The sequence below is a fragment of the Lacicoccus alkaliphilus DSM 16010 genome (assembly GCF_900142805.1).
In the GTDB taxonomy this organism is placed as follows: Bacteria; Bacillota; Bacilli; order Staphylococcales; family Salinicoccaceae; genus Lacicoccus; species Lacicoccus alkaliphilus.
In genome coordinates this window covers 57,672-115,342 of the sequence record NZ_FRCF01000006.1, presented here as the reverse complement: position 1 = coordinate 115,342, position 57,671 = coordinate 57,672, and the positions used below count along the sequence as shown (strand labels likewise).

The window sequence follows — 57,671 nt, the reverse complement described above, 5'->3', positions numbered from 1 at the left end:
TTTTTAAGCAGTTTTTCCTGTTCCTCCTGGGAAAGACGCTCTTCTTCAGTCATTTCTTCTTCCGGTTTCCCATTTTCTTGTTCCGGCTTTTTCTGCTCTTCCTGCTGCTTTTTTGAATCACTCATGGATTCTCACCCCTTGCATCATTTGCCATACTGACAAGTTATCGATTTTTATAGTAAACCATGCGCCCGGTTCAAAATAATCATTGAACTCTGTTATGTATTCATGTTCCGGGCCCCAGACAAGTCTGTGTTCGGAAACTGCCTTGCCATTTCTAAGTTTTATTTCGGGAAAGACATTATCCATATTCCTAATGTGATATTTACCGTCCTCATAGGAGAACTCTTCCTCTCCCTGGGCATTGGATGGCATGCCGATTCCAAATTCTTCGTAGATCATTTCATACTGTTGTATATGCTGATTTTCCAGAACAATGTATTTCTCCACCACATCGGTCAAATGAATGGAATGGGTGAATATGATCTGGAACGTCCCCTGATTTTCCATTGGCAGATAAGCTTCAACCTCATCGGTGTTTTCTTCATAAAACACCAGGGACTGCCTGAATGGAATGAATGATACAGCCAACAAAATAAGTAGTGTAATGATAGTCGCAACCAAATATTTTTTCATTAAAAATACCTCTAAAAAAACGGATTGACCGGAAGTCATCCATCTAAAACCAGATTGACTGCCGGTCATACCATCCGTTATCACTATGAACCTTAATCTGTTTCCACACCCTGCTCATCAAAGTAGTTCTGTGCACCTGGATGAAGATCGATGCCGACACCATCCAATGCCGTTTCAACTGTGATGTCTTCCGCTCTGGCATGTGCCATTGAGTCTGCATTTTCATAGATTGCTGCAGTAATGTCGTATACAACATCATCCGACAAGCTGTCCGAGACTGCAATCATGGCCATCACCGCCACCGTCGTCACATCTTCCTCGATGCCGTATGTGCCGGCTTCAATCGTGTCTTCCGCGTAGAATGGATACTGGTCGATCAACTCATCGATTTTATCCTGTTCAACAGGCAGGATCCTCAAGTCTGCTGTTGCTGACAATTCCTCTACAGCACCGGTCGGCGTACCGCCGGTGATGATTGCTGCATCGATGTTGCCATCCTGGATACCACCGGTGGACTCACCGAAATCAAGGTTTTGAGCGTCGATATCATCCATGGACAAGTCATGGATTTCCAAAATCTGCTCAGCGTTATAGAATGTACCTGAACCCGGGGCCCCGACTGAAACAGTCATGCCTTCCAAGTCTTCGATCGACTCGATGCCGGAATCAGCAGTCGTTACAATCTGGACAGTTTCCGGGTATAACGATCCCAGTCCCAGTACATTATCCACTTCCTCACCTTCAAATGCACCTTCTCCATCAACAGCCTGTGCGACCGTGTCCGTCTGAACCATAGCGAGTTCAGCCTCCCCATTCTGCAGGTCGACTATGTTGTCGGCAGAAGCGTTTGACGAAAGTGCATCGGTCTGGATACCTGTCTCATTGCTGATGTTTGATGCCATTTCACCGCCGAGAGGGTAGTAAGTTCCACTTGTACCACCTGTAAGTAAAGTCAGGAAGTCCGGTGTTTCCCCTTCAGCTTCCCCTCCATCATCTGTGGTTTCCTCTGCCCCGTCTTCTTCAGTTTCAGTTGCATCTTCTTCCGCGCCGTCATCAGCCGTGTCGTCTTCCCCGTTGCCACAGCCAGCCAGTACCAGCACAAATACTAAAAACGCAGATAAAAGCCAAAACTTGTTCATCTTCATGTTACATCCCCCTTAATATATTCTTAATTGAAATATAGCCCTGTTTCTAAAAATTGTCAATAGTCTGCAAACTTGATGTCGCAGCTTATTTAATTACCTGCCGCATTCTTTTTAAAGGGGCCCTGCCTCCAGCAGCGATGGCAAAACACCAACTGAATACGCTTACAAGTAATTATACTGCATTTGTACGTAAAGTTACAACTAAATTTTGTAATAACTTATATGATCTCCAAATTAATACGCCCTGGTTATATCAATATTTTGAGGAGGTGCCGGGATCAGCGTGAAAACACTGTGAAATCAAGAATTTTTATATTTTTGAGGAGGATTCATCGGACATCGCCATTCATTTCGTTAATTCAAATTGCACTTGGCGTCAGTATTTGTTATCATCTATAGGTTATTCTTTTAACAAAAATAAGCAGTTATGGATTTTTCCCATACTGAAGTAAACTTTAAGGAGCAGATCAATGAAGGATTCTTCAAGTCCTGGAAATAAAAAGCTTTCACACGTATTTACATATTCAGTGCTCATCGTTGCAGCACTCGTCATTCTCGGTGCCATCAATCCCGCTCAATTCGGGGCTGTATCAGGCTCCATCGCCAATTGGGTGAGTAATTATTTCGGATGGTATTACATGATCATCACTTCCGCCATGTTGTTCTTTTGTATTTTCCTTGTTTTCAGCCCGATCGGTAAATTGAAATTGGGCAAACCGCATCATAAGCCCGAGTTCAGCACGCGTTCATGGCTGACGATGCTTTTCAGTGCCGGTATGGGTATTGGTGTGGTGTTCTACAGCACTTCAGAGCCCATCGCACACTTCTTCACTCCGGCAACTGCCGATCCCGAGACGGAAGAAGCAATGCTCGAAGCCATACGGGCGACGATATTCCATTGGGGTGTCCATGCGTGGGGCATGTACGGCGCCGTTGCACTCGCGCTCGCGTATTTCCAGTTCAGAAAGGGAGAGTCGGGGCTGCTGTCCAAAACACTCCGTCCGGTGCTGGGCGACAGGGTGGACGGGCCGATAGGGGTCCTCATCGATGTATTGACGGTATTCGCCACAGTGGTCGGTGTCGCCGTCTCACTCGGCATCGGCACGACGCAGATCAATGGCGGCTTGAACTACCTGCTCGGTGTTCCGGTCAACTTGACGGTCCAGGGCTTGATCATAGGGGTGGTCACCGTCCTGTTCCTTGTGAGTGCATGGAGCGGCTTAAGCAAGGGCATCAGATATTTAAGCAACCTGAATATGATCATCGCATCCATTTTACTTTTAACCATTTTAATACTCGGTCCGACGATGCTCATCCTGAACATGCTGCCGACAGCTGCCGGGGAATACATCAATACATTCGTCGCAAGGACTTTGGATGCCGCACCGATGAATGAACAGAAGAACGACTGGCTGCAGGCATGGACGATCTATTACTGGGCATGGTGGCTGAGCTGGAGTCCGTTTGTCGGCATCTTCATCGCACGTGTCTCGAGAGGCCGTTCAGTCCGTGAATTCGTGATGGCATTGCTGCTCGTCCCGACGACCATCGGCATCATCTGGTTCACCGTCTTTGGCGTCACCGGCATAGAAGTTGCCGGAAAAGTGCCGGAAATCATCGGACTTGGTCCTGAAATACAATTGTTCGCCATCTTTAATGAGATGCCGCTCAGCGTACCATTATCGATTCTCGCCATCATACTGATTTCCTCATTCTTCATCACGTCGGCAGATTCAGCGACATTCGTCCTTGGGATGCAGACTTCACATGGGTCATTGCGTCCGACTGTCAACATCAAAATAGTATGGGGCGTCGCACTGTCATCCATTGCCTACATCCTGCTCCTGTCCGGAGGGGAGACGGGGCTTGAAGCCCTCCAGTCCGCAGCCATCATTGCAGCGCTGCCGTTCAGTTTCGTCATCATACTGATGATGATTTCCTTCTATAAAGATGCGAATGAGGAACGGAAGTACCTCGGACTCACCATTACACCGAATAAACACCGCATGAAGGAATACCTGACCAGGGAAGAAGAGGAGTACCGCAGAAAACGGGATTCAGGTGTGGACGAAAAAGATTTGTAAAGACTATGATTGAAGCAGGGCACTCATGTAGGAATACATTCAATTTACAATGGGATTTCAACATTACATCACCCGGTGGGAATTGTAACTTCATTATCACCGGGCTGTAACCTGCCGACTGTGATGCCATGTTACAGTGGGTATTGTCTTGATATTCAAGGCTTCGGATTTTTGGTGGTGAAGATTGAAAATCCATTGAGAATAATCCCGTTTTTATGGAGGAATTGAATGATGAAGAAAACAATATTGACGACAACTCTCGCTCTCGGACTTGGAATCGGCGGTTTCACAGCAGCAGGGGACGCTGAAGCATCAGAGCAGAATATCGATAAAGCAGAACTTGCACAGATGGCCCAGTCCCATTCAAGCAAGCTCGATGAGGCACCGATTCATGAAGGTGAGTACCACTATAATTTCAATCTGAATGAAGTCGATTACGAATTCAAATCTGACGGCGTGAACTACACATGGGCTTACAACGGCAACGGCCCGGTTCAAGCTGAAACACCTGCAGGAAATGCAGAGCAGGCCGCACCGCAGGTGACTGAATCACCGGTTCAGGAAGAACAGCCTGCACCGGAAGTCGTTGAAGAGACACAGGAGGCGCCTGCACAAAATGTACAACAGCCTGAGCAGGAGTCACAACCGGCAGCACCTTCAAGCGATGGCTCCACAAAGGAGCAGTTCCTTGAAGCAGGCGGCACTGAAGCAGTCTGGAATGCCATCGTGATGCCTGAATCCAGCGGTGATCCAAATGCAGTCAACGAACTCGGCTACAGAGGACTCGGTCAGACTAAAGAGTCATGGGGCACCGGTTCTGTCACGGAACAGACTGAAGGTATGCTGAATTATGCAGAAGAACGTTACGGCTCAGTGGAAGAAGCAATCGAATTCCGTGAAGCAAACAATTGGTGGTAATCACCACTCCGGAACGAAAAACCCTTATTGCCCGGGAAATACCGGGCGATAAGGGTTTTATTTTTACAATCAGCTTTCCAGGTGCCTGTAGAGCGTTGCCCTGCTGATGTTCGTCTTTTCTTTGATTTCGTCGAGTGTATACTTCTTTGACATGTACATCTCAACGGCTCTTTTTATATTTTCATCACTGCGCCTCGGTCTTCCCATCTTTTTACCGCCTTTGATGGCCTTATCCACACCGAGTTGTGTCCTGAACTTCACGATGTCGCTTTGGAAATTGGATACTTCATTTAAAATGTGCTGAAAATGATATTCAGTCCCTTCATCAATCACAATGGCCGGGTTGAGGATGTGGAGCTGCGCTGACTCCCGTATACATGCATCGATGATATCCACGAGATGTTTCGTGGAATCGGCAAGGATGCAGAAGTCGGTGACGATTAATTCATCGCCTGCATCGAGCGTGTCTTCGAGCACTCTCTCAAGCTCCGTCCTCTTTTTATTTTCAGAATGAGTTTCCATAAAGATATTATTTGTATATTCCATTATTTTTTTCTTCTGTCCTGCGATATCATCATATAGTTCGACAGGTCTTATGTAACCGTACTTCATCTTAAGCCCTCCAATCTTAACAATATTATATCATGACTTTCACCCATTTTCCCAAAAAGGGGTATACATATGAAACTTTTCTGCTATAATGGCATTAGTCAATTTATAGAGTGGGAAGTGTATTAATTTATGGTAGAAAAATTTAAAAGGGAATGGCTGCACGAACCGGGCACCAATATCATGGCCGGCCTCGTCGTGGCTCTGGCTCTGATCCCGGAAGCCATCGCCTTCTCGATCATTGCAGGGGTCGACCCGATGGTCGGACTCTATGCCTCATTCCTCATAGCTGTAATCATATCATTCGTCGGCGGACGGCCGGCCATGATTTCTGCCGCCACGGGAGCGATAGCACTCCTGGTCGTACCGCTTGTCAGCGAATACGGCGTGGATTATCTGCTTGCCGCCACGATCCTGATGGGCATCATCCAAGTCATATTGGGCTTGCTTAAAGTCGGAAAGCTGATGAAATTCATCCCGAACTCAGTCATGATCGGTTTCGTTAATGCACTCGCCATCATGATCTTCATGTCCCAGCTTGAACATATTTTCGGCATTTCGATTGATACATATATCTACCTGATCGTTACATTGTTGATTCTATATGTATTGCCGCGTTTCTTCAAGAAGATTCCGGCACCGCTGATTGCGCTTGTCGTGCTGACCGGCGTCTATATCGCTTTCGGATCCAATGTCGGCACGGTCGGTGACCTCGGTACGATCGAACGGTCGTTTCCAAGCTTCTTCCTCCCGGATGTGCCGTTCACCATGGAAACATTCATGATCATCCTGCCTTTTTCATTGTCCATGGCAATCGTCGGACTTGTGGAAACACTTTTGACCGCACGGATCGTCGACAATGCGACGGATACCTACAGCAGTAAAAACAGGGAATCCCGCGGACAGGGCATCGCGAACTTCATCACAGGCTTCTTTGGCGGAATGGGCGGTTGTGCGATGATCGGCCAGTCGGTCATCAACGTGAGATCCGGTGCAACGACCAGGCTCTCAACATTCACAGCCGGCGTCGTACTGATGTTCCTCATCATCGTGCTCGGGGAGTGGGTCGTACAGATTCCCATGCCGATCTTAGCCGGCATCATGGTGATGGTCGCCATCGGCACTTTTGACTGGGGCTCTTTCCGCTTCATGGCCAAAGCACCCCGCACTGATGCCTTCGTCATGGTGATTACTGTGCTCATCGTCCTGGTTACACACAACCTTGCCATCGGGGTCATCGTCGGGGTCGTATTCAGCGCATTATTCTTTGCAACGAAAATTTCGAAGGTCGATGTGCATTTTGAAGAGACGGCAGAGGCCATCACCCTCCGCTTCGTTGGACAGATCTTCTTCGCTTCCATCGATACCACGATTGAACAGATAGAGTTCAAAAAGTATGATAAAGATATACATCTCGACTTCCGGGACGCCCACTTGTGGGATGATTCCGCAGTCGATGCAGTCGATACCATCGTCAGGAAACTCGAAGAAAAAGGCAATGCCGTTTATGTCAGCCATATGAATACAGACAGCAGGAAAATCGTCAAAGAACTCAGCCAGCTCAATGAACAGCACCTCACCTAAAGGAGGAATACCGGAATGTATCAATCAATTTTACTCGCAGCAGACGGTTCGGATAACAGCTACAGGGCAGCAGAAGAGACACTTCACTTTATAGGCGGGGATACCGAAGTGACGATACTGAATGTGGTCAACCCGGAAAATTCGAAGGATGAAATCCTTCATAACAGGCCGGGGGACGGCAGTACCTTCAACCGGAAGGCGAAGCTTTCCAAAATCATCGCACTCTATGATGAAAATGGTGTGTCGTATGATGTACAGTTCAAGCAGGGCAGCCCGGCCGAAACGGTCGTCGACTTCGCAAATGAAGGCGGGTATGATGTCGTCATACTTGGCAGCAGGGGGCTGAATGCCTTACAGGAAATGGTGCTCGGCAGCGTGAGCCATAAAGTCGCAAAGCGCGCACATATGCCGGTGATGATCGTCAAATGATGCAGAAAACCATCCACTGAAAATTACGTGGACGGTTTTTTTATGCCTTCATCCATCATATTTCAATATTATGTCTTCAAGTCCCTGCCCATACTCCTGAACACCATCAGAAAATACGTTACAATAATTATGAACATCAAATTCGGTCAGGAGTGAGTATATGGAACGAAAACAATGGCATGCTGAGCAGGAAGAGGAGGTACTTCAGTATTTCTCCGTTGACAAGTCACAGGGATTGGACGGCGAAGATGTTGCCCGGAACCTGGGAACCCATGGCAGGAATGTACTGCCAAAACCGGAAAAGGTGCCTGAATGGCGAAAGTTTCTCGGCCACTTCAATGATGTGCTCATTTATGTGCTCCTCGCTGCTGCGGTCGTGACTGCCGCGCTTGGCCATTTCATCGACACCGCTGTCATCCTTGCCGTCGCCATCATCAATGCGATGATCGGTTACGTCCAGGAAAACAGGGCCGAAAAAGCACTTGAAGGGATACAGAACATGCTTTCCAGTAACGCGACAGTCGTCCGGGAGGGGAGGCGGCTCGAGATTCCGGCTGACGAAGTGGTGCCGGGTGATATTGTGCTCTTTAAAGCCGGTGACCGCCTTCCGGCAGATGTCCGGCTGATTGAAGCGAACAACCTTAAAGTGGAAGAGTCCGCTTTGACCGGGGAATCCCTGGCAGTAAAGAAACAGACGGCCGCGATCGGTTCCGACGCGGTGCTCGGCGACCAGGTGAACATGGCATTTTCCGGCACATCCATTTCTTCCGGTTCAGGCCGGGGCATCGTCGTCGCCACCGGTGAACAAACGGAACTCGGGAAGATCAATACTTCCATGGTGGAGACGGAACAGCTTCAGACACCTCTGCTCAGACAGACTGCGCAATTCGGCAAGACCATCAGCTTCATCATATTACTCATCGCAGCAGTCAGCTTCATCTATGGTTACGTCTTCCACGACTACCCGACGACTGAACTGCTCCTTGCAGTGATCTCCCTTGCCGTAGCAGCAATTCCTGAAGGATTGCCCGCCATCCTCTCCATCATCCTCGCACTTGGTGTGCAGACGATGGCCGGAAATAATGCAATCGTCAAAAACCTCCCGTCTGTAGAGACCCTCGGAGCGGTATCGGTCATCTGTTCGGATAAGACCGGCACCCTGACCAGGAACGAAATGACGGTCACCTCCATCGACCTCCAGGATGCCGCGTACAGTGTCACCGGCACCGGGTACGCCCCTCACGGGGAGATAGTGGCGGGAAGGAAGAATGATGATCCGTCCACACTTAAAGCGTTTCTGACTTGCATAAAGACAGTCAACGAAACCAGCCTCTGGAAGAACGGGGAGACCGGTCAATGGGAAATCAGCGGGGAGCCGACGGAAGGGTGTCTCTTGACTGTAGCGGAAAAAGCCGAGGCCGACATCCCTGCACTTCCCCCGATCGATAAGATACCTTTCGATTCCGCGTATAAGTATATGGCTTATCTGGTGGAAACGGACGGTGCAAAACGCCTCTATATCAAAGGTGCACCGGACAGGCTGCTCGATATGGCTTATCCGGAGGCCGACGATGAAGACAGGGTGGAGTGGGAGAAAAAGCTTGCCCGCATCGCAGGCGAGGGAAAACGTGTGCTCGGGGCGGCATATAAGGATATGCCCCCGGAAACATCTGAAATCACCCATGAAGATCTCACCCGGGGGATGAACCTGCTAGGCTTCGCAGGCATCATCGATCCACCAAGGGAAGAAGCCATACTTGCAGTGGAGGAATCCAAACGTGCCGGAATCAACGTAAAAATGATCACCGGCGATCATAAGGATACAGCAATCGCCATCGGCAGACAGCTCGGCATCGGCGACGGCCAGCAGGCCATCGAGGGCCGGGAGCTGGATGGCATGACGGACGATGAATTGGCCCGCGCCGCCATGGAATATGATATCTTCGCCAGAACCAGCCCGCAGAACAAACTGCAGCTCGTCACTGCCCTGCAGGCGCAGGGGCAGATCACATCCATGACAGGTGACGGGGTCAATGACGCGCCAGCGCTCAAGCGAGCGGATATCGGGGTCGCCATGGGCATCAAAGGGACTGAAGTTTCAAAGGAAGCCGCCCGCATGATCCTGGTCGATGACAACTTTGAAACCATCGTAAAGGCAGTGAGGGAAGGCCGGCGAGTCTACGACAACCTGAAAAAGACGATACTGTTCATCCTGCCGACGAACGGCGCCGAGGCATTCCTGATTCTTGCCGCCCTCATGTTCGGGCTCACAATGCCCCTCACCCCTGTACAGATCCTGTGGGTCAATATGGTCGTATCGGTCACCGTATCGCTGGCCCTGGCATTTGAAAAGCTCGAGCCTAACAGTATGAAACGGCCGCCCAGACCCCCTGAAACAAGACTCCTGAGCGGCTACTATATATTCAGGATTGCACTCGTCTCCCTGCTTGTAGGCGGCGGTATACTGCTGGTGAACCTTGAGCTTCATGATCAGGGATACCCCGCCGAAGTCATCAAAACGATCACGCTCCAGTCCATCGTATTTGCCCAGTTGTTCCATCTGTATAATTGCAGGAGCGAAGTGGACTTCGCCCTGAACAGGAATTTCTTCACAAACCGAATCGCTTTCATGGTGTCGGGACTGCTTATCCTTCTTCAAGTCGGGGTGACATACCTCCCCTTCATGAACACGATTCTCGGCACTGTACCGATCGCCCTTGAATACTGGCTCATACCGATTGCAATCGGCATCAGCGTCTTCATCCTGATAGAAATCGAGAAGTGGATCACACGCTCCATCATCAAAAGAAGATCTATTCGCGCTGATGAGGCTGAAGCATAATTATGAAAGGCCCCCGACTTCCTTATGGAAGATCGGGGGCCTTTCATACTCCATGTTTCAACTACATCAGGACTTCCGTCCATATCTTCAAAGCAGTGGCCAAGATGAGCAATGCCAGTATCCACTGCAGAACTTTGGTATTCATATTCTGTCCTGCCTTGGCGCCCAGCGGTGCGGCGATCAGGCTTGCTATGATCATGATGACTGCAGGGCCGTAGAGTACCTGGTCCGTCACGACTTTACCGATGGTCGTACCGATTGAAGAGATGAAGGTGACGGCGAGGCTCGTCGCAATCGTCACTCTTGTCGGTATTTTAAGGACAACCAGCATGATCGGGACAAGGATGAACGCACCCGCAGCACCGACGATGCCCGCTGCTGCACCGGTGATGAATGCAAGTACTGCTGCAAGCGGTCCGTTGAACTCCAGATCGTCTCCGGGGTTGTAAGGGACTTCCTTCTTCGGCATGAACATCATGATGACGGCAATTGAGGCCAGAATCGCGTAAACGACATCTATCTGTGTTTCAGTCAGAAATTCAGATCCATAGCCGCCGAGCAGGCTGCCGATCAGGATCGCGCCACCCATATAGGCAATCAATCGCATATGCAAATAACCACTGCTCTTATAGGCCCATACACCCGCAATTGTGGCGAAGAACACCTGTACGGCGCTTATCCCTGCCACCTCGTGGGAAGTGAAGGCCGCGACTCCAAGAATTGAAGGGATATACAACAGCATCGGATATTTGATGATCGAACCACCGATCCCCACCATCCCGGAGATGAAGGAACCGATGAACCCGATCAGAAATATGACAATTATAAAGGTGATGTCCATTATTGCATCGCTGCTTGAATGCCGGCATAGCCGTTTTCAATATTGACCACGTTCTCATAGCCGCGTGCTTTAAGCGCACTCATGGCGATGGCTGAACGCACACCTGACTGACAATGGACATATACTGTATCCTCTGTACTGAACGGTACTTCTTTTTCGTCAAGATGTCCGAAATGTACATGATGGGCATTGTCCAGGCTGCTGTCTTTGTACTCGGAAGTCGAGCGTACATCAAGGATATGCTTGTTTTCAAGATCCTGGACGAACTCTTCCGGTGAGACATTTTCGTAAGCATCATCAAAGTACTGATCCGCTTCGTCTTCAGGCACAATCAATTCAAGGTTGTCGAAACCGATTGATGCCAGATCTTCCTGAAGTATTTTGCTGTCTTCAGGGTTTGCGATCACCGTCATCGGCTGATCATAATCCACATACCATCCTGCAAATTGAAGGAATTTGTCATTATAAGGGACGTTGATGGCGCCCTTCTTGAAGCCTTTCTTGAATTCTTCCTTGCGCCTCAGGTCAAACAGCTGACCGAGAAGTTCGTCAGGGGTGTCGACTTCGACTTCCTTCACCTTGAATTCAGGCAGGCCTTCCTTGTTCACTTTCTTCATCTGGGCGAAATAGCTTGGCGGCTCAGGCTGATCACTTGTCAGCTCTTTAATGAACGCATCTTTCTCCTCGAAGCTGAATACCCAGTTGCTTTGACGCTCATAACCGAGTGTCGATAATGGCACCGCACCGAGTGATTTACCGCATGCACTGCCTGCACCATGTCCCGGCCATACCTGCATGAAGTCCGGGTAATCATTCAATTTTTTGAGGGAATCGAACATATCATTCGCGCCTTCTTCAGTCGTGCCTTCCATCTTGGCAGCCTCTTCAAGCAGGTCCGGACGGCCGATGTCCCCCACGAAGAGGAAATCACCGGTGAATATGCCCATAGGTTCCTCACTGCCGCCGCCGCGGTCGGTCAATACGAATGAAATGCTCTCAGGGGTATGCCCCGGCGTATGGACGACTTTAAGCTCTACATTACCGACATTGATGATGTCGCCGTCTGTCAAATAGACGGTATCTTCAGGCATATTTTCATATTTCCAGTTCTCATCGCCTTCATCGGATACATAAGCAGTCGCTTTGAAACGTTTTGCCGCATCACGGATTCCGGAAGCGAAGTCTGCATGGATGTGTGTTTCCGTCACCTGGGTGATGTTGAATCCTTCTTCTTTCGCCACTTCCTCATACTCGTCAATGACGCGCTTAGGATCGATGATGATTGCTTCCTGTGTCTTCTGGCAGGCGACCATATAAGAAGTCTGTGCAAGTTTTTTATCGAAAAATTGTTTAAAGAACATTTAAATACACTCCTTGAAATTTTAAATTGATTGAATTTGTCTGTTTTTCAATTGCTGATCGGCATGAACCCGCTCCAATTATATGAACAGGTTCAGGTTGCCGTTTTCCGCATCGCCGAGGTAAGTGCCCACGCCGCCGAAATTGACGTTCGGGAGAAGCTCATCTTCGTCGATCGCCATGATATCCATGCTCATCGTGCAGGCGACCATTTTGACGCCGAGTTGATCTGCTTTCTCAATCATTTCAGTGAGCGCGTCGACTTTCTTCTTCTTCATTACATATTGGATCATTTTAGATCCCATTCCGAACATGTTCATGTTGGATATCGGGAGTTTGGAGGCGGATTTCGGCATCATCATGCTGAACGCCTTGTCCAGACCGGATTTATTCTTTTTCGGTGCATTGGGGTCTTTGATGACATTCAAGCCCCAGAAAGTGAAGAACATGGTGACATCTTTGCCCATGCTTTTCGCACCGGTCGCGATGATGAATGAAGCCAGTGCTTTATCCATATCACCGCTGAACACGACCATCGTCGCGCCGTCTTTCGTTTCGACCATCTGATGGCCTTCGCCCTCACTCTTTGTCTTAGGGGCATTTTTCTGCATCACCACTATGACCCTGTCTTCCAATTTTTCATTTTTAAGGACGGAATGCCCTGTCTTGCGGGCCCATGCTTCAATGTCTGTACAAAAACCGAAATCTGTGACAGTGATTTCCATCTGCTGTCCCGGCTCAAGTTCACCCATCACTTCATTGACTTTAAGGAGCGGACCCGGACATTGGAGGCCGCTTGCTTCCACCTTTACCCGATTCGGATCGATTTCAACATGCTCTTCCGAAACGTTTTCAGAAGCCGCTGCGGTTTCCTGTACCCTGTCATATTTCCCAGTGTAGGCAGAGTAGCCTTCTTCAAGGTTCACTGCATCGAAGCCATTGGTCTGCAGTATTTCCACTGCATTTGCACCGCGTTTACCACGTTGGCAGTATACATGGATTTTTCTGTCCTTCGGCAGTTCATCCAGACGGTTTTCAATTTCATTCACGGATACATTGTCTGCCTCGGCAATGTGTCCCATTTCATATTCAAAAGGTTCCCTTACATCCAATAGATATTCGTTTGCTTCGACCAATCGGTCGGCATCATTAATGTGGTACTGAGTCTTTGTGTTACTCATATTGCTAAATCATCCTCCTGTTTTTTAATACCTATAGGGGTATAATATCAGTGCCATTATAATTTGTCAAATACCTATAGGGGTATTTTTTTAAATAAAATAAAAACAGATGGGATCATCTGCTCTTATTCAACAATTCAACTGCTTCTTTGACGAGTGCATCTGTATCTTCATCAGGGTTGTTCATCGTTTCTTTCACGCACTCTACAAGGTTCTCACTGACGATGACGTTCATCGTCCGGTTGAGTGCACTTTTCGCTGCGCTCAATTGGGTCACGACATCTTTGCAGTCTTTGCCTTCTTCTATCATTTTCAATGCACCGTTGATCTGACCCTGAAGACGGTTGATTCTGTTGACGATGGCTTTATCATAAACTGTTTTATCTTCCAGTTTGACCATTTACATCACCTTCTAAAATTATTGATGACGCCACAACGTCATGTACTATATACATTATAGACCCTTTTATCATTTTTGTCAAATACCTATAGGGGTATGTAAATCTCGTCTCCATGCAAGGCGGGACGATTGATTCCGGCTGATACATATCCGGGTGCCATTTAAAATAAGTTAAAGAATTTATGATCTATGCCCAAGCACTTTCATCATACTTTCACATTCGCCCTTTATCATGGCATGAGTGAAGGATGGGAGGAGGAAACAAGATGATCATTACAAACGCCATGATATCGATGGTCACTAACTTGACAAGCTGGATTGCAGGAGGCGGCATATATTACATATTCAATGAAAAGGCCCGTGGCATCAAGCTGAAGCAGATCGAGGAAGTGTCATCTGTTCTCATCAATTTTGTGCTCCTCATCTGGTTATCAAAAGTGGTCCTGAATTTTTCTTCATTCCTGAGCGAGCCTCTGACGATATTGGCATATCCCGGGGCCTCGGATACATTCTATCTGGCTTTCATATTCAGTTCAGTGTGGTTCATGTACCGGTATGGAAGGGATAAGGGGGACAGAGGTGCCCTTATAGAGACTTTTGCAGTCATGTTCCTCCTCTCCTCCATCGTCCATGAAATGATTCAATTGGTGTGGAACGGCAATCCCGATGCTTTTGGCCATATAGTGCTGGCTGCATTGATTTTAATCGTCTTTTTGATTCTGGAGAAAAAAGTCAGTATGAAATATTTGCTCATGGGACTTTTAGCCTTATGGTCCGCGGGCATGATGCTGCTGTCCAGCCTGTATCCCGTGGTGACGGTTTTCGGCTATACGATGCGTCCGGGTTTCTTAGTCCTCTTTTTCATAGTGAGCATCCTCATCATAATTTTTACAGTTGGAAAGGAAGATGAATCATGACAGGTATTGAAGCCGATACGATGTTACTCATAGGAGTCGTCTGGGCAATGGCTGCAGGGGCGCTTTCGTTTCTCTCGCCATGCGTCCTGCCGCTTTTTCCCGCATTCATTTCATATATCACCGGTGTCAGTGTTAAAGAACTGCAGGGAGATAAGAACACAAAACTCAGAAGCCATATACTCAGTCACTCTGTGGTTTTTCTGTTCGGTGTATCTTTCGTATTCATCAGCCTGGGGGCCGGTGCCTCATTTTTGGGGCAATGGGTGCAAAGTCTGCTTCTCGGGGACTCCGGGTTGCTGCTGCAGCGGATTGCAGGAGTCTTCATCCTCGTCATGGGTCTTTTCGTGGGGGGATGGATCAACATTCCTTCTTTGATGAAGGAAAGAAGACTTCAGTATTCAAAGAAATCCGTGGGTTATATAGGGACATTTTTTGTCGGTCTCGGTTTTGCAGCCGGATGGACACCCTGCATCGGACCCATATTCGGTTCGATCCTGCTGCTTGCCGCAAGCGACCCCGGCCAGGGCATGATATATACCGTCATGTATGTCATAGGATTCGCCACACCTTTCATCGTTTTGAGCTTCTTTCTTGGCTCTACACGGTGGATTGTCCGCTATTCAGGAATCATCATGAAAATCGGTGGTGCGGTGATGATTGCCATGGGACTCGTATTGTTTCTCGGCATGATGCCGCGTATTACGGAATTTTTACTCGACCTTGTGGATGGCACATGGTTGGCAAAATTAGGATAACAGGAGGATTTTTATTATGAAGAAAATTATACTGGTGATATTGGTCGTCGGCATGGTCGGATGGGCAGTTTATGAGTTTATAGGAGGATCTTCCGAAGAGGATGCGATCATCGAACAGAACGCATCAGAGGATGTGGGGTTGGCTGAGGGTCAGATGGCACCGGACTTCCTGCTGGAAACGCTCGAGGGGGATGAAGCCAGACTCTCGGAGTTCAGAGGTCAGCCGGTCATCATCAATTTCTGGGCGACATGGTGCCCGCCATGCAGGGCTGAAATGCCCGACTTTCAAGAACTGTATGAATCAGAGGATGTTGAAATCCTGGCAGTGAACCTGACTGAATCAGAACAAAGCGAACAGGGCATAGAGGACTTCATCGATGAACTGGGTTTGACGTTCCCGATTCCTATGGATGTTGAATCGGATGTTTCAGAAATGTACGAAGTACAGGCCTATCCCACTTCATATATAGTCGATTCCGAAGGGAAAGTGCAGTTCGTGGCAAGAGGTGCAATCAATTATGATATTATGCAAAGAGAACTATCCAATATAAACAAACGATTCTTTGATATGAAAAGGTTATGAGGTGTCAATGATGAAACAGAGGATTCTCGTCGTCGAAGATGACAGTATGATAAGAAGATTGATAAAGATCAACCTTGAGAAACATGGTTATGACGTTGTGGAAGCAGCTGACGGGGAAGAAGCAAAAGAGGTGTTCATGGCTGCACACCCATGTCTTGTGATCCTCGATCTGATGCTGCCGAAAGTGAGCGGGGAAGAGTTCTTTCAATGGATCCGGGCCCAGGAACGCAATGAAGTATCTGTCATCATGCTTTCTGCCAAATCAAGGGTGACCGACAAAATCGAAGGGCTTAAGATGGGTGCAGACGATTACATTACAAAGCCGTTTGAGCCGGATGAACTCACCGCCCATGTCGAAGCCGTTTTAAGGCGGACGGGCCAGTTCTGTCAGAAAATTTCTCATGACGGGCTGTGCATCAAGCCGCGTAAAGGGGAGGTACAACTTTACGATACAGATATTTCATTGACGAAACATGAATTCAATCTGCTTTATTTCTTCATGCAGCATCCGAACATCATACACGACAGGGAGACATTGCTTGAACATTTGTACCCTTATGCAGAAATTTCAGTGATGGACCGGACCATTGATGCCCACATCAAGAAACTGAGGGAAAAAATTGAAGAAGATACTTCCAGCCCGCAGCGTATACAAACCGTCCGGGGAATGGGGTATAAATTTGTCGTTCAGTAGAATGATCAGGAAATTTCCGCCGCAGGATTTCCTGTGGCGGCTGTCGACTTTGAACATCATTGTAATCACTGCCGCTATACTTTTAAGCGGACTGGCCATCTACAATACGGCCTGCGCCCTGGTTGGTTCGATGGGCGGCCTGAATGACCTCCAGCAGGCCCGGTTCAATTCGCTCCTCTTCAACTACCTGCTCATCTTCATTTCAGTGACGATCGTCTCCGGCAGCCTGCTCCAGTACTATGTGACGAAAAAGCTGGTCAACCCCGTCCAGAAGCTCATTGAATCCACCAAACAGATGAGGGAGGGGGAGTATCCGGACCCCGTTTCCGTCTCCGCCCGAGGTGAGATTGGGGAACTTGCGGGTCATTTCAACGGATTGGTCGCCCAGCTCAAATCAAATGATGCGGACCGCAATAAACTGGTCTCCGACCTCTCACATGAACTCCGGACGCCCCTCACCAACCTGAATGGCTATTTGAAAGCCCTGAGGGACGGTGATATCCAGGGCGATGAAGAATTGTACGATGCACTGCTGAATGAATCAAAACGCCTCACCGAGATGACCGAGCAGATGGAACTTTTAAAAGAGTGGGGAGAGACGGCGTCGCATCATTATACGAAATTGGATCTCATGAATATTGCAGAACTGACAGAGCAATGTGTGGAGATGTTCCAGCTTGAGCTTGAAAGAAACAATATACCATTGATGACTGACATGGAGGATTACAACTTCAAAATGAATGCCGATGGTGTGCAGCAGGTGGTCACGAACCTGATCGATAATGCGGTGAACCATCATCATGGCACTGCCCCCATAGCAGTGAAGGGCAGGATGCAGAATGGCTTTTATCAAGTGTCGGTCAGCGGACCGGGGCCTCTCATACCTGCAGACGAAAGAGAACGTATATTTGAACGGCTCTACCGCCTCGACACTTCCAGAAACCGCGGTACGGGCGGCAGCGGCCTCGGCCTTGCAATCGTAAAAGAGATCATCAATAAGCATGAGGGTGAAACCGGGGTCTCGTCAGAAGACGGCATCAACACTTTCTGGTTTACAGTGCCCGTAAAATGATTTACAGGCTTAAAACCCCCAAAGTCCGCCATTAGGACTTTGGGGGTTTTATGAACCGCTTCTATTTCTGATACCGCTTCATACTGTTGCGTTTATGGCCGCTGAAGTTGCCTTTCAGCGTCATCGGTGCATCAAGTTCCACCAGGAACAACACGAGGGTTGCATCTTCGTTCAGCTTCACAGTCTTCAATTCGTCAGCACTGCCTGTGATGCCATCGCCCTTATCAAGCGGTTCACCCGAAACTTCAGTGCGCCCGTCCATGACGTACAGCCACGGTGTCATCGACGCCTCGGTTGGAATCCGGATTTCATCGCCCGCTTTGCCATGCAAATCAAATACAGCAACTTCATTGCGCACCACCATCGGCGGATTCATTGATCGGGGACCGGCGATGAGGTTCCACTTGGAATCGGACTTGACTTCCCGCTCCCAAAACTGCACGTCGGGCTGCAGATCTTCTTCTTCAGGACGGATCAGTATCTGCAGCATCTCATTGTCTGCATGCGGTGTCGATTCTTCGTGATGGAACTCGTGTCCTGCATTCATCACCATCAGTCTGTCCGGCGTCAACAGTACTTTGTTGTCCTCTGTATCGCGGTGGAGCATCTCACCTTTGTAAATATAACTCAGTATTTCATCATTATGATGCAGGTGCATCTTTATGAGGTAGTCTTCGGCCAGATGCACATGGTCGAAGCGGCTGAGGGGGCCGAAAGCATAATCTTCACGGGCGAAATCCTGGAAGGCCAGGCCCGGACGCCTCGTACCGACGCGGAAGTCTTCATCACCATACCGGAAATATTGATCGTTTCTTAATATATTCATGCAATCCTCCTTATATCAGGGCATCTTGACAGGAATGGGCAGAGTGGTGAAACTCAGGATGCCACATTCCTTTTATTTTCCACGTACCCTTTTCCGGCACATATCATTCCTTTTTATAATTGACAGGTTCCCCGGCAAGGCGTTCAAATTTGATTGTCCGTACAGCGACGGCACACAATAAAACCCGCATCATCCGGCTTTTGGATGATACGGATGAATGTCCATATATTCAGAGTTCCAGATCCCGGGTGGTGGATTCCCTTATTTCCTGCAGTAGTCCACTGTCTTCGATCAGTGATCGACCGTAGGAAGGGATGATTTCCTGGATTTTCGGCGTCCATTTGTCAATGTATTCGGAAAAGCTCTTCTCGAAGACTTCGAGCGCCGTCGATACCGAGACGGATGCGCCCGGCGACTCCCCGAGCAAAGCGATGACGGAATTGTCCCCGGAATGCACGACTTCTGTTCCAAACTGTATATATCCGCGGCCGTGTGCTTCGGTATCCTTGATGACCTGCACGCGTTTTCCGGCAACATGCAGATCCCAATCCTCATCTTTTGCATCCGGCACGAATTTGCGCAGTTCCTTCATCCGGTCTGCCTTATCCATCATCACCTGCTGGATGGAATATTTGACCAGTGATCCATTTTTCGCACCTGCAGAAAGCATCGTCAGTATATTATTCGATTTAAGGGACCTGAAAAGATCCATATTGGAGCCTTCCTTCAGAAACTTCGGTCCGATCGCTGCAAATGGACCGAACAACAAGCTTGTCTTGTCCTCCAGATAACGCCTGTCGAGGTGGGGCACCGTCATCGGCGGTGTGCCCTTCGGCTCTTTGCCGTATACTTTCGCGTCGTGGCGGTCGACGACTTCCGGGTTGTTGCAGACCAGAAACGTGCCGCTGATCGGAAATCCACCAAGCTGCCGGCTCTCCGGTATGCCCGTCTTCTGCAGCAGCGGGATGGCATGGCCCCCCGCACCGATGAAGATGTGGTCCGCTGTATGATATTCAACCGTATCATTTTCAAGATTCCGCACCTTCACTTCCCACTGGCCGTTCTTCATCTGCCTGAAATCAGCCACTTCATGACGGTAGTGGACTTCGGCATTCTCATGTCCGTTGATATCACCCATCATTTTCCGCGTCAATTCACCAAAGTTGACATCAGTGCCGCCGTCCATCCTGCTTGCCGCAACACGTTCCTCGGCCGCGCGTCCTTCCATCATCAGCGGCATCCATTCTGACAGCACCTCATGATCTTCGGAATACTCCATGCTTTCGAACATCGGAAGCGGGGAGAGTGCTTCATACCGCTTCTTCAGGAAATTCACATTATCTTCGCCATATACAAAACTGATATGGGGCAGGGGACGGATGAAAGCCCGGGGATCATCAATATGTTGATTCCTGACCAGATAGGACCAGAATTGCATCGATATCTCGAACTGTTCATTGATTTCCTTGGCCTTCTCTATATCTACAGAACCGTCTTCCTGTTCGACCGTGTAATTCAGCTCGCATAATGCCGCATGACCCGTGCCGGCGTTATTCTGTCCGTGCGAACTTTCCATTGCCGGTGCATCCAGCCGTTCGAACAATTTGATGTTCCAGTCGGGTTCCACATTTTTCAAAAATGTACCGAATGTTGCGCTCATGATGCCGGCACCGATTAATATGACTTTTTTAGGTTTTGCATTATCCATATTCATCCTTCTTTCCATTTATAACTTTCCTTTGTTTTCCTCATTCTCTTATAAGAGTAAAGTATACCTGTGATGATGGTGAGCAGTATCACCGCAATGATGAGGGTGCCGGCATTGAAACCGATGCTGTTGACCCAAGCATAGCCGATCGCTCCGGCAAAAACGATGTAAAATGCGGTCGGTATCAATAATTTGGTGATGACGGAACCTTCTTTGCCTATCAGGCCTACAGCCGCACTCGCAGCCACCACATTATGGACACAGATCATATTCCCTGCAGCACCACCCACCGCCTGCAGTGAGACGATGACCAGCGGACTCACATCGATCTCATCCGCGACCCCGAACTGGAACAGCCCGAACATCATATTACTGACGGTGTTGCTGCCTGCTGCAAAGGCGCCCAGTCCACCTATGGCAGGGGAGACCAGGGGCCAGCCGTCCCCGAACAATCCTGCAGCCGCATGGGCAAGAATCAGCGGCATCGATTCATATCCCGCATCATTGATGCCCGAGTTGATGAACACCTGAACGAGCGGCACAGAAACGATCAGCGCCGCCATGGCGGACAGGATCGTTTTCCAGGATACTTTAAACGCACTGCCCATCCCTTTGAAATCCACTTTGTGGATGAATCCGGTGGCGATGGCGACCAGGATGAAGACCACCCCCGGGATCATCAACGGTGAGAGGCTGTGGTTGATTCCGGTACCCAATATGTCATCGAATGATATCTGCCATGCGGAAACGATCGCATTCAATCCGAGCGCTTCAATTCTGGTGGCTACGAGGAGCAGTGCCACAAGTACATATGGCAGCCACGCCTTCGACATTGAAATATTCCGGCTTGCGTTCGCTTCAGTTGAAATGTCACTCATCCACGACAACGGCCACTTATCCTGTGACTCGAATTCGAATGTATCCTTCGGCATGAGGAATCCTTTCCTCGCAAGCGGTATGACGATCAGCATTCCAACCAACCCCCCGATGAGTGACGGGAATTCCGGCCCCAGCATGTTTGCAGTCAATGAGTAGGGTATGACGAATGCGAGACCGGCAAAAATGGCGAACGGCCAGACGGCCAGACCTTCGAGGAAGCTTTTGTTCTTCCCGAAGAACCTGGTCAGCATCGCCGACATGAACAGGGGGATGAACAAGCCGATCATCGCATGGAATATGGACACCTGGGCGCCCACGTCGAAAATGAACTGAGATAATTCCATGCCTTCACGCGCCAGGTAATCATTGACCACCGGCTGGTTTTCAACGCTCGTATTGACACCGACCAATATCGGAGTGCCCACGGCACCGTATGACACAGGTGTGGACTGGAGCATCAGTGCGATGATGACGGCAGCGAGTGCCGGAAAACCAAGGGCGATCAGCAACGGCCCGACGATGGTTGCAGGTGCACCCCACCCTGCTGCACCTTCCAGAAATGTACCGAAAAGCCACGCGACGATGATCGCCTGAACCCTCCGGTCCGGTGAAATGCTTGTGAATGAAGAACGGATGGTATCCACGGCACCGCTCACCTTCATCATGTTGAGCAATAACACCGCCCCGAATACGATGACACCGACTTCAAGCGCTGTCATGACCCCTTTTAAAGAAGCAGCGGCGATTTCTATGACGCCCATCTGCCATCCGAAGAAGGCAATTAAAATCGTGAGGATGAAACTGTACAGCATCCCTTTTTTGGCCGACCACCTCAAAATGACCAAAAAGAAAAATATCGATAAAATTGGTAACAGACTTAAAAAGACCAGCATGAAACTCCCCCTTGCTTTCCAAAACTTATGACATCTGGTCATCAGATGACCTAAAGATATATCGAGTATATGTAACCGCTTTCCATATGTCAAGGGGGTCACCTGGACTTTGGCCAGATATTAAAAAATTAGAACATCCTTATATCGGAGGTTCTAATTCATGACGATGCCTTAAATTTTCAGCCGACCTGTTTTTATTGGTTCATTAAGGATCCCCTTCCTCAGTAATGCTCCAGCAGCACATCTTCCACCCCGATGAGATGATTGTACATATGCTTCGCAACCTCTTCTTCATCACCTGCCTGAATGGCTTCGTAAATCAGTTCATGTTCATTATGAATCTTCTGGATGGATTTCTGCTCTTCATACAGCCAGATCCGCCGCGTTTCCTTCATCGTGCGGATCATCGTTTCCGACACATCTTCGAGCAGGGTGACCAGCAGCGGATTGCCCGTCGCTTCCGCGATGCTGATATGAAATTCATAATCCGCCTGTTCACCAAGGTCATTGTTTTCCAGGGCCGCCCACATCTTATCCAGTGCCGCCCTGATTTTCCGGAGGCCTTCCTTACCGGCCTTTTGTGAAGCCGCCCTCGCGCTGCCCACTTCGATGATCTTCCTCAACTCCAAAAGGTTTTCTATATCCGAACGGGTGATGATCTCAAAGTTCTGCTCAAAACCGAGCGGCATCTTTTCCTTGATGAACGACCCCTGGCCATGTTTCACTTCCACGATATCCATGACCCTGAGACTGTTCAACGCTTCCCTGACAGAGGCGGAAGACACCTGATATGTCTTTGCCATATCCGTGATGGAAGGCAGCCTGTCGCCCGGTTTCATCTCACCCGATTTTATATCCGTCATGATGATGTCCACTATTTCTTCATATACTTTTTTCCTTTTTATGCCCATTTCCATCACTTCCGCTAGTCTTATTTAATGTTAATCATAGCATATTCGAATATCATTTTCGGCAGTCCATACGATCATTGCAAGACAGAAGGGATATTATACGGAGAAAGTTGAAAGCTGTAATGATCTGCATGCATCAGCCCCTGGCTGCTTCGGTCCAGGACCCGGCTAAGGCTTGAACAAATGATGCATCACGCTTGATAATATACCCTGAAGGTATATAATCGTTACAAACGGATCATTGAGCATTCCATTCATGACACCGGTCAGTGTTGGACTCTGCTTATGGATAAAGTCATCCTATATTCAAAAATTTGGAGGTATTTAAAATGAAACGGATTACCGCGAAAGAACTCAATCAGAAGTTGACTTCAGGAGAAGAGGTGAACATCATTGACGTCAGGGAAGACAATGAAGTCGCCGAAGGGAAGATCCCGGGTGCAAAACATATCCCGCTGGGCGAACTTGAAGAACGTCTGGACGAAATCGACAAGGACCAACATCATTATGTCACATGCAACGCAGGCAGAAGAGGCAGCAAAGCAAGTGGAATACTTTCCCTTAAAGGCTATGATGTCACGAATATGGAAGACGGCATGTCCAAATGGGAAGGAAAGACAGAATAGCCCCCTCGCCTCACAAGCCTTCAAAATATGAATGTTCAGGAGTGACTCATAATGGATTTGATCACATGGATTTTAATCGCCGTAATCGTCGTATTGATCGCCAGCCGTTTCATGCCGGCGAAGGGCATCACCAATATCAGCGTGGAGGATGCTAAGAGTAAGTTCAATGATAAGGATGTCCAATTCATCGACGTGCGTACGCCGGGTGAGTATAAGGCCAACCACCGTGAACCTTTCAAAAATATTCCACTTCAGAGCCTTTCAGGCAAGGCGGATAAGCTGGATAAGGACAAGGAAGTCGTCGTCATCTGCCAGAGCGGTATGAGAAGTGCGAGAGCTTCAAAAATGCTCAAGAAGATGGGCTTCAACAAGATCTACAATGTCAGGGGCGGAATGAGCAGCTGGTCATAGGCCGATTCAGCCCTGCATGTATCTATTTTTTTGGGATTCATCATTAATTTTAAAACCCGGCCCCCTTATAAGGTGTGACCTCCTAGGTTTACAGATAAAATTTAAAATCTGTAGACTTAGGAGGTTTTTTAATGGTCCGACGCAGAAGTTTTGAGGAGAAACAGGAAATCGTATGTTTAAAAAAGCGTAAGGCCTTCCAATATGAATATTTTTATATTATTCTGTATCTTAATAGTCGATTAATCTAAATGGTTCATCTATTATTAAATGAATAACTTTTTGAATTTTGGATATTTATTTAATAATATGCTTGCTTCATGGTATTTATAAATGCCGTTATGGGACGTATATGATAAAAACATTATTTTAACCGGCAGATAAATGCTTCGGGGGTCCTAGAAGTAAATTCATTTCATATGATCTTTACAATTACTGGCTTAAAACATTGCGATGTTGCTTCTCAATTCATTTCTTTAGTATAAAGAAAGCTGAACTTGATTCTGACCTTCTTTATGGCTCCCTGCCGGTTATTTAAATATAGAAGAACGATAAATAAAAACGAGTGACCTTGAAACATTCAGGAAAATCAGCATGAAAGGCAGGGGGACTATGATTTCTTCGATTGAATTGATTGAAAAAGTGCAGAAGACTTTTGCCACCCAGTATGGCCTCACTTTTTTTCTGACAGACAGTAAAGGGGAAGTGATCACTTCAGCAGAAGATGATCTCATCCTGTGTAAAAGACTGTTGGGAAAAGAGGAGGAGCTTCTGTGTGAAATCCGCTCAATCCTTATGCATAATGAAAGCCTCAGCAAAGCGCTCACTTATGAGATTCAATCAGGTCTGTTTATAATGGCTTCCCCGGTACCTACCGACGAAAGCCCATCCTATTATTTATGGGCGGGTGTTCTGGTGGAAGGAGATAAGGATTCAAAACAACTACTGGATGAAAGCGATCCTGACAGGGAACGCCCCACCCCTATACTGGCCGAGGCGAATAAGGATGAATGGTTGGGACTGATCGAGAAAGTGGCACAAATAGCTTCATTGTGTCTTCGACATGAAGAAGTGACCCCCGTGACCGAAATTTTCACCGACGAGTGGAGAAGTCATATACAGACCACGAAAGACCCGGTCATCGAATTGTTCTCACAAGTGATCGCTGCAGGGGGGGATATTGAGTTCCTGGGCTTGGCTGAACAGACGGGAGAAGATATATATACTATTACAAAAATAAAAGGAGAGGAGGAGGGGGCGCTCCAAGGCGCCCGGTTTCTTGCAGGAGAAGGATTTTTGGGCAGAACCGCCCTGACAGGGGAAAGGTTATACTGGGAAGAAATCTCCGGGGACAGACGCTCCAGACTTTTTTCTTCCCTGGATAAGCAGCCGATGTTCCTCTTTACAGATTTATTGGAAATACATGATGACACACACTCTGTACTATTTGGCGGCAGCTTCACCAAGGGGAGAGTTACCGACTCCACCAAAAACACAGCACAAACGATTGCGACGCTCGTGGAATCCAGCCTGACCATCAAGGGATTGCGCCGGGAGAATTCCCAACAGCTGAGCCGGCTGACTTCACTCATTGATATAGGCAGCCTGATGGCTTCAACACCGGACCCGAGACGCACGATCCTCATTTTACTTGATATAAGCATCAACCTTGTAGAAGGGGCTTTCTCATCCATCGTCATCAAAGACAGGGAAAATGATACAGGCCGGCTGATCACCCGCGGCAATTACAAGGGGGATATCAATGAGTACGTGAAAAGCATAATGGAACGGACTGCCCACCTGTCCCGATTTCCCGCAGGTGAAACCAATGAGCCACAGATTGAAGTGATGCCAAACGGCAGGGAAGTGATTGAATGCCCACTTTCATATGGTCGTGAAATGATGGGAATACTCTCTGTAGCTGTGCCCGGGGCGGGAAACACGGGGATGGAGGAAAACCTCGCTTTTTTGCAGACGCTCTCCATCATCGGAAGTGTCTCACTTCAACTTGCAGAACGGAGTGACAATGGTATACAGGAACAGAAAGCCGAAGCCCTGCATTTGGCAGTGTCCGAGTTCGATGGGGAGGCTTACAGACGCTCGAAGGAAAGCGCTGAACTTGCAGCAGTCATAACCGGCCGGTTGGAGTCTTCTTCAGAAATCGCAAAATCTGTAGTACTGGCATGCCAGCTTTCCTATTACTCACCCTCTTTTGTGCATAAAATGTTTCCTGACAGTGAGGCCGCATCAATAATGGAAACAGGAAATGCCATACTTAATCCAGAAGATTCTTCTGACACAGCTGTAGGGGGATGGGGGACCGCGGGCTACATTTATGCCCTCTGCCTTGTTTATGCCATAAAGCAGAGCACTGAGGATGCAGCCCGCCTGGAAAAAATGGATTCAGAAGTGTTTGAAATATTCTCCTCGCTGGTGAGAACGACTCATGTCACTGAGTCTGAATTCGATTTATCTGATGTCTCCGAAAGCGGGGAAGCCAAGGCGGTCTCCGGGGCAGTCAAAAAGATGAAAAACCTTTCACCAAGGGAACGTGAAGTGCTCATACTTATCTCGGAAGGAAAGACCAATCAGGAAATTGCAGAGTTATTGTACATCAGTACGCATACAGTAAAAAATCATGTCACAAAAATCTTTCATAAGCTTGGTGTATCAGACAGGGCGAATGCCATTTCAAAAGTATATAGGACAATACACTCACATTAGAAGATACGACCTGAGCAAATGGGACCAGAAGCGGATATACTGTTTAATGAAAGCCGGTTATTATTAGGACGCACCCACATTTAAATTATGATATGAGGTACAAAAAAGGTGATTGACACCCAGCTGGGAGGACGATTGCCAGATTAGAGGAGGCGAAGGGATGAATAACAGGATGATCCTCCCTTTACAAATGGAATGTTTGATGTTGTTTCAATCCAATCCACAGTCCACCCATTCGCTCGACGACCTTGCAGTGCGTCTGGGCGAAACCAGAGAGAATTTGGAACCGGTCATCGCCCTGTTTAAGAAGCAGGGCATCATTGAACAGCTTCAAGGACCCGGGGATGATCTTTACCGTTATCGGGAGCCGGAAGCATCCACAGAGTTTGAAATTGGCCCATGACAAATGAAATTGTAAAACGTCTAAAAGACAGGGAATGTGAACACATTCCCTGTCTTTTTACATTCGTCCCCGAGAAATACACCCAGATTCATGCCGGTAGGACTCCACTCCTACCTTTATAGGAAGATGTTCTTACTCGGACGCCTGCATCTCAAAATAAGAATGATGGGGGATATCTCCATAGCAATTTTAAAGACATACTATTAATTGTAAACCGCACAGCAAAACGCTGGGGCACCAAAGGAGACTTCATTCAGATGCAGCTGATCAATTGTACAACAGGTAGCGTCATCGCAAGTGATATAAAGCAGGCACATGATTTTTGGTCCAGGTTCAAAGGACTTATGTTCAAAAAGGACATGAGCCCGGATGCAGCACTTCATCTTCAGCCCTGCAGTTCAATACATACTTTCTTCATGAAATTCGATATTGATGTCATCTATGTAAATGAAGAAAACGAAGTGGTCGGAATTGAAAAGTGCCTGAAACCAGGAAAGATTGGCGGAAGGTTCAAAAAAGCCCGTTCGGTCATCGAATTGCCTGCAGGAACGCTTGGAAATGAAATCTCAACTGGTGACACCATCGGGTTTGTTTAACGGATATCGCACTGTAACTTGGAAGCACGCCAATATAATTGAGGAGGAAATACATATGATGAATTTCATTAACGGTTTATTTTTAGAAGAAGAAGGACAGGGCATGACGGAATACGGTCTGATTTTGGGAATGCTCGTTGTCGTAATCGTCGTTGCTTTTGCACTGCTTACAGATCAATTCACTGCTATTTTTCAAAATATCGTCGACTCGATAACAGGCGCAATCGGTGGCGCTTAAGACACCTTAAGCACTTCTTCTGCAGACCCATATTCGTTGATGGGTCTGTTTTTTTATAAAAAGATTGAATGGAAGGATGAGGATGTATGCTGATTAATATCTTTTTGATTGTCGTCCTTGCAGTCTGTGTAGTCACAGATCTCCGCAAAAGGAAAATATACAACAAAGTAATATTCCCCTCGCTGTTGATTGCATTTGGTATGAACATCGCAATTGAAGGTATCAGTGGCCTCGGCGAATCTTTACTCGGATTTGCTGCTGGATTTGCACTTCTGCTCATCCCTTATATTCTGGGCGGGATGGGAGCAGGTGATGTCAAACTGCTCGGCCTAATCGGCGCACTCAAAGGCAGTGGCTTTGTTCTGGAATCGTTCATATATACGGCAGTCATCGGAGCGATGCTCGCAATTTTAGTCATTGTGATGCGTGGCGGCTTCAAAAAATCACTTGGCGTAGGCATGCCTTACGGAGTCGCTATTGCTGGAGGCGCCGCCATGGCACTCCTGATGGATGTGGAGTTTTTATGATGAAACGTGAGAGTGGCCAATCGACTGTGGAATTCGCGATTCTTGTGCCCCTTATCTTTTTTCTGCTCATCGGTGTTGTCGATTTCGGGCGGGCCGTCCATTCCCAGCTGCAGTTGGAACTCGTGACCCAGGACGCAGCACGCATGGCGGGTCTTGGGGAGTCGGATGAGATGGTGAGGTCCTATGCAATCGACAATTTTAATGCAGGTGATGCATCACAACTCAGCGTAAGTGTGTCTCCGGCAGGAGAAAAAGACCCGGGAACTTATGTCACCGTGGAAATCACCTACCCTGAGCAGATTTTCAATCCGCTTGGGGACTATGCCATTCCTTTCACGGTGAAAACAAGTTCGACGACGAGGGTGGAGTGATGGAATGAGATTCTTTTTAAAAAAGGAGGAGGGAAACGCCTTTCTCCTCATGATACTCGGTATGATGCTCGCACTTGCAATGCTTGGCCTTGTCGTCGATGGAGGACAACTCTACATCACAAAAAGCCACTTGCAGAAGACGGCAAATGCTGCAGCACTTTCAGGAGCGCAGGAACTGCCCAACTCGAGTGGGAAGGTGAACCAGGTAGTGGATGAAATCCTCACAAGTCACGGGGAATCCGACAGTCTCCTCTTCTCCAATATGGAAGGTGACACCCAACTCCATGTCGGAGTCGGACGGGAAGTCCCTCTCTTCTTTTCATCATTGTTTGGACTCAACAGCGTAATGATCGGTGCTGATGCAAAAGCCGGATTGCACGCCATGACGGCAGGCGTTGGTACTGTGCCGCTGGGGTTGGATGAATCGATGGAGATCGTCTATGGGGACACCTATACATTGAAGGTGGATGCAGGAGATTCCGAGACGGGGAACTTCGGCATACTGGCATTGGATGGCCCTGGAGCGAAATCATATGGGGAATCCCTCAAATATGGCTTTGATGAAAAACTCAAAGTAGGGGATGTCATCAACACCCAGACCGGCAACATCGCTGGAGCAACCAGAGAAGGCGTCAACTACAGAATAAACAACTGTCCTTATCCGGCTGGAGACTACCAACAGCGGGACTGTTCGAGGATCATGCTGATCCCGGTATACAAACCGCTGGGTGATGGTGGGAAACAAGTCAAAAGTGTGGAAATAACAGGGTTTGCCTATTTTTATCTTGCTAATCCGATGGACTCGAATGATGACTCGATCAGCGGCATCTTCATCAAGAGGGTCGGAGCGGGAGAATCAGATTCAGACGCACCACTGGACCGTGGTGCATACACGATTAAATTGACACGGTAGGTGGAATGTAATGAAACCGAAAAAAATATTGATGCTGGCGATACTGTCCGGGTTGCTCACGACAGGCGCCTTCTACATATTCATGCAGCAGACTGGCGCGACCGAGACGGAGCAGCCTGTGATGACCCAGGTGGTTGCTGTCGCTGTGGATATCGAAGAGAACATGCAGCTTACAGAGGAAAACCTTAAAATGATTGAAGTGCGCGAATCGGAAATGCATCCTTCCGCGATCAGGGACAAAAGTAAAGCGATCGGGGAATACACAAACGCATCACTTGCTTCGGGTGAAGTGTTGCTCACTCAGCGCATCGAACAGGAGGAGCAGGCGGATATGGTATCCAAAAAAGTGGCTGAGGGGTACAGGGCTGTATCGGTCAGTGTGGACTATGTAAAATCTGTATCCAACATGATCGAACCCGGAGACCGGGTGGATGTGGTACTTTCAGCATCCGATGAGGGATCGGAAGCAGGGCCTCCTGCAGAAATAATATTTTCGGATGTGAATGTGCTGGCAGTCGGTCAGCGCATGAGTGAAAAGGCAGAAGGTGAAGCTGCAGCGGAATATGTAGCTGTGACGCTGGAAATGACACAGGAAGATGCGGTCGGTGTCGTCGATGCGAGTGGACGGGGCAGTCTGCAGCTGATTTTGAGCAGCAGATTGAAGACTGCTGAAGATATCGTTGAAGGAAAAGCTGAAGCTTCGGAAATGCCGGCAGACGAATCCGAATCCCAAAGCGAAGAGGCATCCGAAAACGCGTCTGAAACATCGGATTCACCGGATATGATCGTGCTCCCTGAGCGGGCACACGTCAGAAGCGGCCCTTCCCTTGAAGCCGATGTGCTTACAGTGGTGGATGCAGGGGACACCCTCGTCACGAAGAACGAAGAAGAGACTGATATCGACGGCCGTGTCTGGATGCATGTGGAAACGAAATCGGGACATCAGGGCTGGATCAGCAGCCGTATAATTAAGCTTGAGAATGAATGATATAAGAAAGGTGTGGTGGCTATGACCGCTGAAATCATATTGGTGGCAAGTGCAGTGGGCGGTGCGGGCAAAACTGTCGTTGCGACGAACCTCGCCCTGACGATGCAGGCTCAGGGGAAGCGTACGATACTTGTGGATGGCGATCTGCAATTCGGTGATATGGCGCTGGCACTCGATCTGACACCCGGCATCAGCATCAAGGAAGCAGTTGAACGCAATGATTTTAAGAATATCCATACATTCTGCACAATGCACGCTTCAGGCGTGAAGCTGCTTCCTGCACCGATGCGCCCGGAGTATGCTGACCTCGTGGATGCAGAGGACCTCTCCCTGGCAATTAGAAATTTGAAATCCCAGGCCGAGTTGATCATCGTGGAAACGCACCATGGACTGACTGAACAGAATATGGTGCTGATGGATATGGCTGATCATATCATGGTCGTTACAACACCGGGCATCGCTGCCCTGAAGAATACGCGCCTCATGGTGGAGACGCTTGATGCACTCGGTCATGGGAAGAAGACCAATCTTATTGTCAATAAATATACCATTCCCACATTGATGGAAACGAAGAAATTACATGACCATCTGAAGATGACACAGGAGAAGGTATTCCACCTGCCTTATGCATTGAAAGAAATATCCTATTCACTGGACCGTGGTGCCCCTTTTGTAACAAGCAGACCGAGACACCGTTTTTCGAAAAGCATCAGGAAGATCTCCAATCATCTTAACGGGATGAAAGCCAGAAAGCAGGTGATTGAAGTATGAGCCTTTTAGCCAGACTACAGACAAAAGGTGATAATGACATCAGTTCTGACAAAAATGCTCCGATGGACGTCATACCATTAGACCAGACAGATGCTGGCCCACCTCCAATAAAGCAGGAAAAAGTGGGAAAGCCGGTGCCTAAAACCATCAATGAACCTGATGCTGAATACTTGGAGCTGAAAAATCTGACACTGAAGTTCATCCTGAAAGAACGCAAGGATGAGGATATTGAGGACATCGTCCTGGACATGGATGAAATCATCCAGGATATCCTCCAGGAGAATGACCATATCCAGAATATCAGGAACATCGAGAAACTGAAGGCTGAACTGAATAATGATCTGACAGGCTATGGTCCGATCAACCCACTGCTTCTGGACGAAGATGTCTCGGAGGTGATGGTCAATGGACCGAAACACGTCTATGCGGAACGCAAGGGGAAATTATCCTTGACGGATGTCACTTTCAGGGATGATGACCATGTCATGGCGGTACTTGAAAAAATTCTCTCGCCGCTTGGAAGGAGGGTGGATGAAAGCAGCCCGATGGTGGATGCCCGACTGAAGGACGGTTCGCGTGTCAATGCAATCATTCCCCCGCTTGCACTTGGAGGGCCGACAATCACAATCAGGAAATTTGCGAAAGACCCATTTACGATACATGACCTCATCCGCTTCGGTACATTGACCGAAGAGATGGCAGCATTCATCCAGGCCTGTGTGGAAGGCAAACTCAATATTTTCGTGAGCGGTGGTACGGGTTCCGGCAAGACGACGACATTGAATGTATTATCTTCTTTCATTTCCAATGAAGACCGTATCGTGACCATTGAAGATGCAGCTGAACTACAACTTGGCCAGGAACATGTGGTCTCGCTCGAAACACGGCCGGCAAACATCGAAGGTACAGGCGCCGTCTCTATCAGGGACCTGGTAAGGAACTCCCTCCGTATGCGTCCGGACCGTATCGTCATTGGTGAGGTGCGGAGTGGAGAGGCCCTCGACATGCTTCAGGCGATGAACACCGGACATGACGGCTCACTCGCAACGGGTCACTCGAACAGTCCGCGTGATATGGTGTCGCGGCTTGAAACGATGGTGCTTATGGCCGGCATGGATTTGCCGATCAAGGCCATCCGTGAGCAGATTGCTGGTGCCCTGCATGTCATCATTCAGCAGAGCAGGCTCAACGATGGGACGAGGCGGATCACCAGCATTACGGAAGTGCAGAGTATGGAAGGGGATGTCATCGTTCTGCAGGATATATTCATCTTCAAGCAAAGCGGTATCAGTGAGGATGGAAAGATCATCGGTAAGCTGATGCCAACAGGCATCCGTCCCCAATTCTACGAAAAACTTGAACAGGAAGGTATCCAGATGCCTGCTGCCCTATTCATGGAGAAGGAGTGATTGAATGGAAGTCATTATGATAACAGGTACTTTCATGACCATCTTTCTCACTTTTATGGCTGTCTCAGCTGCCAGAACCCCGGCAGATGTGCAATCAGGAGAACTCTTCTCCTTGAAAGTCAGCCTGAAGAACAGCAATACCGCCCTTAAAAATCTGCTTGTCAAAAGAGGGAAGAAGAGCAGGAAGCGTGAAATCCTGGAAAATGAACTCACTGCAGCGGGTGTGTTGATGAAGGTGGAAGAGTTCACTGCTTTCAGGGTGATGGCCTTCATTATAGCCGGCGGCATATTATACATGACTTCAAACAATTTCATCCTGGCCGTCATGGGGGCACTTTTCGGATACTTCGTGCCGCGCATTCTCCTTGAAAGAAAGAAGCGCAATCGCATTAAGCAATTCAATGAAGCACTTCCCGGAATGATCACTTCAATCAGCGGTTCTCTGAGAGCGGGATTCAGTCTGCTTCAGGCACTTCAGATGGTCGAGGAGGAGTCATATTCCCCCATGAAGGAAGAAGTTCAGTATGTGTTGAAGACGCTCCAGTATGGGACAAGACTGGAAGATGCTCTCGTTGACTGGAAGCGCCGGATGCCGAGTGCGGAACTCGATATGCTGGTCGAATCCATAATGATTCAGCGGCAGGTCGGGGGGAACCTCGTATATCTCCTTGATAAGATACTGGAGACGATCCGTGAACGGACGAAGATAGAGAACCAGCTCCGTACGCTGACTGCGCAGGGGAAACTTTCAGGTCTGATCATCGGATTGCTTCCGGTGGTTGTCGGCATACTGCTCTATATCATCAACCCCGAATATATGAGTCTGCTTGTCACTGAACCGATTGGACGCATACTGCTTATCGGAGCGCTCGTCTCTGAACTGATCGGTTTCGTGTTCATCCGTAAAATGACTATGATAGAGGTGTAGATATGCTGTTTTTAATGCTCAGTTTCTTTATTTCCATCACTTTGATGATCTATGCAGCTTTTTCCATTCCTGCATATGGAAATCGAATGATTCCTGGACGCATAGCGCTTTATTTTCCTGATGAAGATGTCTCTGAGGATGTGAGCATCGACATGGAGGACGCTTCGTTCATGGACAGAATGATCAAGCCGGGATGGAAGAGCTTAAAGAAGAGATTCCAAAAAAGGCTGGCCAAGGAGAAAGTGGATAAGATGGAAGTCCGCCTGCTGCAGGCGGGATTACAACTCAGCCCGGTTGAGTTCAAAATGATGCAGTGGATACTCTCAGGTCTCCTGGTCGCTCTATCCATTCTGGTGACGGTCTTTTTTAGCATCACCGCCTTCCATGGCATACTGCTCATTTTGACAGGTATCGGCGCCGGAATCACAATTCCAAAGTTGAATATGAATATTAAGACAAAGAAACGACAGTCCCAGGCACTGAAAGAAATACCGGATTTCCTGGATCTGCTGACGATCAGCCTGGAAGCCGGACTCGGTTTCGATGCTGCACTCAGTAAAGTCGTAGCGAAAAAGCCCGGTGTACTGTCGGATGAATTCAAATTTGTGCTTGAAGAGGTCCGGCTTGGAAGAACAAGAAAAGAAGGCCTGACGGCAATGATTTCGCGACTGCCGATCGAAGAGTTGAAAAGCCTGGTATTCAGCATCATACAGGCAGAAAAGCTCGGTATCGGCATGGTTACGGTACTGCGTGTCCAGACAGAGGAGATCCGTGAACTGAGGAAGCAGCGGGCTGAAGAGAAAGCAATGAAAGCACCGGTGAAGATGTTGTTCCCGATGGTGCTCTTCATATTCCCTGCACTTTTTGTTGTACTTCTCAGCCCGGCAATCATGCAGTTTCTGGATGCAATGCAGAATATGTAAAAGGTTGAAGTGTCTCACATGGATTTTCTAATATACAAAGTTCAGCCGGCTTCAAAAGAAAATTCCTCAAGGATTCCCGGCGCCATCAAAGTGTATATTATAGAATGCCGGCAGGTGTCGATCAAGAGAGGCAGGTTACATACGATTTAAGTTTGGTTTTGCCTAAACCACTTCAAATTCTGGCTGCCTTTATATTGAAAAGCACTGTATCGTCTTAAGATGCGGTGCTTTTTTCCAGCTTATAACATGTTTGGTCATGATACTTTTACACCACCCTCTATACAACTGCTCGTTTAAAAAATCAAGAGTTAAAACATTCTAATTTATCTGAAAATTTTGCATTGAAAATATGTAGACCTCCACACCAGGGATGAGTATGATAAATTTTAAGTTTACATTTTTGATAACGCTTACATATTAAATGTAATCAGGCTTTTTTATTTGAAGGACGAAAGGAGTGGGATACATCGAGCGGTATAGGAAATCCAGTTGCTGCAGTGCAAGCAGACAGGACGTCATGGGGGACACCGGGGTGATGGCCCCAATGGAGAAGGTTGATTCAGTTTCCTGCAGGGCTAAGACTAATAAAGATCAGGTATTGATTCACGGGGGAAGCTTCTTCATGGGTACGAACGGTAAAGAGGGTTACCCGGAGGATGGAGAAGGCCCTGCCAGAAAAATTGAAGTGGATTCGTTTTATATGGATACCCACACTGTCACTAATCAGGGGTTTCAGGAGTTTGTCGAGGAGACCGGCTATGTCACGGAAGCTGAAGTGTTCGGATGGTCTTTTGTCTTCTATCAATTTGTAAGTGAACGGACGAAGAGGAAGGTCAAAAGAATGCTTCAGCAGACCCCATGGTGGCTCGTGGTCCAGGGGGCATCATGGAAACATCCTGAAGGGCCGGATTCGAATATATGGCAAAGGATGGATCATCCGGTTGTTCATGTGTCTTGGAATGATGCCCAGGCATATGCGCGCTGGGCTGGAAAAAGGTTGCCCACCGAGGCGGAATGGGAATATGCCGCACGTGGAGGTCTGGAGCGGAAGCAGTTCCCGTGGGGTGATGTCCTCACCCCGGATGATGAGCATTTATGCAATGTATGGCAGGGGGAATTCCCCAAGCACAATACTTCAGAAGATGGTTATAAGGGGACAGCGCCGTCAACTTCATTCCCTCCAAACGAATATGGTTTATATAACATCTCAGGCAACGTCTGGGAGTGGTGTTCGGACCGTTTCGCCAAAAGTGTGCATAAGAGAGGGGGGCGAAGCAATCCACAAGGACCAAAATCAGGGGAATTTCGTGTCATGAAAGGAGGGTCATATCTTTGCCACGAATCCTACTGCAACCGCTACAGGGTGGCCGCAAGATCGAAGAATACACCCGATAGTGCCTCGGGAAATATAGGCTTCCGCCTTGTTTCTGACATTCAGGAATAATTTTGAGCAATTCAATAATAAACAGGGGGTATCTCATTTGAACTACAGGAAAAAAGAAGAGAAATCTTGGAAAAAATATGTGGGGAAATTTACAAAGCTAAGTACACTCGCGCTTTCTGCCGCTTTACTGTTGGGCGGGGAGACAGCAGGCGCTGCCGGCGGCGGGAACACTGATTATTCAGGAGCGGTGGACCCGGATGATAAGACGAATGTAATGTACATCATACTTGATGATGCCGGCTATTCCGATCTGGGAAGCTTTGGTTCGGAAATAGACACTCAAAACATTGATGCAATCGCTGAAAACGGGTTGAAATACAATAATTTCCATACATCTCCGGTTTGTTCGCCCACACGTGCATCCTTGATGACCGGGAGGAACAACCATGCTGTAGGTATGGGGAATGTAGCCAATTTCGACTTCGGAGCAAATCAGCCGAACAGCAGGGCCAAGATACCTGAAGAAGCGGGGTTCGTCTCGGAAGTCCTTGGTGAAAATGGTTATACCAACTTCGGTCTAGGCAAGTGGCATATGACACCGACCGTGGAGCTTTCCCCGGCCGGCCCGTATGACAGATGGCCGCTCGGCAGAGGCTTCCACAGATATTACGGAAACCTGGAAGATTCTTCAGACCAGTACCGTCCGGAACTCTACAGGGACAACAGTCCCGTGCCGGTGCCCGATGTGGATGATTATCACTATTCAGAAGACATCGTCGAAAATGGCATCCAGTACATAACCGATCATGCCTCACTCCGCCCTGACGACCCTTTCTTCATGTATCTCGGTTTCGGCGCACAGCATATGCCGCATCAGGTGCCTGAAGAGTATATCGAAATGTACGAAGGACAATATGATGAAGGCTGGGATGTCATACGGGAAGAAAGATTTGAAAGACAAAAAGAGCTGGGTATACTGCCGGAAAAAGCAGATTTGGCACCAAGAGCGCCAGGCGTACCGGCCTGGGACGACCTGAATGAAGAAGAGCAGGAGCTGTATGCCAGATTCATGGAGACTTATGCAGGTTTCCTCACCCATACCGATGAACAGGTGGGCAAGCTGATGGAGTCACTGGAGGATATGGGAGAACTGGACAACACACTCATCATGCTGATTTCCGATAACGGTGCCAGCTTCTCAGGCGGGGAGCAGGGGTCGATGAACCAGGCCATGGCCTACAATAAAGTACTTCAGGAATTTGATCATATGTATGAAAATATGGATGAGATCGGTGGAGAGCGGGGAGGCAGCGACTACCCTGCCGGATGGGCCCAGGTCAGCAATACACCATTCGAAGAATTTAAAGGCACCACACATGCCGGAGGTATCCGTATGCCTATGATCGTCCATTGGCCTGACGGCATCGAATCAAAGGGTGAAATCAGGAATCAATTCACCCATGTCAGTGACGTGACTGCCACTGTATATGACGTTTTGAATATTGATCCGCCCGCTTACATGAATGACACCGAACAAATGGAAATCACAGGGGTCAGCTTCAGTGAAAGTTTCGATGATCTTGATGCCTTTACAGGAAAAGACACCCAGTATTTTGAACACAGCGGGCACAGGACAATATACCATGACGGCTGGAAAGCAGTATCAGTCCACGAGCCCGGGACAGACTTTGCGGATGACAGATGGAAACTCTTTGACCAGTCCTCAGATTTCTCCGAGCTCAATGATCTCGCAGAAGAGTATCCAGAAGTCCTGGATAATTTGATTGACTTGTGGCATGTGGAAGCAGAAAAGAATGGCGCCTTACCGCTGTCAGAAAACTTTCTGGATGGCCTTGGCAACTTGCCGGACGATAACTTGAGGGCAAGGGAATCCTTCAAATTCTATCCGGGCATGTCCCATTTAAGTGAATCCGCCTCACCTTTGACCCTGGACCGTAATTATGAAATCACAATCCCGATCGATATTGAGGAAAATGATGAAGGCGTGTTGCTTGCGCTTGGAAACAGAGCCAGCGGTTATACATTCTATATCAAAGATGGAGAACTCCATTATGAATATAATAACGGTGCAGAGAGGTACACCATCTCCTCCGGAACAGCCCTTGAAGAAGGTGCAAATGAAATCAGGTACAATTTCCAAAACACCGGCGACAACCAGGGGAAGGGTACGTTATATATAAATGATGGACCAGTAGGGGAAGCAGATGTTGAAACACTGCCGTTTAAAATCTCATTCGAAGGGCTTGATGTCGGTAAAGACCTGTTATATCCTGTCAGTCCGGCATACGAAGATAAAGGAGAATTCGAGTTTACCGGTGACATCGAATATGTACACTATCAATTCGAAGAACCTGAATATATCCTCTCGGAAGAAGTTGACCCGTATTGATTTCACATTAAAGTAAACGTCCCTCACCGAAAGACACTGCCCCTCATTGAGTGGAATATACTCGAAGATGGGCAGTGTTTCACATTTTACAGGCATTTCATCAATATCCATTTGAGTTTAAAGCCCACCTGGTGATGTTTAAAGGTGCTGATGAACGGAAAAACATAGGATGCAGCCCCTTTTAAGGGGAAATCATCTGAAAAGGAGTGTTCTGGCATGAAAGGTTGGCAATTCACCAAAACACACGATCCGTTGGAATGGGTTGAAAAAGAAACTCCGAAAGCGGAGAAAGATCATGTAGTCATAAAAACAGGTGCTGTGGGCTTATGTCATTCTGACGTAGGAACCATGGAAGACGAAGGCTGGATGGCTTTAATGGATGCCCCGGTCATCATGGGCCACGAGAACGCAGGCACCGTCATCGAAGTCGGGGAAGGTGTCACGGACTTTAAAGAAGGGGACCGTGTAGCCATCTGTCCGACCGGCCCTTCAGGTCTGGCCCCCGGTTATGCTTATGACGGCGGCTTCGGCACCCATATCCATGCACCGGCATCAGACCTGGTCCCCGTACCTGATGAATTATCGATCAAACAGGCAGCTTCCGCGACAGATGCCGGAATGACGTCTTATCATGCACTGTTCACGCGAGGCAAAGCTGAAAAAGGCATGAAGATTGCGCTGATCGGTATCGGCGGTCTTGGTCAGTTCGCACTGCAGGCCGCAGTCGCCCAGGGCATAGAGGATATCTACGCAGTGGATACTTCCGAGAGGGCGCAGGAGCTGGCTAAGAAAATCGGCGCCAAAGAGGTCGTATCCGATATTTCGGAGCTGGCTGATAAAGAACTCGACCTTGTAGTCGACTATGCAGGGTTTGACGTGACCACTTCAAAAGCTCTGGAAACGGTCAAGCCCGGAGGTACAGTCATCCTCGTCGGCATGGGTAAACTGCAGACGACGATCAACGTGACGGATTTCATCGTCAACAGGAAACAGCTTCTATCATCGGTCGGCGGTGACAAAGAAGATATCGCAGCAATCTATGACCTGATGGCTTCGGGTGATTTATCGCCTACACTGTCTGAAATCACCCCTGAGGAGATTCCTGAAGGCATCCAGAGACTGGAACGCGGTGAAGTCCAGGGACGCCTGGTGGCCGTGTATGACGAAGAATAAAAAATCATCATCACTATAAAAAGCTTCCTTATGGAAGCTTTTTTTCATCTTGAAATTTTCAATTGACAACTATTCCGAATGGTTTGCACCCCAAAATGAACTCACTTACATCAGTATATTATCATGTTCCAATTTTCTTGAGATCAACTGAACAATCAACGCATCATCCAACAGACCCACCGGTGCCAGGTAATCAGGGATCAGATCCACAGTCACTATAAAATAGAGCAGTGCAGCGCCCATCAAGGCGATGTTTTCAGGCCGTCCCCTCCTCATCATAAAGTCATTGTACATCTGATCGATATTATTGAAAAATGTCCCTGTCAACGGAGCGTGTTGTATTTTCTCCTTGAGTTTTTCCTCAATTTCACTTCTGCCCCGGGGCGTGGCACCCTGCTCTTCATACTTTTCAATTTCTGCATTGATTTGCTCCAATGTGATTGAATGCATTTCCGGATATGTAGTTTTCACCAATGTCTGGACCGCTTCTAAACTTTTGTTGAAGTCATCGGTTTCATTATGCGACTCATCAGCTGAAGATAACAAATCCGTAACTTTTACATCCAAACCTGCCGACAGCCGGTGCAGGTGATCTAAATTGGCTTTTCTTTTGCCGTTCATTATTCTCGATAATGTTGCGTGATTGATACCTGATAATTTTCCAAGCTCCCTTAAGGACAAGCCTCTTTCAGACAGCTCAGTTTTCAGATATTCCCTCAACAGTTCTTGATCTTTCATGGAAATCACCACGTTTCTTTTTTACCCAATGACTGTATAACAATGGTGACAAAATGTCAACACTATGTTATATTTTGGTATATTGTATGTATAAATCAGCAATTATAAATGCGGACAGGGTGAAGGTTTTGAAAGTTTCCAATCAAGCCAAACGACAAAATATCAGCTTACTGCAGCGTATAGACTGGACACTCATCATCTTCCTGACGGCCCTGGCCGTCATCAGCGTCATCGCAATCAACTCTGCGATGATCGGCGGACAGCATAATATAAATTTCGGCACCCGTCAGATCATTTTTTATATACTGGGTTTCATCGCCATGTTCATATTAACTTTCATACCCGTCAAATTCTTTAAGCAGTTTGTCTGGCTCATCTTCGGTGGCAGCCTTCTTGTTCTTTTCATCCTCTATATCTCACCAGTGTCTTCGGTCACCCCGATCATCAACGGCGCGCAGCGGTGGTTTCAAATCGGGGGGATGAGCATACAGCCATCCGAATTTGCAAAGATCACTTACATATTGGCTCTCGGCTATATAATCAGCGAACATAATAAATACCGTTTCAGTCATTCACTCGATGGTGATGTGAAGCTTTTATCCAAAATGCTCCTCCTCAGCATCCTTCCGGTATTTTTTGTGCTCTCCCAAAATGACATGGGCACGACCATTGTCTTCATCGCCATCCTGCTGGGCATGATTTTAGTTTCGGGAGTAAGCTGGTGGCTGATACTTCCCACTGTCGGCATCACAGGCGCCGTGGGTTCCATCCTCCTCTTCGGTGTCATTTACCGCCCGGATCTGCTTCAAACTTATCTGAGGGTCAGCCCTTACCAATTTGACCGCATCTACTCGTGGTTGCGGCCTGATTTATCCACAGCGGACAGCAGCTTCCAAATCACGAGTTCCCTGCGGGCCATCGGTTCAGGCGGTATCGAGGGCAGGGGGCTTGGGGAAGGCGTCGTATATATCCCGGAAAGCCATACAGATTTCATTTTCACAATCATCGGGGAAGAGCTGGGTTTCCTCGGAAGCACGCTGGTCATCATCCTGTTTTTCCTGCTGACTGTTCATCTGATCAGGATCGCATTCACAGTTAAAGACAGTTTTTCATCATATTTCATCATTGGGTACCTGACCATGATATGGTTCCAGGTTTTTCAAAACATCGGCATGACCATCCAGTTACTGCCGATCACAGGCCTGACACTGCCGTTTTTGAGCTATGGCGGAAGCAGTCTGTGGGCGAATATGGTCGGGATGGGCATCATCATGAGTATTTACTATCATCAATACAGCGTGAAATCCTAAAAGTCAGTGAAAGATTTTATTTAGAAGTTTACAGGAGGAATCTCTATGTCAGCCGTAATATTATTCATCATTACATCTGCCGGACTCTATTTCTTAGTGAGGGGCACGAAGAAGTCAATCAATCAGGAAGAGGGTTTTTTCGATTATCTCTACAGTACAATCGTATTGACATCAGCAATCGGTCTGTATATTTATTTTGCGTTCAGTGACTTTTGGTCCTCCAGGACGAGTATAGAAGATATCACCTGGCAGCTTACAACTTTGTGGCTCATCAGCAGCCTGGTCCCTTTGGTTGTTTTGATCAGGAATGCCGTCATTAAAAAACCGATTGTCATACCAGGCGTGATTTCGAGTGTGGCATTCATGATGTTCTCCATTACAATCACCATATATATCACCATGAGAATATTCTGACCGTCTCCGGGTGCTCCACTCCATATTAAGATGAATGACTTTTGAATCGCTCTTTTGATATCAAACATCATTAAAATAAAATGACTGAACGATAAAAATCCCCGTCTGACTCTGGTCAGTCGGGGATTTCCACTGCATGGACATAAAGTCGGCCATCATCATAGGAATAGTTGCATGAAATGAGCGTCAATAATTTCGCATCCTCTTCAATTTCCATGTCGGAATCATATAATGACTGCCCTTTCAAAAACTCCCCGTATGCCTCTGTATCAGAATTTTGGAAAGGTTCGTTGATATAATCCAGATCTGCAGGGCCGACATGCACTGAGATTATTTCATAATCCCTTTTTTTGTATAAGTCCTGAATCTCAACTGTTTTATTCTCCTCAAAAAATGACCGGGACAAATACTTTTCAAAATCGGCGAACATGTGGCCCGTGTCAGTATGATGGCCGTAGATGATCGTATGGTCATCATGTCCGTTGCCCAGGTTTCTGTAGTCCATGAATATTGCGCCATATGTGTCGGTTTCATGATAAAAATTATGATTCAGATAGTATGAATTGTCCCTGCCCCTGACGACAGGATGATCGATGTTTGTCCCCTCAACGGTGATCCATCCTGTAAAATCCTGATTCATGGATAAATATTCAGCAAAAGGGTTCGACTGGAATTCATATGTCCCTGACGTCTCCGGCAGCACCGTCTCATCTTCCATGAAGAGGTTCATGCTTTCCCCATTGACGGTATTCAATACTTTTGGATGAAAGGCATGGACATTCATATGTCCTTCAATCATTCCACCGGCACTTGAATGGATGTTCGGCACTTCCCGGGGAGATGGGGGATTGTAATGCATGAATAACATATAACTGAGTTGAGAGACCAGAAGGACCCCTAGAAACAACAAGAATATCTTTCTTTTCATCAGTGAGCGCCCCCCAATCTAAATATTCAAACTTTATAGTGGATAATTTTTTTAATTTTTGGTAATATTGAAACGTAAAATGTATATTTACATTTTACCATACTAATTACCTAAGGGGGTAATGTAAATGATTAGAGTACTAAAGGGCTTCCTGACTGCTCTGGCTGCAGTGTTGATTTCAGTTTCTTTCGCATCGATCACATTCGCAGATGAGCATCAGGAAGAGGCGGGTACGATTGTGGATGTTGCAGCAGGTAACGAAGACTTCAGCATTCTAGTTGCAGCGCTGCAACAGGCAGAACTTGTGGAAACACTGCAAGGTGAAGGGCCATACACAGTGTTTGCACCGACCAACGAAGCATTTGCGCAATTATTAAGCGATCTTGATATCACTCAGGAAGAGCTTTTGGCGCAGCCGGATTTGGCAAATGTATTATTGTATCATGTAATTGAAGGTGAAGTTTTTGCCGGTGACCTGGAAGACGGTTTGGAGGCGTCGACCGTGAATGGTGAATCAGTGACGTTCGACCTCAGCGGCGACCCGATGGTCAATGAATCCAATATCGTCGATACTGATATCGAAGCCTCAAACGGTGTGATTCATGTTGTAGATTCAGTTCTGGTACCATCGAACTTCACTTTACAGGATGTACAGATGGATGAATCCGAAGTACCGGATACAGGTGTACAGTCCAGCAATATGATGGTGATCGGATTGTTTGCAACCGCTCTTGCTTTCTTCTATGTATTCTTCAGAAAAGAAACACGTACTGAGAAATAAGAAGTGGTTTCAAATCAAGATAATAAAATTATACATTTGTGCACTTAATGTAGAATTTTGTTATCTTTTTCATGTTTTTCGTTGAACCTTTATACTCTTAAACACCCCCCTTATTCACTTATAGATAAGCCCCATCTTTCAATTTTGATTGAAAGATGGGGCTTACGATGTTTTCAGACTGCAGTGACGGTGCGGGCGGGGGCCTGTGAATCCCCCTTTACAGGCTTAACTGATCGTATTGTTCAACTTGAGCTCCAATCGTGTCTTCAATCATCCATTTCCCCGAATCCATTGAACAGATACATGCCGAGAACAGCGGTAAAGGCGGTTGCTGCAAATACACTGAAGCGTTCAGGTATCCCGAAGTATGCCTCCGGAACGATACCCGCACCGACCGCTCCTGCGGACATGAATGTCAAAGCAGCAGCAGCCCACATTGCCAGGCCTTTATACTGCTTATCTTTGAAGCCGCCGATCATGATCATCCCCAAAGAGAGAATGCTGAGAAGTACGACCATGACTGTGACGATATAAATATGGATGAAATCCTGCAGTGTGCCGGGACTGCCGCTGGACGTCAACGGAAATATCGTATAACCGAGGGCGGAAATCCAGCTCATCATCACAAATAAATAGATACCCGTCCTCAGCGGCTTCGTCAGCCGGTTTTCAACATAGACACCCACCATAGTGACTGCGACGATGCCTGCGATGTTATACACACCGGCCAATTGCTGCCATAACATCCGGGAAGGCGCATCCTGTGCGCTCAAATCACTGACCGCCTGCGACATCCAATCATACCCGGGGTAGGCAGCGGGTGACAAAAGGACAGCTGCTGCATAGGAAATCAAACTGAGGGGACCAAGCAGCCCCAGCCAATGAATCAGTCGTCTCTTCATCATATTCCCCCTTCCAACTCATCCAAAATGAATGACCGATCTCCCTCTCATGATGTTTAATCAAGCACTTAAAGAGGGAACTTTACCTATAGTACGATCACTAAAAGAGAGGAGTAATAAGTATGTTCCATTACACTGTAGAAACGTCAAAAAGCAGAAACGAAGCTGTGCAGACACTAGAAGAGAATTTAAAGGCTGAAAAGTTTGGCGTCCTGTGGAATTTCGATTTGACGGCCACCCTCCAGGAAAAAGGCACCGATTTTGACACACCGTATACAATACTTGAAGTCTGCAACCCGGAGGAAGCGAACCAGGTGCTGTCAAAAGACCTGATGGTGGGCTACTTCCTCCCCTGCAAAATTGTGGTTTACGAAGAAAACGCTACAACAAAAATCGGGATGCCGAAACCGAGTGCACTGATTGAAATGGTGGAAAACGAGTCCGTAAAGAATATTGCCGTGGATATTGAAGAACGGCTGATCGGCTGCATCGACAAGTCGGTGTAATGATTGCCGGCCATAAAAGTTCAACATGGCGGTGACATCGCAACCTCATGGAAATTCCCGGGACATAGTGAAGAAACAGAATTGTCCCAGATATAAAAACAGGCTCTGCCAATGGTGGTGAGCGGTGCTGAACGCCATTGACGGAGTCTCTTTTTTGTAACAGTTATTTTTCTGATTCTCCTGTGTCACGCTTTGTAGGACTCCAGTAACGGTAAGAGATCCAGGTCAAAATCAATACCGCAACCCATGCGACGACCAATATGATCCCGTAGAATAGTGATGGATTCACTGCAAAGGCACCTAAAGACACCAGGGAAATCTGCCCGGGGACGGAGGCCAGGAAAGTGGCGGATATGAATACATATTGCCCGATGCCCAAGGCCCCGGCCCCGTAGTTCACCGGCCAATATGGCAGACCGGGCATCACCCTCACAGTAAACACAGCCCAGAACCCCGCATCGCTAAGGTAACTCTGTACGATGTCACTGTGACGCCCCAGGAGCTGAAAGGTGAGGCGCTGCCCCAAAAGACGCGCCAGCCAATAGCCGAGCCAGGAGCCGATCATCACCCCGGAGAGGGAGAGCAGTGTCCCTATGATTACACCGTAAAGGGAGCCGGCCACCAAGGCAGGGACTGTTATGGGAATCGGGGTGATGGCGATTGCTGCGGTGATTCCAACGAACACCAGCCAGCCGGCCCAGCCATAACTGAGGATGATCTCACGCATTTCCTCCGGTTCAGGCAGATTCAGGTTGAAGCTTGCCCATAACAACGATGCACCCAGCATGATCAGAAGAATCAAGGTCACTACCGAACGTAAAGAAAACATGCGGGTGCGCTCTTCGCCCGAACTCATAGTGTTCCCTCTTTCGGCTTGAGTTTGAAGCGGCTCTCATGTTCATTCAATAAGATATGCCCGTCACCCTGCTTTACAATTTTATCTGAAAAATCACGTGATTCCTCAACTCTTCTCACGATACATGTAAACTTCATTTTAACTTCTCCTAAAATTTGTTCTGTAACTACTGTTAATATACTGCTTCAACTTCAAAAACACCTTCAACCTGATCATTATATGATGAGGCTTTGTTTAAGATACTATCATCGTACCACTTAAAACCGCCACTTATTTCTCCACTAGAACAAAGAAATACAATTGTCTTCAAGACAGCCAGGCGCCTCATCTCTTTTACATATAGCCTGATTGAAGTATGAATTCAACTTTTGATGTCCATTCTTTTGAAAATGAATCGGCTGACCATTAAAAAACTCCCGCGCCTGCCTGAACTGCAGACCCGGGAGGAAGCGTCCCATAGATGAGGCACTTCAGCACAACTCGTTTGGATTGATGTATATTCAACCCTACACTCCAGATATGATCAAAGAACAGCCACATAAGGTGTGCGATAAATAAAGGGGCGGCTGATTCGCATATAGGGAGTGTAATAATTCCATACCACTAAAAAATACTTCGTAAACAACGTATTTTAAAAAAACTGATGACAGTAATACTTATAAATGTGGTGCCTGACTTTATTTTAAATGGAGCAAATACATGTAACTATGGCCATGGTCTTTGTTTTGGCGCGACTTTCTTTGCTATTTCGATACAAGTTTGAGTTTCTTTGCCACCATATAGGCCGCGTACACGCCCATAATCGCCATCACAGCCCAGATCCAGGCATGCAGACTAAAAGAAGCGATTCCGCTGAAATAAGCACCAATGTTTGCTCCAAAGGATATCGTGGCGCCATACCCCATAAGGAGACCTCCCGCCAGGGCTAAGAGCGCAAAGCGGGGAGGGATCTTGGAAAATCGAACCATCCCACTGAGCGTCAAGGAAAGGAACGCCCCAAGAATGACACCAAAGTTGAGCACACTGACTGAATCCATCATGGCAGGTGCCAGCAACGCGCGGATCCTCTCCTCTGCAATCCAATACTCCCATTGAGTCACATCGATGCCAAGATTCATCAACAGCTTGGATCCCCACAGCGTAAAGGCAGCCGTGAGCTTCCAGGGCTCCCCCTGGATTATGAAGACAGCAGCGTTGAGCACGGCAAGGACGAGTGCACCCACCCAAAGCGGCCAGGATCCGAAAATGATTTTCCTCCATCCGACAGCAGTGGGGGAGGCAGGCAGTAAAGGCGGCCTTTTTCGTTTTTTATATGCATAAGAAAGTATGATGACCAACGCGAAAATCGCCGATTGCATACCCCAGGCACCTAAATGACCCAGGCCGGTATCCTCAGCCAATGAAATCTCAGGCGCGGAGGGGAGTGCCTCATTCCAGAAACCGAAATGATAAGCACCAATCACAGCGCCTGTAAGAAAACCAAACAGGGTGAAAATCATGGCTGTACGGCCACCTTTTTCTTCATAAAAAGAGGCGGGCGCAATCCCGCTACCCATTTCCATCCCAAAACCGAAGAGGAAAGCGCCGATCACCACTCCAAAGGTTATAGGTGAAAGGGCGCCTTCAGTCGTATTTGAGAATGCGTTGATATCAAACATCAGGATAGGCGCAAATAACGTAGCTGCAATCCCTAACATGAGCATATGTGCTCGCAGCATTTCCGTATTCCCGGTCTCGACGATTTGACGATAAACAGCGGCGAAACCGAAATGAGCATGGAATAAGGCGAACCCTATGAGGACCCCTGTCCAAAACAAAAGCATGAATTCAAAACCGGAAGCTTGAAAGGCGAAATAAGTGATAATGAGAACCGCCAGAATTCCTGAAATGAACAGCATATTTTGAGGATCCTTTAACGTTGGCGCTGAGGATTTCGGATTGGACGGACCAGCTTTCTTTTGTGTCATATGGACCCCTTTGTTTATCTGAATTTGTCTTCACATATTGTAAGTGCTCATTCTAACACAATGAAAAAGCTCATGTAACCACCAGACACTCCTGCCACGCCCGGGTGATCAGGTAATTCAGCACTAGGAGATCATCCAGGTTCAGAACTCGACATGCATCATTCAAATAAGTTTTTGATGGAATTTATGGGACCTTTAAATATCGAATCTTTTGGATGGGACATATACATTTTGATATGAGGAAACATATCACCAAGAGGTATGGTTTTCAAAGGAGCGGAAGAAAGGTTGATCATTTGAGATACACTTGACCGCGGTATAATGGTATAACCTTTTTTCGCAGCAATATAGGAAGCCATTATAATCCAATTATCCAAAGTCTTAAAGGCACGGACATTTAAAGTTGTAAGAATGATATCCAATAATTCGATGTTATTTGATAAAACGGGATTATCATAAGATAAAAAAGGTTTGTTGAATGATTGGAGATTGTCCAGGTTCTTTTGAATATCATGAAAATCATCTTCGTGACATAAAAGCACCACTTCTTCTGTGCCTATGAGAGATGAATGAGTATGGATATGGGTCTCGTTCCCATAATATACAGCCAGGTCTATTCCTTTATAATCAATCAAATTCTTCAGTATATTTGTGGGACGTGTAATAATATCAAATTCCAAATCAGGATGATCATTACTTAATTCCATTATGAAAGATTCCGTGAATAACGAAGAAAGCAAGGAATTGATACCAATACGAAAGATTCCCTCGTTCTTATGGACGATTTCGTAAGTCGCCTGGTTACCATCACTGTTGAAACCGATGACATTTTGGACATTTTTTAAATCCTCCAGGATCCTCACGGCATAGGGCAGAAAATATTGACCCTCATTGGTCAATTTTATCCCTTCCCAATTCCTCTCTATCAGTTTAAACCCCAGGTCTTTTTCCAGTTTTTTTATCCGGTAACTGAGCGTAGGTTGAGTGATATGCAGTGCATCAGCAGCCATCGACAGGCTTTTCTTATTGGAAGCTGTTAAAAATGATTGCAGTTCCTCATTAAAAATAATCGGCCACTCCCTCTTTATTAAATGAAACAAGCTATTGAAAAATTCAATTACTTAATCATCTAAATCTTGTGATACATTTGATTCTAACATCTTTCATGAAATGGAAGGGCTTTCTCTTGGCAATTATACATATTTCCTGGTTGGTTCCTATTTTTCCAAAGTGCTTAGACAGAAGCTGAATGCAAGTGAATGGAAGATGTTGAATTAATATCTGATTTTTACAAAAAGTGGAGGGATCAAATGGATTTACTAATCAGTTTTTCAGTTTTAGCAGGTTTTTTAATTTTGGGGATGATTTTAAGAGCTAAAATTAAGTTTTTACAGTCATTATTCCTACCGGCTTCTGTTATAGGTGGTTTTATCGGGTTGCTCCTTGGTCCAATTGTTTTAGGAGATTATGCCATTATACCCATACCAGAGGACTGGATATCAATATATGCATTACTTCCGGGGATATTAATTGTACCCGTAGTCGCCTCTATACCGTTCGGAGTGAAATTTAAATCCCGGTTGGAAAAGCGGAAGGAACGGCAGGAGCGCGCGGAGAAGCCCGCAAGTGTGAATCTCGAAGCTGAAAAGGGAAGTAGCACTACCAGAAATACGCTCGTCTTACTGGCTATACTGGTGATCATTTCGCAGGGACAGCTTTTATTGGGTCTCCTCTTGAGTTTTATATTTGAAGCAACCGACTTTGTCCAAGATTTATATGCCACCTTCGGCACAGAAATCGGTATGGGATTTTCCGGGGGCCATGGAACAGCCGGTGTAGTAGGGAGTTTATTACAGAGCATGAACCAGCCATATTGGGAGCTGGCCCAGGGTGTCACCGTCACAACAGCAACGGTGGGTATCATCGGTGGAATCCTGATAGGGATAGTGTTAATTAATATTGCTGCCAGAAAAGGGTATACAAAATTCCTGAGCGGCCCTCAGAGTTTTCCGGAAGAGATGCTCAAAGGTTATGAAAGTAATATAGAAAAACAAAATTCTTTTGGAAAAGAAACGACGACCAGTTCTTCCATTGACTCATTGACTTTCCATCTCGCTTTGATCCTGGGCGGGAGTGGGTTAGCCTATGCTTTATTGTCTGTCATACAATATTTTCAGGTGCCTATTATTGGGAGTGTCCCGATTTGGGCTTATGCCATCATAGTGATGTACGGAATATGGTGGATCATGTGCCAGCTGAACTTATCCTGGGTCGTCAATAATCAAATCACTTCAAAAATAGCAAGCATGTTTACAGATTTTGCAGTGGTTGCGGCTATTGTAAGTTTACCGGTTCAAGCGGTTTTAACTTATATCGTACCTATTTTAATCATGGTGACCGTCATAATGGCATTTACAGTTTCTTTAGCTTATTGGATGAGCAAAAAATTATATGGAGAATTTTGGTTTGAGAGAAGTGTGGCTATATTAGGTACAAACTCGGGAGTATTCATTACAGGCTTATTATTGTTGAAAATGGTGGACCCTGATTATAAATCGCCCGTTTTAGGGGAGTTCTCCGTCAGTTACTCAATCAACTCGGTTTTAGGATTCATTCTGTTTCCCGTTCTGTTCGGTGTACTCGTCAATGAAGGGATACTCATGGGACTCTCAATTCCTGTGCTGGCCATCATAGGCGCAATCATCTTTATGTTCATTGTAAAAGGCAAGCCGCAGCGACCTAAATTTAAGGAGATGAAAGCTTAATGGTTGATTCTAAATCATTTGTAGAAAGTATTTTAAAAGCGAAAGAAAACATGTTGGTGAATGTCAGCGATGATATTTGGGCACATCCTGAAACAAGATTTGAAGAGACACAATCAAAGGCTATATTATGGCAGGCTTTAAGTGACGAAGGATTCACATTGGAGGATGATGTCGCCGGCATAAGCACAGCGTTCACCGGAACTTTTGGCAGCGGGTATCCTGTCATTGGAATACTGGGTGAATTTGATGCGCTTGCTGATTTGAGCCAGGAAGGCGGCGTTTCACATCCTCAACCGATCACCGAAGGCGGACATGGGCATGGTTGTGGCCATAACCTGCTTGGTACCGGTTCTCTCGCTGCAGCGATTGCAATCAAAGAATATCTGCAGGAAAACGGCATATCCGGCACTGTTCAATATTTCGGCTGCCCCGGTGAAGAAGGTGGATCAGGGAAAACTTTCATGGCGAGGGAAGGGGTCTTCAGCCATCTGGATCTCGCACTGACCTGGCATCCTTCCACGACCAACAGTATGATGAGCCTGAGTTCATTGGCCAATTACCAGGTGAAGTTCCGCTTCAAGGGAGTGAGTGCCCATGCCGCTGCAGCCCCTCACCTGGGAAGAAGCGCCCTTGATGCAGTCGAACTGATGAATGTAGGTGTGAATTACCTCAGGGAACACATTAAACCGGATGCCAGAGTGCATTATGCCACTACAAATACAGGAGGCTATTCTCCCAACGTGGTGCAGGCCAATGCAGAAGTGTTATATCTCATCCGCTCGCCCAAGATGGAAGATGTACGGGATATTTACAGAAGGGTTTGCAACATCGCAGAAGGTGCAGCTCAGATGACCGAGACATCAGTCACGATCGAGATAGACAAAGCATGTTCAAATTATATGCCGAACAGAGAATTGGAAAAAGTCATGTATGATCAGCTTAAAACGCTTGATCCGATAGAATATTCCTCTGAAGAAATCGATTATGCCAAAGACATGTGGAACACTCTGGCACCGAATGAAAAGTTGGATGCGTTGGAATCAGTCAAGTCCTTCGGCGCTTTCAACGATGGAGATAAACTGAAAGGAAAATACTTAAGTGACGTGGTTCATGATTATGCACCTTTCGACATCGCCATGCCCGGCTCCACCGATGTCGCAGATGTCAGCTGGAATGTGCCGACAGCCCAATGCACTTTGGCAACCTGCGCAGTCGGCACACCCATCCACACCTGGCAGATGGTGACGCAGGGCGTAACCTCGGTGGCCCATAAAGGCATGCTGAGAGCCGGAACTGTCATGGCACTGACCGCCATTGATATTCTACAGTCTCCGGAGAAATTGGACTCAATTAAAATTGAGCATGAGGAGAAGTTTAAAGACCACCCTTATGAATGTCCCATCCCTGCCGACGTCCAGCCGTCACCTCTGTAAGGTGATGTAATTCAGGGCCGGGGCTGTCACTTAGTTAAACGGCACCTCGATCGATATTTGAAATTAATTACCCATAAGATTTCATTTATAAGTTGTATTTCAAGCCTAATTTTTTTCTTATAAAAGGAATTAGGCTTTTAATTATGATGACTTCCGGAAGAATGATGATTGCCGCGGTAATCCGAAACATACCAGCCTTCGGTTCAGCCATAGTTGAGTTAGATCATTTTAATTTTTAACTTGACACAAAGCTTTTGTGTCTTAAATAAATTACCAATTACACAATAAAATCTTATAATCCCTGCCATATCAACAATCTTGGGCCCTTCTCCATTTTATAAAGATAATTAATATGAGAATCATAACTCAAAATTTGGTATAATTTGAGTTATGGATAGGGGATGAGAGGATGACTTTAAAAGGAATACAGTACTTACCACCGGTAGTGTCCTTGGAAAATGCCTTAAAACTATATAAATCAGTGGCTCAAATTAACAGCCTGATCGGATCTTTGAATGCACAAATCAAAAGCTCGGTTGTCAGCACCCAGATGATTCAATTACTGACTCTTACAGAGTCTGTCCAATCCACAAGAATTGAAGGGACCCAGGTCACATTTTTGGACATTATAGAAGAGACTTCAAAAGAAAGAAAAAGCACTGAAGTGAATGAAGTAATGAATTACAGAGATGCCCTCCACTATGGTGTGGACTATATTAACCAAGGGCAGCCTATTACTACACGTTTAATACACGAGTTACACAAGATACTCATGGGGAGGGACACCAGGGGGACCACTATATCTTCCGGGGAATTCCGTAAAATACAAAATTTCATAGGTCCAAGCAATGATATTAAGGATGCCGTGTACATCCCTGTTCCCGCCAATGAAATCGATGTCTATATGACGAATTGGGAGTATTATATCAATTCATCAAGACATTCAACTTTCAATAATAACGTCTCGCCTGGCCATACATTGCTTGATGAAAATTCTGATCCACTGATTAAAACAGCGATTATGCATGCTCAATTTGAATCCATCCACCCTTATTTAGATGGAAATGGCCGGATGGGCAGGATACTCATCATGCTCAACATGATGGCTGAAAGTGCCGTCGATTCTCCAATCTTCTTCGTAAGTGAAGAGCTTGAGCGGGAACGATTAAGATATTATAACTTATTGAACAGTGTCCGCGGTGAAAGTCCAGATTGGTATAAATGGATTCATTTCTTTTTGGAAGCGTGCAGAAGAATGACTGTTAACTTAATGCATAAGTTTGAACAGGTGGATTTGCTTGCACGGGATGGTATGCAAAAGATTAACTCAGCAACCGGCTCCATGATTAACGATGTGTGGTTATACACTTTCACCCGACCGAATATTACCGTTGCACAAGCAGCGCTGGATTTGAATATCAGTGAAAACACTGCTAGAACCCATTTAAATAAACTTGCATCTCTTGAGATGATAGATACTGACTCATCACGAACCAGAAACAAAGTGTACGTTAACTACGATCTTTTGCAGATTTTAAGGTAATTGAATATATTTAAGCAGGATGGTGATATTCTCATACTATCCTGCTTTTCATTAATTTATCTTATTTAAAATAACTCTAACCATATCAATTTATGTGACGGTTAAAAGATATCTATTATCAATTTCCGTTGATCATGTCACAAACAGAGACATTTATGTACCCGCCGTGCTTACATAGAATGACAGGTTGAGGCAACAAATAAAAAAGTGAGGTGATTTGAAATGGAGAAGAAAATTGGAGTGGGCATAGTGGGTGCAAGCCCGTTGAATCCAGGGTGTGCGGTCGCTGCACACATTCCTGCAATCCAAGCATTACCGGAGTATTATGAACTTAAAGCTGTCAGTTTAAAGCTGTATCTTTCGTCGGTTCCAGGCCGGTTGGGGAATATGTCTATAAAAAAGGGACAGATAACCTTAAACGTGTCCAGGCGCTGACCGGGGCCAAAAACCATACAGTCGTCCTTGATGACGACAATCTTGAGGAGGCAGTGAAGGATATCATCGGCGCAGCATTCGGTTCCGCGGGTGAGCGCTGCATGGCCGCTGCCGTCATCAAAGTGAAAAACCTTAAAGAAGGGATCCGGATCGCCCTATGGCTCCCTCAATGCAAACGGGAAAGACGGCGTGGATTTTTCTTAGGAGTAGTGTAGAAGGGTTCCAATATATAAGATGACTGAATTACCACCGTCCCTTCCATTCAGGTTTTTTACTGGAAAAAATCTGAGGGAAGGGAATGGTTCCCACGAACCGGAAAATATAAAGACTGATTGTTGACCTGATCGCACTCGGAAAGCCGGTTTCGAGTTCACACATGGCCAAAGATTAAATGATATATCCACAGGGTACACATAAGGAAAAGTATTTTAAAATGAATAGAGGAGAAACTAAGGTGTCAGTGGAAAAGTTATTTGAACCATTAACTCTGAGAAATGGTGTGACCATTAAAAATAGACTATATAAAGGTGCAATGAGTGAAGGGATGGCTGATAAGGCACACCGCCCGACCCAGGAATTGATCAATGTTTATAAAAGCTGGGAGGATGGTGGTATTGGAGTCTCCATAACTGGAAACGTGATGATAGACCGCAGACACCTGGGTGAACCCGGGAATGTCGTCATCGAGGATGAAAGAGATATGGGTATATTGAAACGCTGGGCTGAAGCGGGCAAAAATAATGGCGGCCACATCTGGATGCAAATCAATCATCCGGGAAAACAAAGTCCGAAATCAGTATCAAAACAACCCATCGCCCCAAGTGCAATACCGATCAGCGGCAGTGCAGGCAGTGCATTCAACCGGCCAAGAGAAATGACGGTCAGTGAAATTCAGGAAGCAGCAGCCCGTTTCGTCACAACAGCAACTGTGGCTAAGAAAGCAGGTTTTACAGGGGTCCAGATTCATGGTGCGCACGGATATTTGGTGAGTCAATTTTTATCTTCACGTGACAATAAAAGAGATGATGCATACGGCGGATCATTGGAGAAACGCATGCAATTCTTGATCGATATATATACCGGTATGCGCAGGGCGTTGGGGGAGGAGTTCCCGATCAGCCTGAAAATTAATTCCACAGACTTTAGCGGTGGAGGATTTTCATTCGAAGATTCGATTGCCGTAATTAAAAAGATGGATGCACTCGGTATTGATCATATCGAAATTTCAGGTGGAGATTATGAAAAACCTGAAATGATGGGTGAAGGTGAAGTCTACTTCCTGGATTATGCAGAAAGCATCAGCAGTGAAGTCGATATCCCCATCGCAGTGATCGGCGGATTCCATAAAAAAGACAGTATGATACATGCAATCACCCATACTGAAGTATCAATGATCGGGTTGGCAAGAGCTCTCGTCCTAAACCCTCAATTACCCAATCAACTGAAGACAAATACGTACCGGGACACGAAACTGCCAAGACTCACAACAAAAATTAAGGCATTGGATAAAATGTTTGGAGGAATGATAGGGATTTCCTATTACGAACAACAAATCAGGAGATTGGGCCGCCATAAGTCACCCAAGGTACACCGTAATGCCTGGAGCCCGTTATTTGAACTTGCGAAAGTCCATGGCCCGTATGCACTTACAAAGAGAAGAGGGTAGGGAGCTTTGGAGTCAATCCGCTGATCATTAATGAATAAGCCAGCTTGATTTCACAAAACAACCACTTTCCAATAAGATTTTGGAAGGTGGTCTTCAGTATGTTGAGATTTCTCATTCAATCTACGGTGATAAGATTGAATTTATCATAAATAATATTCGGAAACACACACTACTTATGATACGCTTCATTCCTCAATATCTTATTCACCCTGAATATCTGCTCCATCAGCATGACTTTCATCATCTGGTGGGGGTAGGTGAGGGTGCCGAAGCTGATTTCCTGATCACTTCTCTTTTTAACCGCTTCTCCCAGGCCGTTGCTGCCGCCGATGATGAACACGACATCGCTCTTGCCCGTATTCATCCACCTCTGATATTCCACTGCAAGTTTCTCGCTCGTATATGTCTTCCCGTGTATCTCCAGCGTCACGACGTGCTGGGTGTCTTTGATCTTCGCAAGAATCCGTTCCGCTTCTTTATCCTTGATCTGCTCGATATCCTTCTCACTCGCATTATTCGGTTCTTTCTCATCGGCGACTTCTATGAGTTCGATTTTCGCATACTTGCCGATCCGCTTCTTATATTCATCCACCGCCTGCACCCAGTATTTCTCCTTCAGTTTGCCCACGGTGATCAAAGTGATCTTCATCCGTCATCATCCTTCCGTTCATCGACTGCCTGTTGATTTCTATTTTAACATGTCCTTATAAAATAAAAATGAACGCTCCCGGATTCTGTACGCCGGGAAGCGTTCTGGTCCTGCTTATATTCACTTTTATCCGTTATCCGAGTCTCCTTTTACCGAAGTAGAACAGTCCGACGATGAGGCCGAGCACCGTCATGGCGATCGCTAAAAGGAGGAAAGGCCACGGCCCCCACATGAAGATGAGCGGGGCGGATAATGCGGTGACGAGACCGCCGCCGAGGAACGGTTCAAACACTAGCTGTTTGTAACCGAAACCTTCAGTTGCCGGTGATTTCATCTCCGGGTCGGCGACGCGTATCAGCATCAGACCTGTCGCCGTGACACCCGTGGACTGACCGAAGTCACCGATGGCTCTCTCCAGCCAGTAATCCGGCATCATCCTCGGGCCGAAGACGAAGAAGCCGAATATATTCCAGGCAATACCGAAGCCTGCCAGCAGCAGGAACGGCACAAGGTAATCACCGATGACCGCAATGGAGACGGTTGCGATTGCACTTGTGATCAGTATATCGAGTGAAAAGCCCTGTATGCTGGTGATCGTGTTCCGGTCCACCAGCTCCGATACATCAAACTTGCTCACGAATATCTGTACGATGAAACCACCGATCATCGCCAGCGGGAACAACGGTACATATGTCATGAAGTCCGATCCGAAGAGTGTGG

Annotated in this window: 57 protein-coding genes and 1 pseudogene (2 of these 58 cut by a window edge); 37 read left to right on the top strand and 21 right to left on the bottom strand. The window is 47.0% G+C overall.

The features are described 5' to 3' along the window. The 3 genes from BUA12_RS08485 to BUA12_RS08475 form a co-directional block, all read right to left on the bottom strand. A protein-coding gene (locus tag BUA12_RS08485; RefSeq protein ID WP_072710180.1) for a TRAP transporter permease crosses the window boundary here: on the bottom strand, positions 1–53 show its start. It extends 1,939 nt beyond the left edge of the window; only the first 53 of its 1,992 coding nucleotides appear in the window; the start codon lies at positions 51–53; the stop codon falls past the left edge of the window. Between the two features lie 64 nt (positions 54–117). Next, a complete protein-coding gene (locus tag BUA12_RS08480) occupies positions 118–705 on the bottom strand; it encodes a DUF1850 domain-containing protein (RefSeq protein ID WP_245772785.1) in 588 nt (195 codons plus the stop codon). A gap of 23 nt (positions 706–728) precedes the next feature. Further along, on the bottom strand, positions 729–1,781 hold the full coding sequence (locus BUA12_RS08475) for a TAXI family TRAP transporter solute-binding subunit (RefSeq protein WP_072710167.1): 1,053 nt from the start codon (positions 1,779–1,781) through the stop codon (positions 729–731). 470 nt (positions 1,782–2,251) lie between these two features. Between BUA12_RS08475 and BUA12_RS08470 the strand changes: the two genes are divergently transcribed. Beyond that, positions 2,252–3,865, top strand: coding sequence for a BCCT family transporter (locus tag BUA12_RS08470; protein WP_072710166.1), 1,614 nt, complete (start codon positions 2,252–2,254; stop codon positions 3,863–3,865). A 228-nt stretch (positions 3,866–4,093) separates the two neighbouring features. Then, positions 4,094–4,783, top strand: coding sequence for an aggregation-promoting factor C-terminal-like domain-containing protein (locus tag BUA12_RS08465; protein WP_331463074.1), 690 nt, complete (start codon positions 4,094–4,096; stop codon positions 4,781–4,783). 69 nt (positions 4,784–4,852) lie between these two features. Here BUA12_RS08465 and BUA12_RS08460 read toward each other — a convergent pair whose 3' ends face one another. Continuing rightward, complete coding sequence (locus BUA12_RS08460; RefSeq protein WP_072710165.1) at positions 4,853–5,395, bottom strand: recombinase family protein; 543 nt, start codon at positions 5,393–5,395, stop codon at positions 4,853–4,855. A gap of 129 nt (positions 5,396–5,524) precedes the next feature. On the opposite strand from BUA12_RS08460, the gene BUA12_RS08455 reads away from it, so the two are divergent. The 3 genes from BUA12_RS08455 to BUA12_RS08445 all read left to right on the top strand — a co-directional run bounded on the left by BUA12_RS08455 (position 5,525) and on the right by BUA12_RS08445 (position 10,247). Then, the gene (locus tag BUA12_RS08455) at positions 5,525–6,976 is read left to right on the top strand and encodes a SulP family inorganic anion transporter (protein WP_072710164.1); all 1,452 of its coding nucleotides are present in this window, start codon (positions 5,525–5,527) and stop codon (positions 6,974–6,976) included. A 15-nt stretch (positions 6,977–6,991) separates the two neighbouring features. Then, entirely contained in the window at positions 6,992–7,405 is a 414-nt protein-coding gene (locus BUA12_RS08450; protein WP_072710163.1) for a universal stress protein, read from the top strand. 160 nt (positions 7,406–7,565) lie between these two features. Continuing rightward, complete coding sequence (locus tag BUA12_RS08445) at positions 7,566–10,247, top strand: cation-transporting P-type ATPase (protein WP_072710162.1); 2,682 nt, start codon at positions 7,566–7,568, stop codon at positions 10,245–10,247. Between the two features lie 61 nt (positions 10,248–10,308). On the opposite strand, the gene BUA12_RS08440 is transcribed toward BUA12_RS08445, so the two are convergent. The 4 genes from BUA12_RS08440 to BUA12_RS08425 all read right to left on the bottom strand — a co-directional run bounded on the left by BUA12_RS08440 (position 10,309) and on the right by BUA12_RS08425 (position 14,028). Further along, positions 10,309–11,088: a sulfite exporter TauE/SafE family protein gene (locus tag BUA12_RS08440; RefSeq protein ID WP_072710161.1), complete on the bottom strand. Its 780-nt coding sequence runs from the start codon at positions 11,086–11,088 to the stop codon at positions 10,309–10,311. Next, positions 11,088–12,449 carry an MBL fold metallo-hydrolase gene (locus tag BUA12_RS08435; protein WP_072710160.1) on the bottom strand — a complete coding sequence of 454 codons (1,362 nt, stop codon included), beginning with the start codon at positions 12,447–12,449 and terminating at the stop codon, positions 11,088–11,090. Before BUA12_RS08435 ends, BUA12_RS08440 begins: the two co-directional genes overlap by 1 nt. A 78-nt stretch (positions 12,450–12,527) precedes the next feature. Beyond that, positions 12,528–13,628, bottom strand: coding sequence for a DsrE/DsrF/DrsH-like family protein (locus BUA12_RS08430; RefSeq protein WP_072710159.1), 1,101 nt, complete (start codon positions 13,626–13,628; stop codon positions 12,528–12,530). 115 nt (positions 13,629–13,743) lie between these two features. Continuing rightward, positions 13,744–14,028: a metal-sensitive transcriptional regulator gene (locus BUA12_RS08425; protein WP_072710158.1), complete on the bottom strand. Its 285-nt coding sequence runs from the start codon at positions 14,026–14,028 to the stop codon at positions 13,744–13,746. A gap of 266 nt (positions 14,029–14,294) precedes the next feature. Between BUA12_RS08425 and BUA12_RS08420 the strand changes: the two genes are divergently transcribed. The 5 genes from BUA12_RS08420 to BUA12_RS08400 are packed head-to-tail and all read left to right on the top strand — an operon-like array spanning position 14,295 to position 18,049. After that, positions 14,295–14,945: a hypothetical protein gene (locus tag BUA12_RS08420; protein WP_072710157.1), complete on the top strand. Its 651-nt coding sequence runs from the start codon at positions 14,295–14,297 to the stop codon at positions 14,943–14,945. Beyond that, positions 14,942–15,700 carry a cytochrome c biogenesis CcdA family protein gene (locus BUA12_RS08415; protein WP_072710156.1) on the top strand — a complete coding sequence of 253 codons (759 nt, stop codon included), beginning with the start codon at positions 14,942–14,944 and terminating at the stop codon, positions 15,698–15,700. Before BUA12_RS08420 ends, BUA12_RS08415 begins: the two co-directional genes overlap by 4 nt. Before the next feature lie 16 nt (positions 15,701–15,716). Then, positions 15,717–16,283, top strand: a complete 567-nt coding sequence (locus tag BUA12_RS08410) for a TlpA family protein disulfide reductase (protein ID WP_072710155.1) — start codon at positions 15,717–15,719, stop codon at positions 16,281–16,283. A gap of 10 nt (positions 16,284–16,293) precedes the next feature. Next, the gene (locus BUA12_RS08405) at positions 16,294–16,977 is read left to right on the top strand and encodes a response regulator transcription factor (RefSeq protein WP_084670062.1); all 684 of its coding nucleotides are present in this window, start codon (positions 16,294–16,296) and stop codon (positions 16,975–16,977) included. Continuing rightward, entirely contained in the window at positions 16,964–18,049 is a 1,086-nt protein-coding gene (locus tag BUA12_RS08400; protein WP_245772784.1) for a sensor histidine kinase, read from the top strand. The genes BUA12_RS08405 and BUA12_RS08400 overlap by 14 nt, the downstream gene beginning before the upstream one ends. A 61-nt stretch (positions 18,050–18,110) precedes the next feature. On the opposite strand, the gene BUA12_RS08395 is transcribed toward BUA12_RS08400, so the two are convergent. From BUA12_RS08395 to BUA12_RS08380, 4 genes are all read right to left on the bottom strand, one after another. Next, a complete protein-coding gene (locus BUA12_RS08395; RefSeq protein WP_072710152.1) occupies positions 18,111–18,875 on the bottom strand; it encodes a pirin family protein in 765 nt (254 codons plus the stop codon). 229 nt (positions 18,876–19,104) lie between these two features. Next, positions 19,105–20,583 (bottom strand): malate dehydrogenase (quinone), encoded by a 1,479-nt coding sequence (gene mqo, locus BUA12_RS08390; protein ID WP_072710178.1) that lies wholly within the window; start codon positions 20,581–20,583, stop codon positions 19,105–19,107. A 2-nt stretch (positions 20,584–20,585) separates the two neighbouring features. After that, positions 20,586–22,355, bottom strand: a complete 1,770-nt coding sequence (locus BUA12_RS08385) for an L-lactate permease (RefSeq protein ID WP_072710151.1) — start codon at positions 22,353–22,355, stop codon at positions 20,586–20,588. Between the two features lie 221 nt (positions 22,356–22,576). Further along, on the bottom strand, positions 22,577–23,266 hold the full coding sequence (locus BUA12_RS08380) for a FadR/GntR family transcriptional regulator (RefSeq protein WP_072710150.1): 690 nt from the start codon (positions 23,264–23,266) through the stop codon (positions 22,577–22,579). 329 nt (positions 23,267–23,595) lie between these two features. Here BUA12_RS08380 and BUA12_RS08375 point away from each other — a divergent pair, with 329 nt between their 5' ends. The 17 genes from BUA12_RS08375 (at position 23,596) to BUA12_RS08295 (ending at position 40,058) form a co-directional block, all read left to right on the top strand. Continuing rightward, positions 23,596–23,892 carry a rhodanese-like domain-containing protein gene (locus tag BUA12_RS08375; RefSeq protein ID WP_072710149.1) on the top strand — a complete coding sequence of 99 codons (297 nt, stop codon included), beginning with the start codon at positions 23,596–23,598 and terminating at the stop codon, positions 23,890–23,892. Between the two features lie 51 nt (positions 23,893–23,943). Continuing rightward, a complete protein-coding gene (locus BUA12_RS08370) occupies positions 23,944–24,303 on the top strand; it encodes a rhodanese-like domain-containing protein (RefSeq protein WP_072710148.1) in 360 nt (119 codons plus the stop codon). A 609-nt stretch (positions 24,304–24,912) separates the two neighbouring features. Next, positions 24,913–27,024: a LuxR C-terminal-related transcriptional regulator gene (locus tag BUA12_RS13195; protein WP_245772783.1), complete on the top strand. Its 2,112-nt coding sequence runs from the start codon at positions 24,913–24,915 to the stop codon at positions 27,022–27,024. A gap of 160 nt (positions 27,025–27,184) precedes the next feature. Continuing rightward, positions 27,185–27,427, top strand: coding sequence for a hypothetical protein (locus tag BUA12_RS08360; protein WP_072710146.1), 243 nt, complete (start codon positions 27,185–27,187; stop codon positions 27,425–27,427). A gap of 257 nt (positions 27,428–27,684) precedes the next feature. After that, a complete protein-coding gene (locus tag BUA12_RS08355) occupies positions 27,685–28,023 on the top strand; it encodes a DUF192 domain-containing protein (RefSeq protein ID WP_072710145.1) in 339 nt (112 codons plus the stop codon). A 55-nt stretch (positions 28,024–28,078) separates the two neighbouring features. Next, complete coding sequence (locus BUA12_RS08350; RefSeq protein ID WP_072710144.1) at positions 28,079–28,261, top strand: Flp family type IVb pilin; 183 nt, start codon at positions 28,079–28,081, stop codon at positions 28,259–28,261. Between the two features lie 86 nt (positions 28,262–28,347). Next, positions 28,348–28,788 carry an A24 family peptidase gene (locus BUA12_RS08345; RefSeq protein ID WP_072710143.1) on the top strand — a complete coding sequence of 147 codons (441 nt, stop codon included), beginning with the start codon at positions 28,348–28,350 and terminating at the stop codon, positions 28,786–28,788. Next, positions 28,788–29,159, top strand: a complete 372-nt coding sequence (locus BUA12_RS08340; RefSeq protein ID WP_245772782.1) for a TadE/TadG family type IV pilus assembly protein — start codon at positions 28,788–28,790, stop codon at positions 29,157–29,159. Before BUA12_RS08345 ends, BUA12_RS08340 begins: the two co-directional genes overlap by 1 nt. Before the next feature lie 4 nt (positions 29,160–29,163). Continuing rightward, positions 29,164–30,072 carry a pilus assembly protein TadG-related protein gene (locus BUA12_RS08335; protein ID WP_072710141.1) on the top strand — a complete coding sequence of 303 codons (909 nt, stop codon included), beginning with the start codon at positions 29,164–29,166 and terminating at the stop codon, positions 30,070–30,072. Positions 30,073–30,082: 10 nt separating this feature from the next. Further along, positions 30,083–31,060: a Flp pilus assembly protein CpaB gene (gene cpaB, locus BUA12_RS08330; protein WP_072710140.1), complete on the top strand. Its 978-nt coding sequence runs from the start codon at positions 30,083–30,085 to the stop codon at positions 31,058–31,060. 21 nt (positions 31,061–31,081) lie between these two features. Continuing rightward, positions 31,082–31,831: a CpaE/TadZ family protein gene (locus BUA12_RS08325; protein ID WP_072710139.1), complete on the top strand. Its 750-nt coding sequence runs from the start codon at positions 31,082–31,084 to the stop codon at positions 31,829–31,831. Between the two features lie 134 nt (positions 31,832–31,965). Next, positions 31,966–33,240, top strand: coding sequence for a TadA family conjugal transfer-associated ATPase (locus tag BUA12_RS08320; RefSeq protein WP_245772781.1), 1,275 nt, complete (start codon positions 31,966–31,968; stop codon positions 33,238–33,240). A gap of 4 nt (positions 33,241–33,244) precedes the next feature. After that, the gene (locus BUA12_RS08315) at positions 33,245–34,168 is read left to right on the top strand and encodes a type II secretion system F family protein (RefSeq protein WP_072710137.1); all 924 of its coding nucleotides are present in this window, start codon (positions 33,245–33,247) and stop codon (positions 34,166–34,168) included. A gap of 2 nt (positions 34,169–34,170) precedes the next feature. Further along, entirely contained in the window at positions 34,171–35,091 is a 921-nt protein-coding gene (locus BUA12_RS08310) for a type II secretion system F family protein (protein ID WP_072710136.1), read from the top strand. Positions 35,092–35,626: 535 nt separating this feature from the next. Further along, positions 35,627–36,535, top strand: coding sequence for a formylglycine-generating enzyme family protein (locus BUA12_RS08305; protein WP_245772787.1), 909 nt, complete (start codon positions 35,627–35,629; stop codon positions 36,533–36,535). Between the two features lie 37 nt (positions 36,536–36,572). Further along, positions 36,573–38,885, top strand: a complete 2,313-nt coding sequence (locus BUA12_RS08300; RefSeq protein WP_072710134.1) for an arylsulfatase — start codon at positions 36,573–36,575, stop codon at positions 38,883–38,885. Positions 38,886–39,101: 216 nt separating this feature from the next. Next, entirely contained in the window at positions 39,102–40,058 is a 957-nt protein-coding gene (locus BUA12_RS08295; RefSeq protein ID WP_072710133.1) for a zinc-binding dehydrogenase, read from the top strand. 105 nt (positions 40,059–40,163) lie between these two features. Here the strand turns inward: BUA12_RS08295 and BUA12_RS08290 are convergent, their stop codons facing one another. Next, positions 40,164–40,796, bottom strand: coding sequence for a helix-turn-helix domain-containing protein (locus tag BUA12_RS08290; protein ID WP_072710132.1), 633 nt, complete (start codon positions 40,794–40,796; stop codon positions 40,164–40,166). A 119-nt stretch (positions 40,797–40,915) separates the two neighbouring features. Here BUA12_RS08290 and BUA12_RS08285 point away from each other — a divergent pair, with 119 nt between their 5' ends. Continuing rightward, the gene (locus tag BUA12_RS08285) at positions 40,916–42,106 is read left to right on the top strand and encodes an FtsW/RodA/SpoVE family cell cycle protein (RefSeq protein ID WP_435387545.1); all 1,191 of its coding nucleotides are present in this window, start codon (positions 40,916–40,918) and stop codon (positions 42,104–42,106) included. A gap of 45 nt (positions 42,107–42,151) precedes the next feature. Further along, a complete protein-coding gene (locus tag BUA12_RS08280) occupies positions 42,152–42,520 on the top strand; it encodes a hypothetical protein (protein ID WP_072710130.1) in 369 nt (122 codons plus the stop codon). Positions 42,521–42,635: 115 nt separating this feature from the next. Here the strand turns inward: BUA12_RS08280 and srtB are convergent, their stop codons facing one another. Then, on the bottom strand, positions 42,636–43,448 hold the full coding sequence (srtB, locus tag BUA12_RS08275) for a class B sortase (RefSeq protein WP_084670058.1): 813 nt from the start codon (positions 43,446–43,448) through the stop codon (positions 42,636–42,638). Between the two features lie 127 nt (positions 43,449–43,575). Here srtB and BUA12_RS08270 point away from each other — a divergent pair, with 127 nt between their 5' ends. Then, entirely contained in the window at positions 43,576–44,229 is a 654-nt protein-coding gene (locus BUA12_RS08270) for a fasciclin domain-containing protein (RefSeq protein WP_072710128.1), read from the top strand. Positions 44,230–44,495: 266 nt separating this feature from the next. Here BUA12_RS08270 and BUA12_RS08265 read toward each other — a convergent pair whose 3' ends face one another. Continuing rightward, the gene (locus BUA12_RS08265) at positions 44,496–45,131 is read right to left on the bottom strand and encodes a DUF998 domain-containing protein (protein WP_072710127.1); all 636 of its coding nucleotides are present in this window, start codon (positions 45,129–45,131) and stop codon (positions 44,496–44,498) included. A gap of 122 nt (positions 45,132–45,253) precedes the next feature. Here BUA12_RS08265 and BUA12_RS08260 point away from each other — a divergent pair, with 122 nt between their 5' ends. Then, on the top strand, positions 45,254–45,637 hold the full coding sequence (locus BUA12_RS08260; RefSeq protein ID WP_072710126.1) for a DUF302 domain-containing protein: 384 nt from the start codon (positions 45,254–45,256) through the stop codon (positions 45,635–45,637). A 163-nt stretch (positions 45,638–45,800) separates the two neighbouring features. On the opposite strand, the gene BUA12_RS08255 is transcribed toward BUA12_RS08260, so the two are convergent. From BUA12_RS08255 to BUA12_RS08245, 4 genes are all read right to left on the bottom strand, one after another. Continuing rightward, positions 45,801–46,493, bottom strand: coding sequence for a TVP38/TMEM64 family protein (locus BUA12_RS08255; RefSeq protein ID WP_072710125.1), 693 nt, complete (start codon positions 46,491–46,493; stop codon positions 45,801–45,803). Further along, positions 46,490–46,630, bottom strand: coding sequence for a hypothetical protein (locus tag BUA12_RS13060; RefSeq protein ID WP_178138250.1), 141 nt, complete (start codon positions 46,628–46,630; stop codon positions 46,490–46,492). The genes BUA12_RS08255 and BUA12_RS13060 overlap by 4 nt, the downstream gene beginning before the upstream one ends. Positions 46,631–47,236: 606 nt before the next feature. Next, positions 47,237–48,460 (bottom strand): YeeE/YedE family protein, encoded by a 1,224-nt coding sequence (locus BUA12_RS08250; RefSeq protein WP_072710124.1) that lies wholly within the window; start codon positions 48,458–48,460, stop codon positions 47,237–47,239. 158 nt (positions 48,461–48,618) lie between these two features. Next, complete coding sequence (locus tag BUA12_RS08245) at positions 48,619–49,560, bottom strand: LysR family transcriptional regulator (RefSeq protein WP_072710123.1); 942 nt, start codon at positions 49,558–49,560, stop codon at positions 48,619–48,621. 210 nt (positions 49,561–49,770) lie between these two features. Here BUA12_RS08245 and BUA12_RS08240 point away from each other — a divergent pair, with 210 nt between their 5' ends. The 6 genes and pseudogenes from BUA12_RS08240 (at position 49,771) to BUA12_RS08215 (ending at position 56,302) form a co-directional block, all read left to right on the top strand. Beyond that, positions 49,771–51,225 carry a sodium/glutamate symporter family protein gene (locus BUA12_RS08240; RefSeq protein WP_072710122.1) on the top strand — a complete coding sequence of 485 codons (1,455 nt, stop codon included), beginning with the start codon at positions 49,771–49,773 and terminating at the stop codon, positions 51,223–51,225. Further along, positions 51,225–52,658 (top strand): M20 family metallopeptidase, encoded by a 1,434-nt coding sequence (locus tag BUA12_RS08235; RefSeq protein ID WP_084670054.1) that lies wholly within the window; start codon positions 51,225–51,227, stop codon positions 52,656–52,658. Before BUA12_RS08240 ends, BUA12_RS08235 begins: the two co-directional genes overlap by 1 nt. A gap of 409 nt (positions 52,659–53,067) precedes the next feature. Beyond that, the gene (locus BUA12_RS08230; RefSeq protein WP_072710121.1) at positions 53,068–54,201 is read left to right on the top strand and encodes a Fic family protein; all 1,134 of its coding nucleotides are present in this window, start codon (positions 53,068–53,070) and stop codon (positions 54,199–54,201) included. A 222-nt stretch (positions 54,202–54,423) separates the two neighbouring features. Beyond that, positions 54,424–54,636 carry a hypothetical protein gene (locus BUA12_RS13190; protein WP_072710120.1) on the top strand — a complete coding sequence of 71 codons (213 nt, stop codon included), beginning with the start codon at positions 54,424–54,426 and terminating at the stop codon, positions 54,634–54,636. Continuing rightward, positions 54,543–54,782, top strand: a pseudogene (locus BUA12_RS08220) (aldehyde dehydrogenase family protein); the annotation flags it as partial. The gene BUA12_RS13190 and the pseudogene BUA12_RS08220, both read left to right, overlap by 94 nt. 245 nt (positions 54,783–55,027) lie before the next feature. Further along, complete coding sequence (locus BUA12_RS08215; protein WP_435387544.1) at positions 55,028–56,302, top strand: NADH:flavin oxidoreductase/NADH oxidase family protein; 1,275 nt, start codon at positions 55,028–55,030, stop codon at positions 56,300–56,302. A 169-nt stretch (positions 56,303–56,471) separates the two neighbouring features. Here BUA12_RS08215 and rlmH read toward each other — a convergent pair whose 3' ends face one another. Then, positions 56,472–56,951 (bottom strand): 23S rRNA (pseudouridine(1915)-N(3))-methyltransferase RlmH, encoded by a 480-nt coding sequence (rlmH, locus tag BUA12_RS08210; RefSeq protein ID WP_072710118.1) that lies wholly within the window; start codon positions 56,949–56,951, stop codon positions 56,472–56,474. 133 nt (positions 56,952–57,084) lie between these two features. Beyond that, positions 57,085–57,671 carry the final stretch of a sodium/glutamate symporter gene (locus BUA12_RS08205; protein WP_331463073.1) on the bottom strand. The gene runs 844 nt beyond the window's last position, so the window shows 587 of its 1,431 coding nt (coding positions 845–1,431); its start codon lies off the right edge, out of view — the gene reads right to left on this strand; the stop codon is at positions 57,085–57,087.

Excerpts from the sequence above, each read along its gene's own strand:
- BUA12_RS08470 (WP_072710166.1), top strand. The coding sequence starts at position 2,252 with ATGAAGGATTCTTCAAGTCCTGGAAATAAAAAGCTTTCACACGTATTT.
- BUA12_RS08305 (WP_245772787.1), top strand. The coding sequence starts at position 35,627 with ATGGCCCCAATGGAGAAGGTTGATTCAGTTTCCTGCAGGGCTAAGACT.
- BUA12_RS08420 (WP_072710157.1), top strand. The coding sequence starts at position 14,295 with ATGATCATTACAAACGCCATGATATCGATGGTCACTAACTTGACAAGC.
- BUA12_RS08290 (WP_072710132.1), bottom strand. The coding sequence starts at position 40,796 with ATGAAAGATCAAGAACTGTTGAGGGAATATCTGAAAACTGAGCTGTCT.
- BUA12_RS08370 (WP_072710148.1), top strand. The coding sequence starts at position 23,944 with ATGGATTTGATCACATGGATTTTAATCGCCGTAATCGTCGTATTGATC.
- BUA12_RS13060 (WP_178138250.1), bottom strand. The coding sequence starts at position 46,630 with ATGAAGTTTACATGTATCGTGAGAAGAGTTGAGGAATCACGTGATTTT.
- BUA12_RS08430 (WP_072710159.1), bottom strand. The coding sequence starts at position 13,628 with ATGAGTAACACAAAGACTCAGTACCACATTAATGATGCCGACCGATTG.
- BUA12_RS08350 (WP_072710144.1), top strand. The coding sequence starts at position 28,079 with ATGATGAATTTCATTAACGGTTTATTTTTAGAAGAAGAAGGACAGGGC.
- BUA12_RS08405 (WP_084670062.1), top strand. The coding sequence starts at position 16,294 with ATGAAACAGAGGATTCTCGTCGTCGAAGATGACAGTATGATAAGAAGA.
- BUA12_RS08395 (WP_072710152.1), bottom strand. The coding sequence starts at position 18,875 with ATGAATATATTAAGAAACGATCAATATTTCCGGTATGGTGATGAAGAC.
- BUA12_RS08415 (WP_072710156.1), top strand. The coding sequence starts at position 14,942 with ATGACAGGTATTGAAGCCGATACGATGTTACTCATAGGAGTCGTCTGG.
- BUA12_RS08310 (WP_072710136.1), top strand. The coding sequence starts at position 34,171 with ATGCTGTTTTTAATGCTCAGTTTCTTTATTTCCATCACTTTGATGATC.
- BUA12_RS08240 (WP_072710122.1), top strand. The coding sequence starts at position 49,771 with ATGGATTTACTAATCAGTTTTTCAGTTTTAGCAGGTTTTTTAATTTTG.
- BUA12_RS08215 (WP_435387544.1), top strand. The coding sequence starts at position 55,028 with ATGATATATCCACAGGGTACACATAAGGAAAAGTATTTTAAAATGAAT.
- BUA12_RS08435 (WP_072710160.1), bottom strand. The coding sequence starts at position 12,449 with ATGTTCTTTAAACAATTTTTCGATAAAAAACTTGCACAGACTTCTTAT.
- BUA12_RS08340 (WP_245772782.1), top strand. The coding sequence starts at position 28,788 with ATGAAACGTGAGAGTGGCCAATCGACTGTGGAATTCGCGATTCTTGTG.
- BUA12_RS08360 (WP_072710146.1), top strand. The coding sequence starts at position 27,185 with ATGAATAACAGGATGATCCTCCCTTTACAAATGGAATGTTTGATGTTG.
- BUA12_RS08295 (WP_072710133.1), top strand. The coding sequence starts at position 39,102 with ATGAAAGGTTGGCAATTCACCAAAACACACGATCCGTTGGAATGGGTT.
- srtB (WP_084670058.1), bottom strand. The coding sequence starts at position 43,448 with ATGAAAAGAAAGATATTCTTGTTGTTTCTAGGGGTCCTTCTGGTCTCT.
- BUA12_RS08380 (WP_072710150.1), bottom strand. The coding sequence starts at position 23,266 with ATGGGCATAAAAAGGAAAAAAGTATATGAAGAAATAGTGGACATCATC.
- BUA12_RS08325 (WP_072710139.1), top strand. The coding sequence starts at position 31,082 with ATGACCGCTGAAATCATATTGGTGGCAAGTGCAGTGGGCGGTGCGGGC.
- BUA12_RS08465 (WP_331463074.1), top strand. The coding sequence starts at position 4,094 with ATGATGAAGAAAACAATATTGACGACAACTCTCGCTCTCGGACTTGGA.
- BUA12_RS08230 (WP_072710121.1), top strand. The coding sequence starts at position 53,068 with ATGACTTTAAAAGGAATACAGTACTTACCACCGGTAGTGTCCTTGGAA.
- BUA12_RS08355 (WP_072710145.1), top strand. The coding sequence starts at position 27,685 with ATGCAGCTGATCAATTGTACAACAGGTAGCGTCATCGCAAGTGATATA.
- BUA12_RS08450 (WP_072710163.1), top strand. The coding sequence starts at position 6,992 with ATGTATCAATCAATTTTACTCGCAGCAGACGGTTCGGATAACAGCTAC.
- rlmH (WP_072710118.1), bottom strand. The coding sequence starts at position 56,951 with ATGAAGATCACTTTGATCACCGTGGGCAAACTGAAGGAGAAATACTGG.
- BUA12_RS08375 (WP_072710149.1), top strand. The coding sequence starts at position 23,596 with ATGAAACGGATTACCGCGAAAGAACTCAATCAGAAGTTGACTTCAGGA.
- BUA12_RS08270 (WP_072710128.1), top strand. The coding sequence starts at position 43,576 with ATGATTAGAGTACTAAAGGGCTTCCTGACTGCTCTGGCTGCAGTGTTG.
- BUA12_RS08475 (WP_072710167.1), bottom strand. The coding sequence starts at position 1,781 with ATGAAGATGAACAAGTTTTGGCTTTTATCTGCGTTTTTAGTATTTGTG.
- BUA12_RS08280 (WP_072710130.1), top strand. The coding sequence starts at position 42,152 with ATGTCAGCCGTAATATTATTCATCATTACATCTGCCGGACTCTATTTC.
- BUA12_RS08425 (WP_072710158.1), bottom strand. The coding sequence starts at position 14,028 with ATGGTCAAACTGGAAGATAAAACAGTTTATGATAAAGCCATCGTCAAC.
- mqo (WP_072710178.1), bottom strand. The coding sequence starts at position 20,583 with ATGGATAATGCAAAACCTAAAAAAGTCATATTAATCGGTGCCGGCATC.
- BUA12_RS08255 (WP_072710125.1), bottom strand. The coding sequence starts at position 46,493 with ATGAGTTCGGGCGAAGAGCGCACCCGCATGTTTTCTTTACGTTCGGTA.
- cpaB (WP_072710140.1), top strand. The coding sequence starts at position 30,083 with ATGAAACCGAAAAAAATATTGATGCTGGCGATACTGTCCGGGTTGCTC.
- BUA12_RS08235 (WP_084670054.1), top strand. The coding sequence starts at position 51,225 with ATGGTTGATTCTAAATCATTTGTAGAAAGTATTTTAAAAGCGAAAGAA.
- BUA12_RS08445 (WP_072710162.1), top strand. The coding sequence starts at position 7,566 with ATGGAACGAAAACAATGGCATGCTGAGCAGGAAGAGGAGGTACTTCAG.
- BUA12_RS08335 (WP_072710141.1), top strand. The coding sequence starts at position 29,164 with ATGAGATTCTTTTTAAAAAAGGAGGAGGGAAACGCCTTTCTCCTCATG.
- BUA12_RS08410 (WP_072710155.1), top strand. The coding sequence starts at position 15,717 with ATGAAGAAAATTATACTGGTGATATTGGTCGTCGGCATGGTCGGATGG.
- BUA12_RS08345 (WP_072710143.1), top strand. The coding sequence starts at position 28,348 with ATGCTGATTAATATCTTTTTGATTGTCGTCCTTGCAGTCTGTGTAGTC.
- BUA12_RS08260 (WP_072710126.1), top strand. The coding sequence starts at position 45,254 with ATGTTCCATTACACTGTAGAAACGTCAAAAAGCAGAAACGAAGCTGTG.
- BUA12_RS08480 (WP_245772785.1), bottom strand. The coding sequence starts at position 705 with ATGACCGGCAGTCAATCTGGTTTTAGATGGATGACTTCCGGTCAATCC.
- BUA12_RS08455 (WP_072710164.1), top strand. The coding sequence starts at position 5,525 with ATGGTAGAAAAATTTAAAAGGGAATGGCTGCACGAACCGGGCACCAAT.
- BUA12_RS08460 (WP_072710165.1), bottom strand. The coding sequence starts at position 5,395 with ATGAAGTACGGTTACATAAGACCTGTCGAACTATATGATGATATCGCA.
- BUA12_RS08265 (WP_072710127.1), bottom strand. The coding sequence starts at position 45,131 with ATGAAGAGACGACTGATTCATTGGCTGGGGCTGCTTGGTCCCCTCAGT.
- BUA12_RS08250 (WP_072710124.1), bottom strand. The coding sequence starts at position 48,460 with ATGACACAAAAGAAAGCTGGTCCGTCCAATCCGAAATCCTCAGCGCCA.
- BUA12_RS08385 (WP_072710151.1), bottom strand. The coding sequence starts at position 22,355 with ATGCTGGTCTTTTTAAGTCTGTTACCAATTTTATCGATATTTTTCTTT.
- BUA12_RS08440 (WP_072710161.1), bottom strand. The coding sequence starts at position 11,088 with ATGGACATCACCTTTATAATTGTCATATTTCTGATCGGGTTCATCGGT.
- BUA12_RS13190 (WP_072710120.1), top strand. The coding sequence starts at position 54,424 with ATGGAGAAGAAAATTGGAGTGGGCATAGTGGGTGCAAGCCCGTTGAAT.
- BUA12_RS13195 (WP_245772783.1), top strand. The coding sequence starts at position 24,913 with ATGATTTCTTCGATTGAATTGATTGAAAAAGTGCAGAAGACTTTTGCC.
- BUA12_RS08315 (WP_072710137.1), top strand. The coding sequence starts at position 33,245 with ATGGAAGTCATTATGATAACAGGTACTTTCATGACCATCTTTCTCACT.